A 57,671-nucleotide genomic window follows, 5' to 3' on the forward strand; every position below is an offset into this window, starting at 1 on the left:
CAGGCGACGATCCCCAAAAGCACTGCCCTCCAACGTTTCAGCGTGAATCATAATAGGATTCTTCACGGCGATTGCCCCATGATTACTGCCGCATCCTACTACAACATGACTTATGTGTACTTAGTAGCCCAGGAGGGAGAGGGGCTGGGGGTGAGGGGAAATAACTCAGTCGAGTACTCCATATTCATCAATGTCGTCCATGACTGATCTCCTCCCCTCCTGGAACAATGGCATCGCCAGGCAGGCCATCCTCGACTTTGTGGCCCGAGTGATCACGGAGAATGGCCCTGACTTTGTGCCCCCAGCCGATCGCATTGCCACCTTCGACAACGACGGCACCCTCTGGTGCGAGTACCCGATGTACGTGCAGGCGTTCTTTGTGTTTGATCGCATCAAAACCCTGGCCGCCCAAAATCCCCATTGGTATACCCAGGAGCCGTTCGCCTCGGTGCTGAAGGGCGATCTCAAAGCGGCCCTGGCGGGGGAAGAGCACGCGCTGATGGAGCTGGTGATGGCCACCCACGCGGGTATGACGACGGATGAATTTACGGCGATCGTGAAAGACTGGCTGGCGACGGCGAAGCACCCCATCACGCAAAAGCTGTTTACCGAGATGGTGTATCAGCCGATGCTGGAGCTGCTGGACTATCTGCGATCGCACGACTTCAAAACCTTCATCGTCTCCGGCGGCGGGGTGGAATTTATGCGGCCCTGGGTGGAGCGGGTCTACGGTATTCCCCCTGAGCAGGTGATTGGCAGCAGCATCAAAACTCGCTTTGAGCGGCGCGAGGGTAAACCCGTTATTGTGCGCCTACCAGAGCTGCTGTTCTTTGACGACAAGGAAGGCAAACCCGCCGCCATTCAGCACTACATTGGTCGCCGACCGATCGCGGCCTTTGGCAACTCCGATGGCGATTTGCAGATGTTGCAATGGACCACCGCTGACCCCGGCCCCAGTCTGGGGCTGATTGTGCGGCACACCGATGGCGATCGCGAGTTTGCCTACGACAAATCTGCCATGGGCAGCCTGGATGTTGCCCTGACTGAAGCCCCTCAGCAGGGCTGGGTGGTGGTGGATATGAAACAGGATTGGAGGCAGATATTTGCCTTTGAGTCGTAACGGGTACAGTGAAAAGAGCGGCAGGAAATCAGGTAGACCATGCAAACCACGACACTGTATGACCAGGACTTCTATGCCTGGACTCAACGCCAAATCGAGCTGCTGCAAGCCCAGCAGTGGAACCAGGTGGACATCGAAAACTTAATTGAGGAGCTGGATTCGTTGGGCAAGCAGCAGCGCCAGGAGCTACGCAACCGTCTGGGGGTGCTGCTGGGGCATCTGCTCAAGTGGCACTATCAGCCTGAGGCTCGTTCTAAAAGTTGGTTCTACACCATCAAGGAGCAGCGGGAGCGCATTCATGACCACTTGGCTGAAAATCCTAGTTTGAAACCTTACTTACCGAGCGCCATCACCAAGGCATACCAAGATGGATTGAACCTGGTAGGGCGAGAAACCCCCCTCGATCCTAGACAGCTGCCTCAATCCTGTCCTTTCTCTGAAGCTGAGATTTTTAATCAGCCAGTAGAACTGGAAGAATAGTCGGCGTGGCTGAATAGTAGTCAGAATTTGTGAAATTTACTGCTTCTAATTGAGTCCTTAACGAATCCTGAATCAGCCGCGCTACCCCATGCAAACCCGACCCCTAGCCAAGTCCCCCGGTCGCCCCCCCGCCAAAGACATGGTGTGGATACCGGGCGGCACTTTTATCATGGGCTCTGACCACCACTACGCCGAAGAAGCCCCGGCCCACCGGGTCACCGTAGACGGCTTTTGGATGGACAAATACCTGGTCACCAACGCCCAGTTTCAAAAGTTCGTTAAAGCCACGGGCTATGTCACCGTGGCCGAGCGCCCCACCAACCCCGACCACTACCCCGGTGCCCAGCCCGAGCTGTTGGCCCCCTCCTCCTGCGTGTTCGTGAAGCCCGATCGCCCCGTAGACAGAGGCAGCCACTACAACTGGTGGGCCTACGTTGCCGGGGCCAACTGGCGACGCCCCGAAGGTCCCGGCAGCAGCATTAAAGGGCGCGAAAACCATCCCGTAGTGCATGTCGCCTATGAAGATGTAGCCGCCTACGCCCAGTGGATGGGCAAAGACATCCCCACCGAGGCCGAGTGGGAGTTTGCCGCCTGGGGCGGGCGCAAAAATGCTGAGTTTGCCTGGGGCAATGAGCTGCACCCCAGCGGCAAAATGATGGCCAACACCTGGCAGGGCGAGTTTCCCTGGCAAAACCTCAAGACCGACGGCTACGAAGGCACATCACCAGTAGGGGCGTTTGCGCCCAATGGCTACGGCCTCTACGACATCATCGGCAATACCTGGGAGTGGACTACCGACTGGTACCAGGAGCACCGCCAGATCAAGCAAGACACCTGCTGTGGCGAACGGGTGAACCCGCGCGGCGGCGATCGCGACGCCAGCTACGACCCCCAAACGCCAGCGGTCAAAATTCCCCGTCGGGTGATCAAGGGGGGCTCGTTTTTGTGCGCCCCCAGCTACTGCCGCCGCTACCGCCCCCCGGCCCGGATGGCTGAGCCGATCGATACCTCCACCTGCCACCTGGGGTTTCGGCTGATCGTACGACGGAGCACGCCATGACCCCAGACCTTCCCTTGCCCCGCCGCGATCGGCTCACCGCACCAAAGGCCGCCGCCATTGCGGGCATTTTGTTCTCGGGGTTGTTTATCACCAGTTTGGTGCTTTTTTTGGCGGCCCTCCCCGCCAACACGACGACCTCAGAGATAGTGAACACCCATCGGCAAACGCTGACTGTGGGGTTAAACCTGCTTCCCTTTGCGGGCATTGCCTTTCTGTGGTTTATGGGGGTGGTGCGCGATCGCCTGGGCAGCAGCGAAGACCAGTTCTTCTCGACGGTGTTTTTGGGCAGCGGGCTGTTGTTTATTGCCATGCTGTTTACCGGCACGGCGGTGATGGGCAGCCTGCTGAAACTCTACGCCAGCGAGCCCAACCCCCAGATTGCGGCCAGCTACTATGCGATCGGTCGTACCTTTGCCCAAGAAATCGTGATCAACTACGCCATTCGGGCAGCCGGGGTGTTTATGATTTCCACCGCGACCCTGTTTTTGCGCACGGGGGTGCTGCCCCGCTGGCTGTCATTTTTGGGCTACGGCCTGGCCTTGGTCATGCTGTTTCGGGTGGGCCACATCGATCGCCTGGGCTGGGTGGTGCTGTTTTTGCCGCTGTGGATTCTGTTGATTAGCGTCTATGTGTTGATCGACAACTATCGCCGCCAGGTGAAGACTGTGCTCTGAAAGCGGCCCCAGCTCATCGGTTCAGTGCTGACCAAGGAATAGATAAATGCTGGAATCTTTAGAGGACCTGATTATCCATGGGGCGAGGATACTAGCGCTGATTCTGGAGGGCATTTCGGTAGTCTGCATTTTGGCGGGGCTGCTGACCACGCTGCAACTGGCGGCCCAGCAGCGGTGGGGGCGCTATTTTCGCAAACAGCCCACGGCCTACGACCCAGAGCTTTCTCTGGCCAAAGTCAGGCTCAACTTTGGTCTGTGGCTCTCCCTGGCCCTGGAGTTTCAGCTGGGGGCCGACATTGCCAACACTACCGTTGCCCCCTCCCTAGACGCCCTGGGCAAGCTGGCCCTGCTGGCCGTTGTGCGCACCTTCCTCAATGTGTTTTTGGCGCGGGAATTAGAGGCCGAAAAAACCGCTATTCACCTCGCTCGACAGCCTTCATCAACCCTAGAGTTATCCTCCTAGCGCCATGCCGCCTTTCCCCCCGCCGCCAGTGCCCGAACCCTACAACCTCAACAATGAACTGGCTAAGGAGCGCAGTCGGGCCGCCGCCGAGCGCACCCTGATGGCCTGGATTCGCACGGCGCTATCGCTGATTGGCTTTGGCTTTGGCATCGATCGCATTGTGGTGGCGGTGCAGAACAGTCGGCTGGCAGACAGCGATCGCGCCGATCTGAGCGTGCGCCTGCTGTCTATCGGGTTCATTGCGATCGGCAACATCGCTCTGCTGGTGGCGGTGCTTCAGCATCAGCAGGTTTTGAAGCGTCTGCGCCGCAGCGACTTTCGCTACGACCCGCCTATCCCCATCGCCACCATTACGGCCATTAGCCTGTTGATCGTTGGCACCCTGGCGCTGTTGACCCTGCTTTCGGGGTAGCGCTCGTTAGCAACCTCTAGCGGTCTGCCAAACTCTAAACCTCTCCGGTTTCAGACACGCCGATGATGGGTTCCTCCGTGGTGATAAAGGGGGTACGCCGCAGCCGGTTGTCGGTGCCGACAATGGTCAGGCGGTAGTCATAGGCGCGGCGAGTGGGGTCTTTGAGCGCCAGCCGCAGGGATAGGGGGGCGATCGCATCGCCAGCCAAGATCAGCCGTTCGTCGCGGTGGTAGCGGTTGGCATCGTCGGTATAGCGAATGTCGATATACACCTGCCGCACGGCACCGGGGGCAAACAGCGGCACAAACTCCAAATCAAGCGCCCCCTCAAACAGATCGTTAATGGGGATGGCCGTGGCCTGACTCTCGGCCAGGTCGGACTGCTGGGTCGAGCCATCTTTGAGGTGGTAGACGCAGCGATAGCGGTAGGTTCGCGCTTCTGGCACCTCCAGCCGCAGCCGCCAGAATTGCTCGCCCGAGGCGGCGGTAAAGGTCAGGGTTTGCTGCCGCTGCCAGCCGGTGGGGCTGTCGTAGATTAGCTGCAGGTCAACGGCCTGAATTATGCCCCAGTCGACTCGGTTGGCAAAGGCGCGCAGTTCTAAAAAGCCCAGGTGCTCGAAGGGGTTGATTTGCAGGGTGCGGTCTTCGGTCGGCTGGGGCGGCAGGCTGTAGGTATAGGCGTGGCCATCCCAGTCGGAGCCGGGGTCGAAGTGGTACTGCACGCCGTAGGTGTAGGCGGTGTCGAAGCGCTGGTTGAGAAAGGTTTCAAACAGCTGCCGGGGGGCGGCACCGGGCTCAAAGATAAAGTCGGCGTGCTTGTGGCTGCGGGGCTGGGCCGGGTCGCCGTAGTCGAGGGAAACCTGGGCCGAGGTCAGGCCGATGCGCTGGAAGTCGATGGGGGCATCGACCGTCACCTGCAATACCCGGAAGAAGGGATCGTCGAGATCGACCTCGACAAAGTGCTTTTCGGCGTCACTGAGATCGGCTACCAGCAGGCCGATTAAGCCCTGGGGTGCGTAGGTGCGCTGCACGGCCTCGGTGCGGTTGTAGTGGAAGGTGACGGTCTTTTGCTCCTCCTGGCGCAGGTACTTGAGCTTGAAGGTGATGGCGGGTTCGCCTGCGATCGGGGTTGGGGTGGTGGGTGTAGTGGGTGTTGTAGGTGTAGTGGGCGTTGTCGGTGTCGTAGGAGTGGTAGGTGTGGTGGGTGTTGTAGGTGTGGTGGGTGGGACGGGGGCGGCGGCGCGGGTGAGGGTGGCGCGGATTTCGGCGCGGGGGCGATCGATTACCTGGCCGGTGATTTCGGCGACGCGATCGCGCTCATCGCCGCTGCGCCCCGCTGCGGCTGCTCGACTGTGGCCCTGCCCGGCGGCGCTGCCGCTAACGCTGGTTACCAGGGGCGAAACAATACCTGCGGCTACCTGCCGCCGCCGTTGGGACAGCGATCGGTTGTGGGCCTCTTTACCGACATTGCCTTCGTAGCTGGCGTGTCCCTCGATAGCGACCGCCTTGGGCACGGTGAGCCGGTTCATTGCCCAATCGCGGAGCTGCTGGGCGTTGCCTGTGGTCTGTCGGCCTGGGGTACTGGCGAGGGTAGGCCGGGTGGCGTCGGCGCTGGTAAAACGGGCATCCGGCGGGTTGGGCGCGTTGTTGAGGTAGCTCACGTAGCGGGCCGAGGTGGTTGACCATCCCCCCGCCGCTGGCTTGTCGTAGTCAAAGAAGAGATGGAAAGTCTCGTTAACGGTGGTTTGGGGATATTCCACCACCACGTTGGTCGGGGTGCCAGGAACGACATCTACCGTGAACTGATGGCTGGCGTCGAGCGATTCGCGAAGCGATCCGTCCCGGAATCGCACCGCCCCGTTCACCTTCACCACGGTCTGGCTGGTGGCCCCCTGCACAGTTAGGGTTTCGGTAGTGCCCGAGGTGGCGGGGGTGTGCAGCAGCCCGTAGCCCTCCGGCAGCGGGTCGGGGATAGAGACTATCGCCATCTGGGCAGGCTGGTGGGCCGGGGCGCTCTGGTTAGCGGGCGTGTCCGTGTTGGAGCGCGTCCCTTCGGAACGAGTTGCCGCCGCGTTAGTGTTTCCTGCGCTGGACGAGCCACGTCCAGAACTCCCTGACGATCCGCCAGAACCGCTAGGGCCAGAGGATCCTGAGGATGCGCCCGGCCCGGAGGAGCTGCCGGAACTCGAAGACCCTGACCCCGTAGAACCGCCAGAACCGCCCGCTCCCGAACTAGAACCGCCGGAACCGCCTGAGCCGGAACCGGGAGCGGGGTCGGCGGGTAGGGTCATGCGGCCTCCGGCAAACTCGCCGGGGGTGAGTGAGGGGGTAAACCAGCTCTGCAACAGGTTGTCTTTAAAGAAGTCGAGCGCCCACTTTTCTTTTTCGGCGCGATCGCTGGCGTCGGTGTAGCTAATCACCTCAATCTTGATCGCGCCGTCCTGCACCAGCTTCTCAAAACCCGCCTCCAGACCGACTTTGACAAAGTAGTACTGGCCGCTGAGGCTGGCGCTGAAGTGGTCGTACACCCGCTTCAGGTCGGCGGTAATTTTTACATCTAGGGCCGGGCGCAGGGCGGTGTACTTGAGGTTGTAGAGCACTCCCACCGGGGTCGTACCCTGCTGAAACGCCTGCTTGAGAATAATCGCCCCCTCCTGGCTCAGGGTGAGGCCAAAGTGGGCCGAGTTATTGACATCCAGGGAGGGAACGGTGGCCCCCAGAATTTTCTCCACGGCGTTGAAGCTGCCGGGGCCAGCGGGGCTGGCGATCGTGCCGCCTGCGCCCTGCACATTTAGCGCCATACACTCCACGGTGCCCTCATCAAAGGGCACGGCGGCCAGGCGCGGGGTGCCGGGGGCCACCGCCGACAGCCGCGACAAAATGCGCCGCTCCTGCTCCGGCGACAGGCGCAGATCGACGCCAAACATCAAAAATCCGCCGCCCTTCACCCCGGCTTCGACCGCCGCCGGTTTGTAAGAAATTAGAGTAAAAGCGGCCTGCCGGTCGGGCTGGCGGGCGATTTTCACCGGGCCAGGCAGGTACCAGAACTGGTTGGGGTCGGCATGGTCGGCATAGACCGTAATGCCGTCTACGTTGAGTGTGCGACTTCCGAGGGTAAGCATGGGGCCTCCGGGGGTAGGGGAGTGGGTGGGTGGATGGGTGGATGGGTGACGATCCCTGAGCGGAGTCGAAGGGAGTCGATAGGTGGATGGGTGACGGTCCCTGAGCGGAGTCGAAGGGAGTCGATAGGTGGATGGGTGACGGTCCCTGAGCGGAGTCGAAGGGAGTCGATGGGTAGGGGCGTAGGCGTAGCCGAGCCAACGGCTCTATGGCGTTCGCCCTTTTAGGGGGATGGCAGGCAGGCTAGGTAGGTTGGGCACTGCCCACCATTCACTGGTGCGATCGCACCCCAACCCCTCTGCCTACGCAACCGGCACCTGCAACAGATCGGTGGCGGCGGTGGCCCAGTCGGTGGTGCGACTGAGGCCGTTGGTGTAGCGGTAGGTGATGCGGTACTGGTAGCTCGTCCGCTGCTCATCGACGTAGTCAAACTCAAAGCTGGCGACTTCGTCTGCGGCGCGGAAGACGAGCAAATCGGCGAAGCTAAGGCCCGCCTCGTCGTCGGTGTAGCGCATTTCGACCTGGAGTTCGGCCAGCCGTCGGGTGAGAAACGGCGTCATCTGGGGTCGCACGGTGACAATCCGGTGGCCGCGCATGTCGCTGCGAAGAATGATCCGGCGATCGCTCGTGATCGAGGGCGGAATCTCCACCATGTGACCGCCTTTAAACAGCACCGTGACCCGGTAGGTGATCTGCCGCAGTTCGGGGTTCTCCAGGTCGGCAGCAAAGGTCTTAGAACCAGGATCGTCGGGGCTAAACTCAAACGACTCTTCGACGTGGATGCGGTGGGCCGGGTCGCGGTAGGTGAGGTCCACAAAGGCGCGATCGACCACGCTCCAGTCAAAACTGGGCACCACGGCCAGGGTGCGCTTGTTGGGGCGGGGGTCGCGCAGCGTGATGCGCTCGTCGCTCGTTTCAACAAAGGGAGTTTCAATGTCGCGGTGGTTGGCGGCCCGGTAAATCAGCTTGTACTGAAAGGCGGTGCGATCGGGGTTGAGCACAAAGTACTTCCAGGTGCGATCGCTGTGCTCTTTATCCAGCACCAGCACATCGTTCATCTGGATATGGCTGGCGCGATCGGTGTACTTCAGGTGCACCTCAACCTGGGGGTAGCGCTCCCACGGAAAGCTCAGCGCCACAATCGGCACATGCACCAGCGAATAGAGTTCGCGGGGGTTGATCTCCAGGTTGTCGGTGTGGATCACCTGGGGGGGCGACTGCACCGCGATCGGTCGCTCGGTGCGGTTGCTGCCTTTAAAGTTCACCGTGTACTGGGCCGTCACCGCCCGCTCCATGGCCTGCTGGCGCACCAGACTGGCCCACTGCACGTCAGCCCGCGCTGCCGAGCCCTCCAGCAGCACATTCTTGGGGGTGCTGCCGTAGCTCAGCTGCACATTGATCGAGCCAATCCCGTCTTCCTCAAAGTTGGCCCGCGACAGCACCGCCAGCCTGCGCCGCTCAAACCACGGGTCATTCAGATCGACCGGAATGATAAACCGACTCAGGTCGAGCCCCTGCTCCATAATCGGGCGGCATAGCCCGCTCAGGTGCCCCTGGGGATAGATGCTGCGCTTCACGGTGGTGCGCTCGTTCATAGTCACATTTAGCTTTTTGCGATCGATGCGGGTGTAGTCGGTTTTCTTGTAGGTAAACGAGCCCACCGACGACCAGCCGCCCGTCACGGCCATACGAGAGACGCGATCGGCCAGGTAGGCCGCCCGATCCCATCCGTCCTGCGCTTCTTTAACCGGGTCAATGGTGGGCTCAAAAAAGGCGGCGGTGATCATCTCGCGCACCTCGTTCACCGCCTGGTCGCGGCGGCCCAGAACAGCACTTTCCTCCTCTCCTTCGGGGATAAAGGTGTCGGCCTCCAGCACAATGGTGCGGTTCTCGATCAGCTCGTCCACGGTCTTGTCGATTTCCGTTGAGACAAACACCGCATCAATGCCAAAGCGCTCGTTGAGGTGGGTTTGCACCCGCTCCCAGTCCACCGTCAGCCGCACCGAGTAGGCCGGGCGCAGGGCCAAATAGTCGAGGGAATACACCACCCCAATCGGCGACATTTCCCCCTGGAGAGCCTGCTCCATCACCGTCACCCCGTACTGGTCGAGGGCAACCGAAAACGCCGCCTGGTTCGCGCCGTAGAGAGAGGGCTTGGCGGCCTGGTCGATCTTCAGCACAAACTGGGGGGTACCGCCTGGGGTCGCGGCGGTGTCGCCCGTCTGTTTGCCCAGCAGCAGCAGCCGCACCGAGCCATCGACCAGGGGCACCGGGGCCAGCCAGGGCTCCGCCGCCAGGCCCATTTTCTGGCGCAGCTCGCGGCGAATCTTTTGCAGGGTGGGTTCTTCGACCCCCACGTTGACATCAAAGTTGAGAAAGCCGCCGTTGCCCGCGTCGCCCCGATACTTAATCAGCTGAATCTGGGGAATGGGTTTGCCGTCGGTGCCCTGCAATGTGGTCAGCTTGGGCATCAGCGGCAGGTAGTAGTACTGCAGCGGGTTGGCATGGTCGGGAAAAATAGACACCCCTTCAATGATGTGGAAGGGCGGGTTGAGGTATAGCATGACTAGCTCCTTGGGCTAAGCGGAAGGGGGCCGTGGAGCAGACCGTGAAGGGGGTCGCCGACCAAACAGCCCGATTAAAGTGGCGATGAGGGGAACGTAGTTTTCGTGGGTTGGATGGCGCGATAGCAGAACCCAACTAGGCTGACCGCTGTTGGGTTCCGCTCCGCTGCACCCAACCTACAAATTCTTGATTTGAGCAACCCTGATACAAAATTAGGAACCCCGTAGGGGCATTGCAGTGCAATGCCCCTACAGAGGATGTGGCTAGGCACCCGGCAGATTAGCTGGCAGGTATCCGCAGCGGGATGGTGAGATTTGGCGTAGATTGCGTCGGAATCGTGCGCTCGCTGCCGTCTTTCAGGTAGAAGACGGCCCCCCACTGGTACTGGTTGGCGTTGCGATTTTTCAGCGGCAGCACCCAGGTTTGCGGCGTTCGAGAGGCCCCATCAAAGACCAGTTCAGTGCGGGCATTGATGTTGTTGGCGGCGTCGACGTAGGCCAGCGAGACAATGGCCAAATCTAGCTGGTTGAAGTCCAGCAGGTTGGGCAGCACCCGCACGGTCACCATCTCCTCAATCTTGCGGCCCACCATGATGGTGGTGTCGGTGGTGGTGGTTTCGGGGATGGTTTCGACCTGGTTGTTTTTGAGCTGAATGGTGCCCTTGTAGGTGATCGTGCCCCGCAGATCGTCGATCGCCGGAAAGGTCCAGTCAAAGAACGGGTTCGATCGGCTCAGGGCTACGGTAGTGGACTGGCTGTAGTTGTTTTCTTCGTCCTCGTAGCGCACATCCACAAAGATGGTCTGAATGTCGTTGTCGAGGTCGCCCGCCGCCCGCAGACTGACCGTGCGGTTGGCATTGAAGGGGTCGTTGATGAACAGGTGGGGCGATCGCGACTCGTGCTCGCTGACCTCGTACTCTTTGCCATCGGCCATAAAGTACTTCACCTGGTAGCGGTAGGGCTCGGAGACCGGGGCAAACACCACCTCCCGCAGCGAGTGCTGGGTCTGGTTGGCATCGAGCACGTACTGCCGCTCAATCGGCACTCGGCTGGGGGTGGCTTCGTAGGTGAGCTTGACCTGGGCACGGTTGACCTGGTTCCAGTTCAGGTCGCCGGGCATAACGTCTACCGCCAAAATGCCGGTGTCATCGACGTTGATGGTGAGGAATTTGTCCTTCGTCTCAATTTCGGGCGACTTAAAGGTTTGGCTGCGGCCTTTGTAGTTGACCTGGTACCAGTACTTGTACTGCCAGTGATTGTTTTCAATAAACGATTTGAACTTCTCTAAATTGTCTGGGTTAGTAAAGCTAAAGGACTGAATGCGATTGGTATTGCCCTGCTTATATTCGCAGTGCACATCGACACTGTGAATCGGCAGTTCTTTGAAATCGGCATTGACCCGTATGGGTACTTCCAGAGTCTTGAAGAAAGGATCGTCCAAATCCACCGTAGTAGCGAAGTCTTCCCACTTGAGAAAGTTGCCGTCTTTGTCTTTGAGGTTAACAATGGGTTCGAGCATGCCCTGGGGGGCCAAATTCCACTCGACGGCCTGGCTTTCACGGTAGCGCTGATTGATGTTGGTGAATTTAAACTGACTAATCCGGCGGTGAAAATCGGTTACATTGTCGGGGATTTTCTTCTGTTCTTCGGTGAAGGGGTCGAGCTTGTCTTCGTTAGCGGCTTTGACCGCTTCGGCCAAACTATTCATCGCCCAGTCGCGCACCTGCTGCTTGACCTCATCGCTGGCTGTCCAGTCTTTGAAGTCAATCTCAACGCCGCCCCACTGATACTCGCTGGCATACTCTTGGGTGGTTTCGTTAATTTCGGTACGGTTTTTGTTGGAGCCGCCAAACAGCCAGCGCCAAACGGTGCGAAAGGCACCCGAAGACGTTTCGCGCTTGGTAAAGTCTTGAACAAAGCTCTGAAACTTGCTGGCGTTAAACCAGATGCGAGCCTCAATGGGGGGCAGCTTGACCGGGCAGTAGAGGTCGTAGCTCACCTGCACAAAGCCGCCCTTGTTTTGCAGGGCCTGCTCAAAGAAGGTAGCGCCGACATCGGTGAGTTCGACGGTAAACGGAGTCAGGTTGCGCCCGTAGAGGGAAGGCTTGCCGGGGTTAAAAACGCTCTCAACAAATTTTTCGCTGATATTTTCAACATTGAGTTTGGCCGCACCGCGAGTGTAGGTAATGTTGCCAATTTTTACTTCGGGGGGCTCAACGTTGGAGTTGGCGTAGCGCTGGTTGATCTGAGCCTGCAGCTTTTGCTTAACGGCTTCCTGCTTTTCGGCAGGCAGCGAAAGCTCTACGTCACAGACGAGAAAACCACCGCCCTTAGAGCCATCGACGCGATCGATGGGCATGCGGTATTTGAAAAAGCTAAAAGACGGCAGCAGGTTGTCGTTGATGCGAAACCGAGGCACGTCGGGAACGATATAAAAGGTGGCAATGTCGCTGTCGTCACCGTAAACAGTAACGCCGTCAAGAACTTGTACCTTGTCAATTTGCAGCATTATTCGTCTCCCTTGGGGGCAAATTAGTAAGACTTGAAGGGTGGGGCAGTTGAAGCTTGTTTTGAATTCAGAAGAAGAATTTTTCTCGGCACAAAAGGTTGAGATAAAATCCTTAGTCTCAACTCTTTCTAGGTTCTATTGTCATCAATAAATAACAAGTCGCCATTACCCGTCTGGGTACTGTTTAGCGACATATCCTAAAGCCAAATTATGAATGAATACCACGATTTTATAGGGGCGCAGCATGCTGCGCCCCTACGGGGTTTCTGACTGCAAATCAGGTATCTAAATCAGATTTGAGCCTTAAAAATAGCCGTCTATAAACCCTTTGGGGCGGCTTCACCAACGACTTCGCTCAGGGATCGGCTATGGCTTTTCTACTGTTGGGATTGCCGCGCCAGGCAACACGGACAATTGATCTTAACTGCCAATCAATTGCAGATGCTCTAGGCCCTTGCCGCTGGGAAACCAGGTGCTAATGTCGGCGGTGCGCTCTAGGGCAACGGCGGCTGTTGCTTCTAGATAGGCTTTGGCATAGAGATGCGATTCGCCGTCTTGAATTGGCTGTTCTACCAGCTGCAACAACAGCTCGCTGGCGCGATCTTTGGCCAGATCTAGCGTGCGCTGTTTAATGTCGGCGGGGGTGGAGTCGGGGAAAGTTTCGGTGAGGGTCAGCCGTCCCTGGGCGATCGCATCCTCCACCCGCTGCCGAGCCGCCGCTGGGGACGGATTTTGACCCAGTGCCCGCAGATCGGTCGCCACCTCGCCCTCGATCTCGACCTGGCCCGGCTGGGGCAGGTCTACCCAGACTCGATAGCTAACCAGCAGCAGATCCGGGCGTCCGCCCAGGGCGGCGATCGCCTGGGCTTTTTGCTCGGCACTCAGGGTGACGCTAAACACCGCACTAAAGGGGGCATAGCCCGAAGACGGGCTGGTGGCCAGCACCTCGGGCTCCCCGGTGCTGGTTTTTAGCCGCAGCTCCACGGTGTCGATGCGTACCGGAGCGGGTTCTAGCACCAAGTTATCGGCAGGGATGCTGATTTGGGCCTGCAACTCGGCCCTGAGGGCTTCGATCTGGCGATCGCTGGCCTGCCACTGGCTGCTGACCTGCAGCATGGCAAAGTCACTGGTGGCCATCAGCGACACCGCTGGGTTGCCCCCGCTGTCGCGCTGGGGCACGGGGTCGCCGGGCAGGTAGTAGAACTGGTGGGCCGCGTGGGGACTGCGAAAGCAGTACAGGTCAGACGACAGACTGGGGGGCAGGGTCATGGTAAGTCTCCGGGGTGTAGGGTGAGGGGCTGAAAGGGTGACTGCACGGGCGACCAGGGGGTACTGCCGCGACGGCGGTAGCGATAGCCGGGCTGAAAGGGCGATCGCGCCCAGTAGCGCCAGGTTTTGCGGGGGTTGTCGGGGGTAAAGACCACCAGGCCGAGCTGGGTTTCTGAAGCTTCGGGGCACAGCTCGATGGCGACTAGCGGGTCGGAAAGCGCACAGGTGATGTCGATCTGGTGGGGGCCGTACTCGGCGAAGGAGTGCAGCCCCAGGCGGCAGTGCAGAGACTCGATCGGCGGTAGTTGAAGGGTGTGCAAGCCATCCAGGGACGTAGCGGTCAGATCCAGGGCGATCGCCTCGGCATTCTGGGGTAGGGCCAGGGCCAGGCTGGGCTGGGCGGCGGTGATGGAAAACGACTGCTGGTGTTCCTGTTCTCCCAGTCGCCAGCGACAGAGGCCCGCGAGCGTAGCGATCGCCAGCAAACCCGCCTCCGCCTCTACCGGCACAAACGTCACCGGAAACTGGTCGAGGGTCAGGTGCAGCAGGCTGGCGGTGGCGGGCGTCTCTGGCCCGCGCAGCTGCTGCACCCGGCTGCCCTGGCGCAGCACTACATAGGTCGAGTAGGTGTAAGCCAGCGCCTCGGCGGGGGAAAGCCGCAGCACCACCGCAGCGCGATCGCCGGGGGGCTTAAACTCCGCCGTGGCGGTCTGGGTTTGCAGCCGATAGGGCAGAGCTGGGGGCGCTTTGAGGGTCACCCCCACGGCCAGCACCCCCGATCGCACCGTGGGCAGGTTGGCCCGCACCTCCACCGCAAACGCCCCCGTGGGCAGTGCGGGCACCGTCACTTCCTTAAAGATGGCCTCAATGCCCTGGGCCTGCACGATCTCTTGGGCGGCCTCCAGGGGGTTGAGGGCGATCGCCCAGGGGCGCAGCGCCCGCTGGGGCTGCGAGAGATCCCATACAAAGCGGCCCTCGCCCACGGGCTGGAGGGTCACGTAGCCCGTCTCGGTTTCGGTGGGGGCGGGCACCCAGGTTCCCAGCCGGGCGCAGACCCAGTCGGTCATGGCGGCGGCAAAGGCGGCGGCATCTGAGATTTCGCCGTCTAGCTCCAGGGGCAGGGTTTGGTGGGGTTGCGCAAAATACTGGTAGATGGTCTGGTGGGCGATCGCGCCCTGCCCACTGCCCCGCTGGCCCAGATCCGCCACCAGCTTGGCCGGGTCAAAGCGCACCCCCAGGGACAGCCGGGGGGCAACCCCCGCGATCAGCAGCTCGGCCTGGGCCAGCAGCAGCAGCGCTTTCCCCTGCAACGCTCCCTTGAGCTTTAGCACAGTGGTATCTGAGAGTTTGAGGGTGTAACGGGGCGCGTTAAACGCCGTCCACACCAGGGGCACGGCCTGGCGCACATCGTCGGGGATGTCTTGGATCGTGGGGTACAGGCGCAGCCAGCCGCTCTCTACGGTAGCGGGCTGCAGCACCGCGCTGGGCTGGCGCGATCGCAGTGCCTCCAGCCCCTCGGCCAGGGGGTAGTCAAGGGTCAGCCGAAAGTCAAGGATGCCGTGGGGCTGGGGGGGCAGGTCAGGGTTTGCGCCCCGCAGCAGCGAGAGGGCAAAGTCTACCCGGCCATCGGCACCTGGGGCGACGGTGAGCCGCTGGGGCAGCAGGGTGTAGGGGCCAAGGTTGCCGTAGGGGGCATAGATCAGCCCCTCCCTCAGGGGCAGCGGCTGCTGAAAATCGGGCAGTCCAAAATAGGCCATGGGAACATTGGGTGAGATTTAAGAGAGGACATTGCTAAATTGAGGACTGAATTTATAAACATAAGACCATTCCATCGGCCCTGAGGCCTGACCCCACATAGGTCTTGTAGGTTGGGGTGCAGCGGAGCGGAACCCAACAGCAGTCAGCCTGGTTGGGTTTTGCTATCGCGCCACCCAACCTACCAATTCAGGCATGGCAGCTTACTAAGGCAGGGGGGGAATCAGGTAGGGCGAGGTGTCGGTTTGCCAGTCGGAGCGGGTCTGGCTGCCGTTGCGGTGAATTAGCGTCACCCGGTAGCGGTAGTCGGTCGGCAGCGGCTGCCGCAGCATGCAGTCGGTAATGGCGCTCATGGGCAGGCTCACCTGCACCACCGTTTTGAGTTCACTGGGGGTTAGCCGAGCCGAGGTGCCGTGCTCAAAATCGACCACGATCGCCAGAATCGGGTTGGCCTGGTCAAACAGCTCCGCAAAGGTTTCGACCGTAATGTGGCGGCTGGGCTGCACCGAAACGGCGGGGTCAAAAATCGCCTGCACAATCGCCTCGCGATCGGGCACCACAGCGACGCGGCTGAGGTCAAAAGCCACTTCCACGGGCTGGCCGTCGCTCAGCGCCTCGGTGGGGGTGATGGTCAGGGCCAGCGATTCGCCAGGGTTAAGCAGTACGGGCAGGGCCACCCCTGAGGTAAGGCTGGCGACGGGGATCGGGCGATCGCCCTGTTTCAAATCCGCCCCTAAAGCCGTCACCCGCACCGGGCTCTCGATGCAGTTTTGCAGGCTGAGGCTGACCTGGCCGCCGCTCACCTCGGGGCGGCGATCGTAGTTAAACACCTCGCCGATCAGGTCATCCATGCGCGCCACAAAGGGAATCGACGACTCCCGCCAGCCCTGGTCGCCCAAATCTACCGTCACCTGACCAAACATGATCGTGGCGTCGCTAAACATGCCGTCAAAAATGGGCTGAAACTCCTCCAGGCTGAGGTTGAGAATGTCGGCAATGCCGTCTTTAACATCCACCACGGCACCGGGGCGGGGCTGATAGGGGCCATCGACCCGGCTACCTGGCTTGGCCACCCGCAGCTGGGTTTTGCTGGGGTCTACCTCCAGGCGATCAAACTCCAGCCCCTGGGCGCGCAGGTCTGCCGGTACGTAGGTGAGCAATTCGGCGGTGGCGGCCTGTAATCTGGCCGGGTTCAGGTAGGGCAGGGCCGCATAGCGCAGGGTCACCTGAGCCCCCTCTAGCGCCTGCCCTTCGGTGGGAATGACCTGCACCGACGCCAGCGGCCGATGGGGAACCTCGGGGCGGCGGGCCAGCTTAAAGCTGTCGGGCAGGGTAAAGAAGCGGTTGGGCTTGGTGCGATCTTGATAGTAATTGTGGGAGTTGACCGTGATGCGATTGAGGTCAGAACTGCGCCCCGAAATCGCCTTCAGCTGGCTGTACAGGTAGCCGTGCAGAGTCGGCGAAAACAGGAAGGGGCTGGGGGCGATCGCGCAGTCCAGCGTGCGAATGGCCTCTCGAAAGCGGCTCTGGGTCGACTGGGCATCGGTGCTATAGGTCACCCACTGCACCGTCAGGTTGTAGTCGTAGGTCAGCACCTTGACCTTGGCGTAGTGGCCCTGGTTGGTGCGCACCGCAAATACCTGCCCCGGCAGCAGCAGGTTTTGGCCATTCACATTGCCGGGTATAGAGACAGTGCCGTAGTTGAGGCCCTGCAGCTGCGACAGCGACACCTGATCAAAATCGACCAGGCCCATAGAGACAATCGCGGCCCTGCCGCGGGGCGTCATCTCGCGATCGGTGGCGGTTTTTTGTTGCCACCAGACATCGCCGTCGCCACCCTCGACCCCGGTGTCAAAGTTAAAGGTCCAGGTGCCGCGAATGGTGCTGTTACCCGACGCCACCACCTGGGCCTGGGGCACCGGAATGCCCACGCTGACGATGCGCCGCACCGTCAGCGCCGCCGCGTAGATCGAGTCGGTAAGGGCGTAGTAGAGCTGGTCGCGCTCGGCCAGCCCCGCCACCCGCAGCACCGCCCGCAGGCGATCGCCCGCCGCCGTCACCTCCTGAAAGACCAGCTCTTTGCGGCCCACTACTGCTGTGCCCGCCAGCAGGTTGTGGGTTAGCACCACCGCCACCTCGTGGGTGAGCGCCTGCCCACCCGTCACCAATGGCTGAATGGTCGGGGCGGCAAAGCGATCGAGGTAGACCACCAGGCTCCAGTCAGAACCGGAGGGCTCCAGGGAAATCTGGTACTGCCCATTGGCCATCGCCAGGCTGTAGCGGGGCACAAAGTACCGCTCGGGGCCAGTGGCGTGCTCAAACACCACCTCGTCGGTAATGTCTGGGGTGGGGCTAATCGGCACCGTCATCTCCTGGCGCGGCTGCCCCTCCACAGGCACCTGCACCTTCCCGACCAGATGGGCCAGATTTACATTGATCAGCCGCAGGTGGTCGATGTTGATGTTGGTGTTGGTTTTAATCGGCACCACCGAGCGATGGTCGCGCACCACCGCCGCCGCCACCCGGCTGTCAGAAACGCTCACAGCGGGCCGCTCCATCGCCTGCCGATGGTCGCGCACCACGGCTGCCGGGGGTGCCGAAACCGACACCGCTGGCCGCACGACAGAGCTGGGTCGAACCTCGGTACTGATGCGGGCAAACGCCGGGGCCTGGCGCGATCGCACAATAGCCTGATTATTCAGCGCCACTAACGGCGTTTGGGCTGACACCGCCGCTGAGTTTTGGAAGGTCGTCATGGTATTTGCGGTAGGTAGATTTCAACCACCTAACCTGGGGCTGCATCGATCGCCCCTCGGTTTAATGGATTTACCCCCATAGTGGGTGAGGCCATTCCCCAATGAAATCACCCGCGCGGGTACTTTGTATCCTCTGATGCAAAAGTGCAGCTACAGCCCAGCGGCAGAGACGATAGAGATAAGCGTTGTTTACATCCCGTATCGCTGGTTGACAGTGCAGTGGCGGTCTTTGTAGTGTGCGGTAACGGTTCGTAGCGTACTGAATTAAAGGGCTAGTGATTACCCTCAAGGCATCTTCCTCGGGGCGGGCACAAATTAAGCAGGCCAGGCTAAGGCAGGGCTGGGCGGCCAGCGATTTTCGCTGGATGCAGGCGGCCAGTCGTGTTCTGGGCACCGATTGGGAGACGGCAGGGGTGCTGGCGGCAGGTATTTCTGAGGGCACCTGGAAGCGTTTTTTGGCGGGAAAAGCAGCGATCAATGCCGACGCCTTCAAGGCCTACTGCGACGTGCTGGGACTGGACTGGCAGGCGGTGGCAGAGACTGAATCAGCAGACACCAGCCCTACCCAAAACAGAGCGGCGGCGGGTGAAGGAATAAACTCGATCGCACCGCCTGAGTCGCTGCCAGCCTTAGTTGACTGGGGCAGCGCCCCGGACGACGCAATCTTCTACGGTCGCCAGAGCGAGCTAGACACCCTGCGGCGCTGGGTAATAGAAGACCGCTGTCGGCTGATCACGCTGCTGGGCATGGGCGGCATTGGCAAGACGGCGCTGTCGGTGCGGCTGGCGCGGGAACTGAGCCGTGGGAGCGTGGATGAGTGGGAGCGTGGGAGCGTGGATAACGACTGCCCCAACCCATCCACCCATCTACCCATCCACCCATCTACTCCCTTCGACTCCGCTCAGGGATCGTCACCCATCCACCCATCCGCCCTCCCCTTCACCCACATCCTCTGGCGATCGCTCCGCAACGCCCCCTCCCCCGCAGACATTCTGACAGATCTAATCCAGTCGCTCTCGCGGCAGCAGGAGCGAGATTTGCCGACGACGCTGGAGGGGCGGCTGGGGCGGTTGCTGCACTACCTGCGGCAGGGGCGCTGCCTGGTGCTGCTCGACAATGCCGAGTCGATTTTGCAGAGCGGCGATCGCACTGGCCGCTACCGGGCTGGGTTTGAGGGCTATGGCGAGGTGCTGCGCTGTGTAGCTGAAACGGCCCACCAGAGCTGTGTGATTGTCACCTCGCGGGAAAAGCCGAAGGGGCTGGCGGCCTTTGAGGGGGAGGCGCTGCCGGTGCGATCGCTCCAGCTAGTTGGCCTGGAGCGGCCCGACAGTCGGGCTCTGTTTAACACCAAGGGCGGCTTTCAGGCCACCGAGGCCCAGTGGCAGGCTCTGGCCGATCGCTACGGTGGCAACCCGCTAGCGCTGAAGATTGTGGCCTCGTCAATTCGCGATTTTTTTGATGGCGATATTGCTCAGTTTTTGGCGGTGTCGCAGCAGGGCGGCTTTTTGTTCGACGACATTCGCGATCTGCTGGAGCAGCATTTTGAGCGGCTCACCGAGCTAGAAAAGGCCGCCATGTACTGGCTGGCGATCAACCGCGAACCCTCGACCATAGCCGAGCTGCAGGCCGACCTGCTGACCCATGTGCCCCCTCGCGACCTGTGGGAGTCGCTGAACTCATTGCAGCGGCGATCGCTGGTGGAGCGCCAGGGCGACGGCCTCACCCAGCAGCCAGTGGTGATGGAGTACGTAATCTGCCAGCTGATCGATCGCATTGGCGATGAGATTGTGGGGCAGGCCCCCAAACTCTTCATCAGCCACGCCCTGACCAAGGCCCAGGCCAAAGACTACGTGCGCGAGACCCAGATCAATTTGATTCTTAAGCCCGTTGCCGACCAGTTGCTCAACCACCTCGGCAGCGCCCCCCAGATTGCCGCCGCCCTGCAAGCGATGCTGAATGCCCTGCGCGGCGGTACGCCCCAGTCGATGGGCTACGCCGGGGGCAACAGCCTGAATTTATTGCAGCAGCTGCCAATCGATATCACCGGCTACGACTTCTCAGGGCTGACGGTGTGGCAGGCCTACCTGCAAGACGTGAAGCTGCACGGGGTCAACTTGGCCGGGGCCGACCTGAGCGGCTGTGTGTTTACCGAGTCGCTGGGCAATGTGCTGACCGCCACCTTTTGCCCCTCGGGGCAGCGCCTGGTCACGGGCGACACCGACTGCCAGGTGCGCGTGTGGGATGCCCAAACCGGGCAGCTCTTGCTCATTTGTCGAGGGCACCACAACTGGGTGCGGGCGGTGGCCTACAGCCCCACGGGCCAGCTGATCGCCAGCTGCGGGGCCGACCAGAGCATTCGCCTGTGGAACTCCACCGATGGGGTGGCGGTGAAAACGCTGACCGGCCACGGCCACGAGGTGTTTGCGATCGCCTTCAGCCCAGACGGCCAAACCCTGGCCAGCGCCGGGGGCGACAACACCGTCAAGCTGTGGGATGTGGGCACGGGAGCCTGCCTGCGAACTCTAGTGGGGCACGAAAACTGGGTGCGATCGCTGGCCTTTGCCCCCCAGGCGATCGCCCACCCCGACACCCTGCTGGTGGCCAGCGGCGGAGCTGACCAGCAGATCTACCTGTGGGATGCGACCACTGGAGTCTGTCTGCGCACGCTAACAGGCCACAGCGGCTGGGTACATACCCTCGCCTTTAGCCCCGATGGGCAGCTGCTGGCCAGCGGCAGCGGCGACGGCACCCTCAAACTCTGGGACTGCCGCAGCTGGGACTGTCTGGCCACCTACAGCGGCCACAGCGGCAGCGTCTACAGTGTCGCTTTTAGCCCCACGGGCGACTGGCTGATCAGCAGCAGCGGCGATCGCACCATTAAGCTCTGGGACTGGCACACCGACACCTGCCTGCAAACCCTCTACGGCCATCAAAACGAGGTGTGCGCAGTGGCGGTACACCCCAGCGGTCGCCGCCTGGTGGGGGTCAGCCTCGACCAGACGGTGAAGCTGTGGGATATCGCCACTGGCCACTGCCTGCACACCTGGGAGGGCCACACCGACTGGGCGCTGCCGGTGGCCTTTAGCCCAGACGATCGCTATTTAGCCAGCGGCAGCAACGACAAAACGGTGGTGCTGTGGGATTGGCGCACCGGAGAGCCGCTGAGAACCCTGCGCGGCCACGGCGATTTTGTCTACGGCGTGGCGTTTAGCGCCAATAGCCAAACTCTGGCCAGCGGCAGCACCGACTGCACGGCGCGGCTGTGGGAGGTGGAAACCGGGCGCTGCACTCAGGTGTTGCAGGGGCATAGGGATTGGATCAATGCGATCGCGTTTCACCCCAGCGCCCCCATTTTGGCCACGGGCAGCGCCGACTGCACGGTCAAACTGTGGGATTGCGCCACGGGCCGCTGCCTGCACACCCTGAGCCAGCACAGCGCCAAGGTGCTGGGGGTGGCGTTTAGCCCGGATGGGCCATACCTGGCCAGCTGCGGAGCAGACCAGACCATTCGCCTGTGGGAAACGGCTACGGGCAAGCTGCTCAAAACTCTAACGGGCCACGACAGTCGGGTGTGGTCGGTGGCGTTTAGCCCCTGCGGGCGCACTCTGGCCAGCGGCAGCACCGATCGATCGATTCGCCTATGGGATGTGGCGACGGGGGATTGCACTCAGGTGCTCAGGGGCCACACCAACTGGGTGTTTGCGGTGGCGTTTAGCCCAGACGGTACGCGCTTGGCCAGCGCCGCCCACGACCGCACCATGCGGATTTGGGATGTGGCGACGGGGAGCTGTTGGCAGGTCTGCGAGGGGCACCAGCACCTGGTGTCGTCGCTGGCGTTTAGTGCGGATGGGGGTGCCATTGCCACCGGCTCTCAAGACCAGACGGTGCGAATTTGGGATGCGGCGACGGGGGACTGTTTGCGGGTGCTGATTGCCAAGCGACTCTACGAGGGCATGAACTTGAGCGGGGCCACGGGGCTGACCCCGGCAACGCGGGCGACGTTGCAAATGCTGGGCGCGATCGGGGTTTAACGGTGTAGTTGAGCGGCGGCGGTAGTCTCTGCACCATAACCGATCGCCTCTTTTCCCCAACGGCACATCCCTTGCCACCAGTTTCATTACTCGGCTAATGCCTTCAGCACCGCGTCGTGGATGGTGCCGTTGCTGGCGACAACGCCGGGGTTGTTGGGAAAGCGGGCGGCGCTGGCGAAATCGAGCGGTTTGCCGTGCATGTCGGTAACCTTGCCACCGGCTTCTTCGACCACCAGCACCCCAGCGGCGTGGTCCCAAATTTTTTCGCGGTAGTCGGGGGTTTTGGGGGAGGGCAGGCGCAGGTAGAGGGCGGCCTGTCCGGCGGCGACGGCGGCGTACTTGGCCTGGCTATCCATGCGCAGGGAGGGGGTGGTAATGCCGATGGCCTGGGCGACCTGCCCCTGCTGATTGAGGTCGCCGTGGCCCGACTCGACGCTCTCAACCAGGCGAAAACGGTCGCGATCGCCTTCCTCAGTCACCCGCAGCGGCTGGGGATCGCCCCCGGCCAGGGGCACCATCGTGGCTCCCTCGCCGCGCACGGCTACAAACAGCAGCCCGGTTTCGTCGCCAAAGCTGAGGAAGGGGCAGCCCAGCACCCCCACTTTGATGTCGCCATCGACGACCAGGGCCAGGGCGATCGCGTACTGGTCGCCGCGCAAAAAGCCCTTGGTACCGTCAATCGGGTCGAGGGTCCAGTAGCGGGGGGCGACGGTGCCGTTGCCGTGGTCAATCCAGCTCAGAATGTTGGCGTCGGTGGCGCTGGGCACCAGCTGCTGCACCTGCTCGGTGACGGCGGCGAGCACGGGGGCGGCATTGGGCTGGCGCAGGTCGGTGGTGTCTTCTTCACCCACTACCGGGTCGTCTGGAAAGGCGGCGGAGAGGGCCTTGCAGATGATCGCCTGGGCACCGTAGTCGGCAATGGTGACGGGGCTTTTGTCGTTTTTCTCGATCGCCTGGGGCACGAGGCCCTGGCGCACCCGTTCGCAGAGCTGGGCGGCCTGGATGACGGCGGCGATCGCGGTTTGTTTTTCCTGTTCGTAGGGCATGGTTTGGGGGGTGGATGGGTGGGAGGGTAGGAGGGTGGTGTTCCCTGAGCGGAGTCGAAGGGGGGTAGGAGGGTGGATGTGTGGGAGGGGCGGTGAGGGGGTGAGGATGGTGAGGGAGGTGGGGTGATCTCAGAGAGAACTATAGCGGGTGGGGGGGTAGTGCGATCGTCAGGTGGCCAGAAACCGGGTTTTTTCCCGTATGAACCTTAGCTCAGCAAAATACTGCGTTAGAAACCCGGTTTCTGGATCGGGTCGATCCAGGTGCGGGGGCCGAAGTGGCGGCAGCTTTGGGCGGCGATCTGGGCGGCCAGGGCCAGGGCTTTGGCAAAGGGGAATTGCAGGCGGTAGTGGCAAAAGGCTCCGTGGAAGATGTCTCCGGCCCCAAGGGTGTCTTGGACGGCGACCGGGGGTACGGGCAGGGTGCCTGCTGTGTCGTGGTGGCGGTAGTGGATGGGGCGGGGGCCGTGGGTGACGGCGATTTCGGCAATGCCCAGGTCGCTGAGGGCGGCTGGGGTGTCGCTCTGGTGGGGCAGGTGAAATTTGGCGGCGGTGATGACGCTGGTGGCCAGGGGCAGCACGGTTTCAAAACCGGGCTTCCAGCTGCCGGCATCGATGACGATGGGTAGGGCCTGGGCTTGGGCCTGGGCCTGGCGGGCGATCGCCTCACCCACCGCCATCTGGTGACCGTCGATCAGCACGATATCTATTGCCTTGAGCAGGGGGGCGAGGTCTGGCGGTGGGGCGGCCTGGCGACCTACGGCATTGCGCGAAACAACGGCGCGATCGCCCGTGGCGGCGGTGACGAGAATGGTGGACAGGGGCGGCGGGGCTTGCAGATCGGGGGTGAGATCGACCACATCAATGCTGTAGGTGGCTAGCTCCGCGCGGATCAGCGCGGCCAGGGGGTGCTGACCGAGCGAGCCAACCACGGTGGCCCGGTTACCCAGGGCAGCGAAGGCGATCGCGGCGTTAGTGGCTGGCCCCCCGGCTACCAGCAGACTATCGGCGGCGACGATCTTTTCGTCGCTGCTGGGGACATGATCCACGCGATAAATGCAGTCGAGGGTGATGAGCCCCACAAAAAGTCCAGCGGCCACGGCGATATTTCTCTCGGCGGATTCTAATTGTCAGGATAGAGCGATAGGCTCACCAGCATAGATCTGGCTCTGGGTGTAAGGTGAGTAATGCACCAGCGCTGGCATTTTGGTCAGGTTGGCTTCATTCTCAGGGGCGATCGCCCGTTCTGTCGCGTTTTCATGAATTTTTCTATCTATCGCTTTGCCAATATGGCCGATACGCTGCCCCTTGCCTACTTCCCTCTGTTTTTGCACTGTCTGATTGGCCTGGTAGCCGCCCAGGTGGCCCAGCGCAAGGGCTACGACCTGGGACTGTGGTTCGTGTGGGGCATGATCGGCGGTACCGTGGCCCTGATCGATGCCTGGCGGCGACCCCGACGGCTGCCGATGCCATGAGCTCAGCCTTAACACAATGGCTCCGCAAGCTGCTGCCCAACCTGGACCACCGGGTCTGGATTTTGGCGGCGGGACGGCTGCTGTCGCAGGTGGGGATTGGCTTTACGCTGTTCTACGCGCCGATTTTTTTTACGACCCAGGTGGGGCTATCGGCCACTCAGGTGGGCCTGGGGATCGGCCTGGGCTCGGTGGCGGGCATCGGGGGGCGGTTTTTGGGCGGGTCGCTGGTCGATTCGCCCACGGCGGGGCGGCGACCGACGCTGCTGGCCTCGGCCCTGGTGTCGGCGGTCGCCGACGGCGTTTTGATTTTGGCCAACAATTTTCCCATTTTTCTGCTGGGCAATCTGCTGATGGGGTTTGGGGTGGGCCTGTACTGGCCCGCTGCCGAATCGGTGGCGGCGGATATTACCCGCCCCAAGCAGCGCAACGAGGCCTACGCCCTGGTGCGCCTGGCCGACAACATTGGCCTGGGGGTGGGGGTGATCGCTGGCGGAGCGCTGATCTCCCTGACCGGGGCCTACCGGGCGCTGTTTGCCATCGACGGCGTCACGTTTTTGCTGTTCTTTGGCATTATCTACGTCGCCATTGCCGAGACGCGCCCAGCGGATAACCCGGCGCGATCGCTGCTGCAGGGCTGGGGCCACGCTCTGCGAGACACCAGCCTGATGGTGTACGCCCTGGTGAATGTGCTGTTTACGGGCTATCTGGCCCAAATTCAAAGCACGCTGCCCCTGTACTTAAACCGTTTTGCGGGCGGAGAGCAGACCATTAGCGAGGGCACGCTGAGCCTGCTGTTTACCGGGCACGTGGTGCTGGCGGCGATCGCGCAGCTGCCGGTGGCCCGCTGGCTCAACCGCTACCGCCCAGCCCAGGGGCTAATGGTGTCGGCGCTGCTGTGGGGGCTGGGCTTTGGGCTGGTGTGGCGATCGGGCACGGGCAGCTTGCCGCTGGTCTGGGGCGGGCTGGCCCTGGGGGTGATGGCGCTGGCGATGGTGGCCTACACGCCGATTGGCTCGGCGCTGGTGGCGGCGATCGCGCCCGAAACCCTGCGCGGGGTCTACCTCTCAGTCAACTCGATGTGCTGGGCGGTGGGCTACCTGATTGGCCCACCGCTGGGGGGCTGGGCGATCGACCAGGGGGCTGCCGTCGCCCACGGCTTTTGGCTGGGGCTGGCGGCAACGGTGGCCCCAGCCCTGGTCATCCTGGTCTGGCTCGATCGACGGCTGCGCCGCCAGGGTGTCTAAGCTGTCAGGCCCGTCTAAAGGGCTAAATCTGGTCCCACATCACGTTGAGCCCGTCGGGCAGCGTGCTCGAAATCTCTTTGATCTGCGCTTCAGACAGCTCTTCGCGGGCAGCGGAGAACACTGCAATCACCACCCCTTCTGCAGAGGTGTCTTTAGGCAAGCCGCCCTCCTGCTGAATGCGACGCAGAAAGGTTTCAGTATCAATTTTGAGGGGAGGCCGCAGGCGGCTGAGCACTCGCACAATCGGGTTGTCGTCCTTCCAGAGGGCGGCGATTTCGTCGTCTTTGAAGGCGGCTTCGGTGCGATCGGCAGCCTCAGTCGTCATCAGGTCTCGCATGGAGCGAAACACCACCAGGGTCAGGTCACGGGCGTCGTAAATATCGGGCAGGTTGGCCCGCTGCATGACTTTTTCTAAAAAAGCCCGTTCGTTAGCGCTAAATTTTTCAGATGCCATAGTGCTTTGCCCAAGTTTGCCGCGATAGTCGACACGGCCAGTTCGGCCCGATGGTATCACGGCGAGAGGGCACGACGATCTCCCCATCGGTGGCAACCAGAAACAACCCTGCCTTTGCTTACGGATTGACTGCTTTGACTTGCCAGGTGCCGTTGGCTTGGTGGTCGTAGAGGGTGCGGGTTTGGGGGTCGCCGCGCAGCTCTAGATGGTCAACGCGATCGGGAGCCAGCAGCACCAGACAAAAGGCAGCCGGGGGTGTGGCCTCGATATCGCGGGGCGAAAAGTCGACCTCAGGTTTGCGGGGCTGAGCGGGGTGGGGCCAGTAGAACTGCTGACGGGCGCTGTCGGAGAGGGATTCCCAAATGTTCTGCCGAGCGCGTTTAAGTTCAGAATTCGAATCGGCGGCATCCACCACCTGAATGGGGCCAGCCAGCCGAAACTGCTCGCGGGTGTGGGTAAAGTACCAGCAGGCCTCGGCCCAGGGATGAACGGCGATGTCGGCCACTTTGGCGCTGCGCTGGTCGGTAACTACCGTCAGCGTATTGGTATGGGGCAAAAAGTCGCGAAAGACAACCGTTCGGTTGGCAGGATGGCCCGTGGCGGTGACGGTCGCCAGCTGAAAATAGCGGCTGTAAGGGCGGCTGCGATTGCGGTGCAGGGCGCGGGCTAGGGCACTGCGCCAGGGGGCCAGGGCGGTCTCCTTCAATAGAGCCCCCGACAGAGATGGATCAGAATCAGACATACTGGAGATTAGCCTTATTTCGGAATGGGAGCTTTCCCGGCCTGGGTGATAGGCATTCCAGGCGAGCGTGTACTGAGTGAGTTTGCAAGTATGACTGTTGCCATCCTATTGCTAATTGCAGGTGGAGGCCTGTTGCTGGTGGGGGCCGAGGCCCTGGTGCGGGGAGCTTCTAAGCTAGCCGCGCTGCTGGGCATTTCGCCTTTGATCATTGGCCTTACCATTGTGGCCTATGGCACCAGCGCTCCAGAGATGGCGGTAAGTGTGCAGTCGAGCCTGGCCGGTCAGGGCGATATTGCCCTGGGCAACGTGATTGGCAGCAATATCTTTAATGTACTGGTGATTTTGGGGCTGTCGTCGCTGGTGGCCCCGCTGCCGGTGGCGCAGCAGCTAATTAAGCTAGACGTGCCAATTATGGTCGGCATTTCGGTGCTGCTGCTGTTCTTTTCCCTTGATCGCCTGCTGCAGCCCAGCGACGGGGTAATTTTGTTTATTGGCGGCGTTGTCTACACGCTGTTTTTGATCTACCAAAGCCGCAAAGAAACCAATGCCGAGGTGCAGTCGGAGTACGACCGGGAGTATGGCCCGACCCCGGTAGGGCGCACCACCTGGGTTACCAACCTGGTGATGATGGCCGTTGGACTGGTGGCGCTGGTGGTGGGGTCGAGAATGTTTGTCACCGGGGCGGTGAGCATTGCCCAGGCGCTGGGCGTGAGCCAGCTGGTGATTGGCCTGACCATCGTAGCGGCGGGAACGTCGCTGCCGGAGCTGGCCACCTCGGCGGTGGCGACGTTTCGGGGCGAGCGCGACATTGCCGTGGGCAACGTGGTCGGCAGCAACATTTTCAACATTCTGTCGGTGCTGGGGGTGACGGCGGTGGCGTCTGGGGTAGGCATCAGCATTCCTAACTCGGTACTGCACTTTGACCTGCCGGTAATGGTGGCGGTGGCGCTGGCCTGCCTGCCGATTTTCTTGACCGGCAACGTGATTTCGCGCTGGGAGGGGGTGCTGTTTAGCAGCTACTACGTGGCCTATGTGGCCTACCTGATTTTGCGGGCCGCCGACCACGACCAGCTGGGGCTATTTAGCCAGGTGATGATGCTGTTTGTGATGCCGCTGACGGTGGTAACGCTGGCGCTGGTGGTGCTGAAGTCGCGCCCCCAAAAACCATCGACGGCGGCTGAACCGGAGGTCAGCGTACCGAGCGATCCCCACTCCCGGTAGGATGGGTAGCACCATCGTTGATCTGCACCTATGGCTATAGCGGTTGATTTTGGCACCAGCAATACCGTCATTGCCCGCTGGAACCCGGCGACAGAAGGCCCTGAGACACTGGCCCTGCCGGGTTTGAGTTTGCAGCTGGCGACGGTACCGCCTCTGGTGCCCAGCCTGATCTATGTGGAGAAGCCCCAGGCCAATGGGGTGGTGGTGGGGCAGGCGGTGCGCGATCGCGGCCTTGACATTGCCGCCGACCCCCGCTTTTTTGCCAACATTAAGCGCGGCATTGGCACGCCACTGCAGGGGTTTTTGCCCGATATTGATGGAGAATCGCTGACCTTTGAACAGCTGGGGGAGTGGTTTTTGCGATCGCTCTTGACCCAGGTGCGCCCGCTAGTGGGGGAAGACGACAGCCTGGTGCTGACGGTGCCGGTAGACAGCTTTGAGACCTACCGCCTGTGGCTGGGGGATGTAGCCACCGCGCTCGATTTCAAAGAGGTGCGGCTGATCGACGAGCCGACGGCGGCGGCCCTGGGCTATGGGCTGACCGGGGAACAAACCCTGCTGGTGCTCGACTTTGGCGGCGGCACGCTCGACTGGTCGCTGGTGCGGCTGGTGTCTCCGGTGCAAAAGCAGCCGGTGGGCTTTTTGCTCAAGTGGCGGGGTCAGGGGGCCGAGCAGACCAGCGCCCAAAAGCCTGAGGTGGCGCGGGTGCTGGCCAAGGCGGGTGAAAACCTGGGCGGGGCCGACATCGACCAGTGGCTGGTGGCGCACTTTCAAACCCAGGGGGTGCCCGATGGCCCTGTGGTGCAGCGACTGGCGGAACGGCTGAAGATCGCCCTGTCGACACAGACCGAAGCGGCGGAAGCCTACTTCGATGACGAAACCTTTGACACCTACGATCTGGCCCTCACCCGCGACCAGTTCGAGGGCATTCTCACCCAGAACCAGTTCTTTGAGCGGCTGGAGAAGGGGCTGGCGCAGGTGCTGCAGCAGGGGCAGCGCCAGGGCATTGATGCGGAGGCAATCGACGCGGTGCTGCTGGTGGGGGGTACGGCACAGATTCCGGCCCTGCAGCGGTGGGTGGCAGAGCGATTTGGAACGGAGAAGGTGCGGTGCGATCGCCCCTTTGAAGCGGTGGCCCAGGGAGCGCTACAGGTGGCTCAGGGCCTGGCGATCGAAGACTTTCTGTATCACAGCTACGGCGTTCGCTACTGGGATCGGCGCAACAACCGCCACGGCTGGCACTCGATTTTGCCCCAGGGGCAGCCCTACCCCATGAGTGCGCCGGTTGAACTCACCCTGGGCGCTTCGGTGGAAAAGCAGCCCAGTATTGAGCTAATCATTGGCGAGCTGGGGGCGGCCAGCACCCAAACGGAGGTGTACTTTGAGAACGGTCGGCTGGTGACGCGGCAGCTGGGCGGCGATGCCCCCTCGGTGCAGCCGCTCAACGATCGCGAAGGAGCCCGCACGATCGCGCAGCTCGACCCGCCGGGGTTTCCGGGCAGCGATCGGGTGCGGGTGCTGTTTCGGGTAGACCGCGATCGGCTGCTGCGCATTACGGTAGAAGACATTCTCACCGGCAACACGCTGCTAGATAACGAAGCTGTCGTGCGGCTGAGTTGATTCAAAGGCTGAAGCATCTCAGCGGGTTGTTATGATTTTCTCAAAGCAAAATTAAGGAAAACTATGGCGATCGATCCTTACGAACCTGAATTGGCAAAGCGGCAAAAGGCGTTTCAAATTGCTTCTAAACAGCTTAATGAGTTACTAAATCTCAACGTGAGTCTTGCCCATCAAGGGAAGGTAGAGTTCATTGAAAAATTTAGTGATGCGTTGGAAGCCCTGCGAGATTACGAGCACACGGGGCGAGAATTATCTGATTGGATAGCGCAGAAAAAATAAAACGCCTTACCGCAGCTATGGAACAGGTAAACCCAAAGGATTTTGTCCGTTTTCGCGACAGCGTTCTGTAAAGCCAATCTAATCTGTAGGAAAACAGTTTATGGAGCCAAGAGTTACAGTTATTACCCTTGGCGTTGACGATCTTGAAGCGTCGCTGCGGTTTTACCGAGATGGGTTAGGGTTTGCGACCGACGGCATTGTTGGTCAAGAGTTTGAGTACGGCGCAGTAGTTTTTATCGATCTACAGCCGGGTTTGCGACTTGCCCTTTGGCCCCGAAAAAGCATTGCCAATGATACTGGGCTGCCCTTATCTGTGCCCAGTGCCACGGAGATGACGCTGGGCCACAATGTCGCTTCAAAAACGGCGGTAGATGCGGTGATGGGCCAAGCCGCGGCGGCGGGGGCGGCGATCGTCAAGGCGGCTCACGATACGTTTTGGGGTGGCTACTCGGGTTACTTTCAAGACCCCGATGGTCACCTGTGGGAAGTGGTTTGGAACCCGGCCTTTTTGCCCCAGTAATGACTATTTTAGGATGAGAGCATGGAAACGCTGACCCTGACTCGACCCGACGACTGGCACCTGCACCTGCGCGACGGCGAGGCGCTGAAGGCGGTTTTGCCCCACACGGTGCGGCAGTTTGCGCGGGCGATTGTAATGCCTAACCTGAAGCCCCCTGTGCGTACGGTGGCCGAGGCGGCGGCGTACCGCGATCGCATTCTGGCAGCAGTTCCACCGGGTCAGCCGTTTGAGCCGCTGATGACCCTCTACCTGACCGACAACACTCGCCCCGAAGAGATTTTGGCGGCTAAGGAGGCCCAGTTTGTCAAAGCGGTGAAGTATTACCCAGCCGGGGCGACGACGAACTCCGATGCTGGCGTGACGGAGATTAGCAAATGCGATCGCGTTTTTGAGACGATGCAGCAGGTCAACATGCCGCTACTGCTGCACGGGGAGGTGACCGACCCAGGGGTTGATATGTTCGATCGCGAGAAGGTGTTTATTGAAAAGTACCTGATGCCTCTCAAGCAGCGCTTTCCCCAGCTGCGGGTGGTGCTAGAGCACGTTACGACCTCAGAGGCGGTGGAGTTTGTGCTGGCGACGGACAATGTGGCGGCCACGATCACCCCCCAACACCTGTTGTTTAACCGCAACAGTCTGTTTCAGGGGGGCCTGCGACCCCACTACTACTGCCTGCCCATTTTGAAGCGCGAAACCCATCGCCAGGCGCTTTTGCGGGCGGCGACCTCAGGCAACCCCAAGTTTTTTTTGGGCACCGATAGCGCCCCCCATCCCCGCAATAGCAAAGAGAGTGCCTGCGGTTGTGCGGGGTGTTTTTCGGCGCTGCACGCAATGGAGCTGTACGCAGAGGCGTTTGAGAGCGTGAATGCCCTCGACAAGCTGGAGGCGTTCGCTAGCTTCTATGGGCCAGACTTTTACCAGCTGCCCAGGAATAGCGATCGCATTACCCTGAGCAAAACGACCTGGCGCATTCCCGACGAGCTGCCGTTTGGCGACACCGAACTGGTGCCGCTGCGGGCCGGGGAAGCGATCGGCTGGAAAATGGTCTAACGCAAGAGATTCCCCCACCCCCCTTGAGAAGGGGGGCAAGAGTTCAATGGTCTTGAGAGCCCCCTTTTTAAGGAGGCAGCACAGCGGGGAATCTGCAGTCTGCAACCTTGGCTATGCCGCTGGGGGCGGAATGCGGCGGGTCATGACGCTGATGTATTCGCCGCTGCGCCCGGTGGGGATGGGGTCGATCCAGCCGATTCTGTCGCAGTAGCGCAAGACTTCCATGCGGTTGATGGCGTCGATGAGGGCGTTGTAGTCGCCGAGCAGTATGTGGCAGAGGCGGTCGGGCTGGTAGGTGGGCAGCCGAAAGCTGGTGGGGAGGTTGGGCTCCCCGGTGGATGAATTAAACATGACGGGTATCTCCGTTTTCGGTAAAGAAAACGGGGAATGGTCTAGCTTTGTCCCAAAGTGAAGGTAAAAAAGACGCTAGATCCTAGAATGAATCCAGGTTATCGCCAGCTTACCGCGCTAAGTTGGGATGACTTAGGGGATTTGAGGAGTGCCACCTCCTCTCTTCCCCGCCCAGAGTCATTCCCCGTGGCAAAGCATAGTACAGTAAGCCCGATAGGAGTGCAACCGTATTGGATGAGGGTTTTGTGGACAGGCTGAAAATTTTGTTAGCGCTTGGGTAGGTGGGGGGTGGTAGGGCGATCGCGAATAAAGTAGAACTTATCTACAGGTAGCAGAAGGATCATGACTGAACTTCTTCAAAAAGCTATTTCCATTTGCAATAGCCTATGACAAAGCGAGAGAAGCTGCTTGAGCGATTGAAGAATAACCCCAATAATGTAAGGTTTTCAGATATTCGTAAACTACTGGAATATGAAGATTTTGAGCTAGATCGGACTACAGGCAGTCATCATATCTTCATCAAAGGTGAACTCACGCTGGTAATTCCAGTACACAACAACAAAGTTAAATCGGTATATGTGAAGCGAGTGCTTGAGTTGATCGATCAGACCAATAGCTGATCTATAGCAAGGAGAAAAGTCGATGGCTGCTTTGAACTACCCAATTGTGATTTACCCTTGTGATGAGGGGGGCTATGTAGCCGAGGTGCCAGCCCTTAAGGGCTGCTTAGCCCAAGGGGAGACACTGGCTGAAACGTTGGATGAACTAGAAATTGTAAAACAGCTATGGTTAGAAACCGCTGAAAAGCATGGCCACACTTTACCTGATATAAACTGGGCTATGGAGAAGGTAAAGGCCTTAAGTTATAGCACCTAAATATAAGACTGAACTACTTCAACAGGCCATTGCAAAGGTTCTAAAACTGTTGGGCGAGGAGCAAGATGCGATCGCAACATGAATCGTTGGGCTCTCATGCCCGTAGCGAGGCCAGACCAGACTCTGATGTTGATAGGTTAGCTATCCTTACAAGTGCCGTTAACCTCGGTCAAGAAATTGCCAACATCAGCGAGTTCCTGGCTGAACTCTCCTTAGAGTACGACAAGGTTGTTGGCTGTCTGTTTATGGATGAGACCCGCTTCACCACCTGTCAAGGGCCGTTACTACGCAACATTCGGCGTGAAGGCATTGCTCTATGACAGAAGACTTAAAGATCAGTGGCCCGTTCACCGACCCTGCATATAATTGAGTTATCACTCTTGAAGTTGAATCTTCGCCATGAGTAACCTGATATCCACCAGCTTCACCATCGAAACCGAGCAAGAAGAAGACGGTCGCTGGATTGCTGAGATTTTAGAGATTCCTGGTGCCCTAGTTTATGGCGATAACCAGCAGCATGCCGTTGCTCAGGTCAAAGCCTTAGCCCTACGTGTGATTGCCGATAAGCTAGATCATGGTGAAATTGATTTGGGCCTAGCTAGTCTGACCTTTGTCGCGGCGTAGAGCATCCTTGTTATGAGCCAGTGGTCATCGACAAAAGCCAAGAAAGTGCTGGCGGCTCTAGAGAAAATTGGCTGGCGAGTAAAGCGCCAAACCGGATCGCACAAAATTCTTGAGCGCGAAGGCTGGAACGACTATGTCTTTGCCTTCCGAGATAGTGACGAAATTGGCTCTAAAATGCTGACTCGTATCGCTAAAAAAACAGGGCTAACCCCTCAAGACCTGTAATTTAGGGCACTCAAACTGCTGAAGGAAGCTTCATCAGCCCTACGTGCCGATGAAATTTTGACCGTTAGGCCACTCTCCCAAGCAGGTTAGACAATCAGCGAGTATATGGTCTCAGTAAGTCCGTGGCTTCAAGTGCGTCACGCAGCGCGATGCAACAGCCATGCAATTGGTTAGAAGCCGTTATCCTAGAAAAGCTGAGTTTTGAGGGCTACGCAGTGCACCCAGACCCCATTCATGTGATCGGCGGCGGGCTGGCCGGTACCGAGGCCGCCTGGCAAATTGCCCAGGCCGGGGTGCCCGTGGTGCTGCACGAAATGCGTCCGCAGAAAACGTCGCCCGCCCACCACAGCGAGCATGTGGCCGAGCTGGTGTGCAGCAACTCGTTTGGGGCGATGTCGAGCGATCGCGCTTCGGGCCTGCTCCACGAAGAGCTGCGGCGGCTGGGCTCGGTGGTGATTGGCAAGGCCGACCAGCACCAGGTGCCCGCTGGCGGCGCGTTGGCGGTCGATCGCGGCATCTTTAGCCAAGACCTGACCACAACCCTAGAGCAGCACCCGCTGATTGAGCTGCGTCGCGACGAGGTGACGAGCATTCCTGACGAGGGCATTGTGGTGTTGACCACTGGCCCCCTGACCAGCGAGGCCCTGTCGGTGGAGCTGGAGCGATTCACGGGGCAGGGCTACATGAGCTTTTTTGACGCCGCCAGCCCAATTGTGGTGGGCGAAAGCATTGACCAGTCGGTGGCATTTATGGCGTCGCGCTATGATCGGGGCGAGGCGGCCTACCTCAACTGCCCTATGAATAAGGAGCAGTACCTGCACTTTTGGACTGAGCTGTGCCATGCAGAGCAGGCCGAACTCAAGGATTTTGAGCGCGAAACGGCAAAATTTTTTGAAGCCTGTCTGCCAATTGAGGAGATGGCGCGGCGGGGCGAAGACACCATGCGCTACGGCCCCCTCAAGCCGGTGGGTCTGTTCGACGCGCGGCTGGGCGATTTCAAAGCGCCTGAGAATAAGAGCAAAAAGCCCTACGCTGTGGTGCAGCTGCGCCAGGAAGACAAGGGCGGCCAGCTGTGGAATATGGTGGGCTTTCAGACCAACCTGCGCTGGGGTGAACAGGCGCGGGTGTTTCGGCTGATTCCTGGTCTGGAAAATGCCGAATTTGTGCGCATGGGCGTGATGCACCGCAACACGTTTTTGAACTCGCCTGAGCTGCTGCACAACACGATGCAGTTTAAGGCCCGCCCGACCCTGCTGGCGGCGGGGCAGCTGGTGGGCACCGAGGGCTATACGGCAGCGGTGGCGGGCGGCTGGCTGGCGGGGACGAATGCGGCCCGGCTGGCACTGGGCCAGGAGCCGCTAAGCCTGCCGGTGACGATGATGCTGGGGGCGCTGGTCGATTTCATTACCTCGGCGGAACCGAAGCACTTTCAGCCGATGCCGCCGAACTTTGGCATTTTGCCGCCGCTGCCGACTAAGGTGCGCGGTAAGAAAGAGCGCTACGGCCAGTACCGCGATCGCGCCCTTAGCGATTTAGACCAGTGGGCCAGCGATCGCCATCTGGCGCTGCACCACCTGCCGTTGAGCGCCATAGCTTAAGCAGGTTGCTTCGCGTCTACCGGGTGGTGCACCCCAGCAGATTTTTGCCTCTACCTCACGGACTATTGCATTACCTTAACAGTTTGCTAAAATTTTCAACGATTAAGGGAAGGTTATAATCAGGTTAATAATATCAAGGGGGTGACTCATGACCCAATTCAATGCTTCTAATCGCCGCGATCTCGATAACTTTCTTTGCCCCCGCAGCCGCTACTACGGTGAGTTTTCGCCCCAGCAACTCACATTTAACGCCAATCTACAAGAGTTTGCGCACCGAATAAGCTATATCTCGGGCCTGCAGACCGGCGGCAAAATTTCGCCCGATGAAGCCTATAGCCAAATTAAGTCGCTTTACAAACAGCTTAAGCGGAGCAAGAAAGGGCTAGAAATTTAAGCCTGGAGTTGCTAGATAGGCGGCGTTAGCATAGGTGAAAACCCGGCGATCGCGTTTTCTCTAACCTACAATTTAGCGGTAAATACGGTCATTCTTTGCAGCTTAGCAGGGGGTGGCCGTATATTTTTTGTGCCTACAGATACCGATTACAAAGTAAAGTTTCATCGACTAGTTGCGACATCAGAAAAAGCTCCAGATCGCAAATCCCACATTGAGACCAATTCAACTATTTCCTGGTCTTAATAAAAGACAAGGTAGACTTACCAGAATGATATGTGTCTTATATTGAGACTCATTAAGAGCAAAATAGGTCTAACCTCAATCCAGCCAAGTCTTAAATCAAGACAAACTTTTTGTTTTTGAGACGATTGGAGCGCCTGGAGGGAAGGATCGGAGGACGTCAGGATGCCTGTTTTGGCTGGCGATCGGCAGCACAGGACGATCTGCGATATGCTTTTGAGTCTCAATGCGAGTCCATTTCTGCGCGTTCTGAGTCTTTTGTCAGGACATTTGAGTCTCAACATCAGACTTTTCTGATAGCGCTATGCTCTAGTCTGATTGCGGTGGGTTGGTTCTGTTGATGGTGCACAAACTTCCGCGCTACTCGGCCAGGCGGGTGCGGCGCGACCGCAAAATGCTTTATGAAATTGAGGGGCGCTGCTACCCCGGTGTGACCACGGTACTGTCGGCGACTAAACCCCAGGCGGCGCGGGAGGCGCTACAGCGCTGGCGACAGCGGGTGGGGGTAGAAGCTGCTCAAAAAATTTCGGGTACGGCTTCCTCGGCGGGCACTCGGCTACACAAGCAGATTGCGGCCTATCTGAATGACGAAACCGTCGAAATTTCGGCTGATTTGACGGGGTACTGGGAGTCTTTGCAGCCTGTGCTGGCCCAGGTTGACGAGGTGCTGCTGGTGGAGGGGGCCGTGTGGCACGAGGCTGGGTTTGTGGGGTTCCCTGATGCGCTGGTGGTGATGAAGGGAGAGCTGCACCTGTGCGATTGGAAGACGGCGCTGCGGCCCAAGCAGCCCCAGTGGCTAGAGGATTATTTTTTGCAGATTGCGGCCTATCGGCAGGCGGCGATTCAGGTCTATGCCGACTTTGGTTTGGAGGTGCAGAAGGGGCTGATTGCGATCGCCCTGGCCGATCAACCCGCCCAGCTCTTTGAGGTGGCGCTGACCGACATGGACGATCACTGGCGGCAGTTTGAGCAGCGACTGCAAGAATTTGAGCGGCGACGGCTGAGGCCGTAGGTGATTGGGCTGGATAACAAACGGGCGATCGCGAGCCCATAACCCCATGCCCGCGATCGCCCGTTCGTAGCTCAAGACGCCCTAGTGAGAATGCCCCTGAAGCTGCCCGCGAATGGCCCCATCGGGAAACTGGGGGTTGTGAACGTTGATGTAAAAGTCAGAGGGGTTGCTCAAAATGCGCTGCACAATGCCTGCTTCGCCTGAGGGGAACTTGCCCTCTTCGCCCTCCGTTAGACAGTCGCCCGCATTGCCGTCTTCGGGGCCAGCCAGTGCGGCAACGACCGGGCCATTCTCTCCCATGGCTCCTTCGTGAATGTGGGCAGCCATGCCTTCGCCCACCGGAACCTGCTGCACGCCAGATACTTCTAGGACGTAGCACAACGTGGTTGGATCGCCGTCAACGCCAAACACGTAGGCACTGCCGGTGCCGGTGGCGTCTCCCACCACCTGGCTAGGGTCGCTGCCGACTTCGGCGCTGCCGTCGAGGTGGGTTTCTAGAATGGTATTGGTGTGGCCTGCATAGGCGCTTTGGGGCAGGGTAACGCCAAAAGTCAGGGCTGCTGCACCCAATGCGAGGCTAAACCCCTGAATCTTGTTTTTCATGTTTGTTCTCGCTCAATCCTGTTTGCGGTCAACGTAAAAATGGCTTGGAGCAGTTATGCCGTCGGGCTGGCCGCTCCTGTATTTTTAGTACGGGTGACACGCCGAATTGGATTCATGGCCAGCCAGGACGGTAATTGCCAAATCACAACTTGACTGGGCTACCGCAACGCTTTGGTTTGAACGATCGCCAGCGCCATTGCTCCGGCAATCAGGCCCCAGAAGGCGGAGCCAATGCCGAGGAGGGTAACGCCGGAAGCGGTGACGAGGAAGGTGATCAGGGCGGGTTCGCGATCGCGCTCCTCCTTCAGGGCGGTAAACAAGCCATTGCCGATGGTGCCGAGCAGGGCTAACCCGGCGATCGCCAGCACCAGCTCGGGTGGAAAGGCGGCAAAGACAGCGGTGACGGTGGCCCCAAACAGGCCAAGCAGCAGGTAGAAAAAACCAGAGGCGATCGCGGCCACGTAGCGTTTATCCGGGTCTTCGTGGGCTTCGCGACCCATGCAAATGGCGGCGGTAATGGCGGCCAGATTGATCGCAAAGCCGCCAAAGGGAGCCAGCAGCACCGTGGCGGCCCCCGTCCAGCCAATCACGGGCGAAATGGGCACGGAGCCATAGCCCGAGGCTCGCAAAACCGCTACCCCCGGCACGTTCTGTGAGGCCATCGTCACCACAAACAGCGGCAGGGCAACGCCAATGAGCGCCCCCAGCGAGAACTGAGGCCCGGTGAACACGGGCCGGGCCAGCTGCAGGCTGACGGTATCGAACTGAATTTGGCGCTGGAGGGCGGCGATCGCGATACCCACCGCCAGCGCCCCCACCACGGCATAGCGAGGGCTGGTGCGGCGCATCCATAAGTAGACGCAGAACATGGCAAAGGTCATCGCAAACTGGGTCTGCATGGCCGTAAACACATCCAGCCCGAAGCGCAGCAGCACCCCGGCCAGCATTCCCGCCGCGATCGACAGGGGAATGCGGTTCATCAGCCGCTCAAACCAGCCGCTAAACCCGGCCAGGGTAATCAGCAAACCCGACACCAAAAAGGCCCCGATCGCCTCAGCCATCGGCACTCCTGCGGCGGCGGTAATCAGCATGGCGGCCCCCGGCGTAGACCAGGCGGTCACAACCGGGGCCCGGTAGCGCAGCGACAGGCCAATGCTGGTGAGCGCCATGCCCAACCCCAGCGCCCACATCCACGACGCAATTTCGGCTGAGGTGGCATTGAGGGCCTGGGCGGCCTGAAACACCAGCACCGCCGAGCTGGTAAAGCCCACCAGCACGGTGACAAAGCCCGCAATAATGGCCGATAGCGAAACGTCTTTGAAAAATGCCCTGGTCATGGTGGCTGAGATGAATGTCTGACCCGAGGCTACCGAACCTCACCCCGGCCAGTCTTGGACGAAATTGCCCTGGCGGTACTGACCAGGGGTAACGCCAAAGGCTTTCTTAAAGGCGCGGTTGAGGTGGCTCTGGTCGCAAAAGCCGTGGGCGATCGCAATGTCGGCAATGGGCTGGTCGGTGTGGAGCGATCGCTTGGCCTGCATGAGCTGCCAGTGGCGCTGATAGCTGTGGGGCGGCAACCCCACCTGCTGCCGAAAGCTGCGAATTAAATAAAAAGGGCTCAGCCCCACCTGCTGGGCCAAAGTATCGATAGAAATATTGTCGGCGTAGTGGGTTTTGAGGTAAGTCTGCACCTGGGCCAGAGCTTTGCTGGTTGGCTCTGGCTGCCGCCAGCGGCGCTGCCTGTCGCCGTAGCGATCGATTAAATGGGCCATCAATTCCAGCAGCAGGGAGTCTCGCTCTAGCTGCGGCGTGGGCTGGCTCAGGGCGACAAACAACCGGCTAAACATCGCCTGCCCAAGGGCATCGGGGCTGGTCTGGAGGGCGATCGCAAAGTAGGGCAGCTCTGGCCCTGGCCACTCTAGCTGAGCCAGCATCTGCTGCATCTTGGGCACGCTGATGTAGAGGTTGCGAAAGCCCCAGCCTGCCTCAGCCTGCACCTGCCCAGTATGCACCTCGCCCGGATGGATCAGCTTAAAGCTGCCGGAGTTGGCGTAGTGGTGGTCGCCCCGGTAGAAAAAGCTGCCCAGACCCGCATGGGTGAAGCCAATGGTGTAGGCCTCGTGCATGTGTTTGGCAAAGGTGTGGCGGTAGAGCTGGGCGTTGTATAACTCTATGCCCGCCACCCCAGACTGCCACAGGCGAGAAACCTCGGTTCTTGGCGTTCCTGCTGGCGGTTTTGAACCGGTCATTGGGCAACCCCGGCAGCGATGAGCGGGCGCAGGTAATCAACCCAGCGGGCATACCCTTCGCCATTTAAATGAACGCCGTCGGCAGTACAGGCCCCATCAATCTCGCCATCGACCACAAACAACGGGTGGAGATTGACGTAGCGGTAGCCCAGAGCCTCTGCCAGAGCAGCAATTCCCTGATTAAGCTGAAGGATTTTGGGGTTGATCCCCGGAAAAGCTGCATCGCTAACGGGCAGCACACTCTGCACATAGACCTGGGTTTGGGGTGCGCTCTGCTGAATCAGGGTCAAAATTTGCTGGTAATGGCTGAGCACCTGATCGGGCGATCGCCCCAAAACAATCAGGTCATTGATGCCAATCATCAAAAAAATTGCCTGAGGTGGTGTCTTGAGCAGGCCAGGCAAACGCCGCAGCACGCCGCTGGTGGTGTCGCCGCTAATGCCGCGATTGCGAATTGTCACGGCAGAAAACCAGTCTGACCATTCCCCCTCGTCGGTGATGCTGTCGCCCAGGAAAAGGATATCGTCTGTGCTGACAGTCAGTTTTTCGAGCTGGCTCTGCCGCTGGCGATAGTAAGGACTTTGGTAAATGGTCATTTCTGGATTAGTTTTGCGGTGCCACCGCGCCTGCAAATAAGCCCATCCGCCTCGACGAGCAACGACTAGAACCCCAGCGGCCACAAATGCAATGTTTAGGCCGATAGAAACTAGACTTATCCAGCGAACGGCAGCCATTGGTCTTGCTCACTAAATTCTCCCCACTACCGTAAAGCATTGCGGGGAGAGAACCCAGTGGTTAGCTAAGGCAGCAAAAGCAAAAGGGCGCAGATTCCCAGCACAAGCAAATTCTAGGAACCCTAAATCCATTCAATCGTCTCGCCTTGGGACCAACTTGAATCATTACAAGTCTTTTGGTTTGCGCTATGAGTCTCAATGCTGGACCAACCATGTAATCCTATCAACGGTCTGTCGGGGTCGATTAAGTAAGCCAGCCCGAGCTGCTTCAGCTACCCTTGCAGAGGAAGGATAGTTGGCATTCGACTACAAATATCCTCTAGAAGGCTGCGAGAAGGCCTTTGAAAAGGTCGAAAATTTAGTCCAATTTTAGTCCATCAAAAATTCAGTCTTCGCCAAACCCGCTTTTCATGGGACTTTCAGGGCTTTGATAATTTGCGTGATACGCAACTATTCAAGGCCTGAGAGCTGCCTCAAGATCTCTTGGGTCATAAGGTGGTCGGAGAGTTGATCGGCTTGCCCGGCCTCTAGAGCAGACTGGATTAGATGTCTGAAGTTGCTGTAGCCAGTTTTGTTGTAAGGGTGATTTTTCGGCAATGTTTTCACCAGAATGGCTAGCGCCTGCATATAGAGAGGTTCCGCTTCGCCATAGCGCCCCATCGACTTGTATAGCTCAGCCAGATTATTCAGGCTGGTGGCCGTGTCAGGATGATCGGCCCCCAACTGCTGTTTTCGAATCGCCAGCGATCGCTCGTAAAGGGGTTCCGCCTCGCCATAGCGCCCCATCGACTTGTATAGCCCAGCCATATTATTTAAGTCAGTAGCAACGTCGGGATGGTCTTTTCCATAAACCTGTTCATCAATGGTGATCGCTCGCTCGTAAAGGGGTTCCGCCTCGCCATAGCGCCCCATCGAGTTGTATAGCAAAGCCAAATTATTCAGGCTGATAGCCATAAAGGGATGATCGGCCCCCAATTGCTGTTCGCAGATAGCCAGCGATCGTTCATAGAGAGGTTCCGCCTCGCCATAACGCCTCATTGCACGGTACAGCTCAGCCAGATTATTCAGGCTGTTGGCCACATCAGGATGGTCGGCCCCCAACTGCTGCTCTCGGCAATTGAGGGCATTGTGATAGGCCACCTCAGCCTCGTCATAGCGAATCTCGTTTTCAAGAGCTTTGCCTAGGTCGTTGTATAAGCTACCTAAAAGCGGAGAGTCTGGGTCTTGGGCCAGCAATTCATCAATCTGCTGCTGCAAATCGGCAGGGTCGGCTGTGGGGGAAGTGGGGGGCTGCTCCTGGCTCTGGCTCTGGCCACGCTCTGGCTCAAACGCCCAGGCTACAGGCTGCGAAAACTCAAACACGCCCCCTCGCCAGCTCCAAAAATCTGGCGCTTTGTCGGCCAACTGCGAGGCAATGCGCGGCGTCAGCCACAGCACCAGCGGCAGCTTAAACTCCCGCAGCGATTCCCGCGTCCACTGTAGCGAAAACAAAAACTGTTCCAGAGCCGATCGCTCTTGATTCAGCCGCAGCCCCAGCAGCTCATCGGCCCCCAAAACAGTCACTACCGCAGCGGGGCTAGTCTCTAGCTCCGGCTCTTGCTCGACATGCTCTTGCAGACTTTGCTTCAGACTGGGCTGGCGCAGGTCAATGCGAATGCGATCGCACCTTGTCCCCTTTTCCCGCAGCTCCGCTTCATAGGTGTCGATAATCTCATCGCGATACTTCCAGTTGTCGCAGATTGCCACCAGCAAATTTAGCCGCCCATAGCTCGACTGTATCGACCACACCAATCGGCGCAGCTGATGTTTATTTTCGGCAGCGACATCGTCCACGGTTGACCTCACTCAATCAGTTGTTTTTGCTTCAGCAAATCCACCACAATCGGGTGCACGTCATACCACAGCGCATCGTTTTCATACTCCAGCACCATCAAACCGTGGAGCAGTTTGACAAAGCCGTCGCTGCTGGCATCGGGAGTTTCAGCGGTTTTGTACACCCCCACCAACAGATCGTACAGATCGCTACCAATCTGCCGGGCAAAGTCGTGGCGCAAATTCCGCAGCGCTACCGTCAAAATCTCATCATTTATTTTCACGCTGTCGCTGTCGGGCTCAATTTCGAGCTGCACCATGCACTCCGTGCAGCATTCACGGGCAATACGCACCAGCTCTCGCATCACGCCCCCGCTTTTCAGCACCATCTGTCGGGCCGTCTGAGCATCCACCAAATCCTCGGGCAGCCGCTTAGCCAGCACCTTCAAAAACACATCAAAGGTTTTTGCAACTGGCTCGGCCTCAGGGTTATGGCAGTCGGCCTTGGCAAAAAACTTCGCCACCGGAAACAAATGCGGTCGCACCACCCCTTCAGAATTGAGTGCCCCCATCACCTGCGGCTCTTGCACCGCCGAAACTGGAATGGTGAACACCACCCGAAACTGGGGCGAAAACAGCGACTTAATGTTGTTGCGGTAGATCTCTTCCACCAGGGGCAGATCGAGCTTGTCCAGGTCGTCAATGATCACCAAGACGGGCTTTTTAGTCGTAGTTTGAATCGCTGCCGCCAGGCGATCGCACTTGCCCACCAGATCAGAAATCCGCTTCTCAAAGGTTTTTTGTAGCTCATCGCGAAAGCTTTTTTCCTGCTGAAGCTTGGCTGTAACTACCTTGATATCTCCGCCCAGCCCCATTTCTCCCTTGGTGGCCTGACTAGAGGTTTGGGTATGCACAGTGGTATTCCAACCCAGCAGCGATTGTTTGATATCCTCCGCTACTGAAATGCGCTGCTTAGTAGCCTGACTCAGCAGCTTGATGGCGATCGCATAGAGAATATTGACGTGGGTAATGCCGCTCATCTCAATCAGATCTGCGATTGAGAAAAACACCACAGAATGATTGGGCTGCATCTCAATCGCCAGACGCTTCAGCAGCGTAGACTTGCCGCAGCCCCGGTGGCCCGCAAAAATAAACTTGCCGTTTTTAACCGACGCCTCAATCTCGCGCTTTAGCCGCACCATCACCGGCAGGCCGTAGTCCACGCGAAACCGCTCAATATCCTCCGGTTCCACCAGCGGAAACAGGTCTAAATCTTTGTAGGCCTGCTGATATCGCTCTAAAAGCGCCTGATCCATGCCACCTGGTGCCAACGAAACCCCTTTATAGTACCGCCTCAGCCCAATGCCAGTTGAGAGACCTGACAACAGAACTGTTCCCTTAAATAGAGGCGGGGTTAGCGCGAACCACGTACTATCGGGCCAGGTGAGCTAAGTCTAGGGAGGTAGCGCCCTCGACCGTTGAGATAGCTCACCAGCCTTATCTATAGACCACTGGAGATAGACAGCCCAATGCAGCTAGGAAAATGGGTCGGCCTGCTGGCCTTAGGGGTCTCTATCTACTTGCTTTGGAGCATTCGCCAGGTGCTACTGCTGCTGTTTGCGGCGGTGGTGATAGCGACCGTGCTCAACCGGGTGGTGCGGGTCTTGCGGCGGCTGCACATTAAGCGGGGATTTGCGATCCCAATCACCATTGCCCTGCTGCTGCTGACCGTCTTTGGCATTTTTGCCATCATCCTGCCGCAGTTCATCAATCAGCTGCAAAACTTGAGCGGGCTGCTGCCAGCGGCGATCGAGCGCCTGAGCAACCTGTATGACTGGTTTCAGAGCCGCATTCCCGGTGCGGCCCTGGGCGAAAACCAGGGGATAAACCGCCTGCTAGATCAAGCCCAATCGCTGATATCTAGCACCGTCGGCAATTTTTTTACTATCCTCAACTCGTCGATCAACGTGGTCGTGAGTCTGTTGCTTGTGCTGGCGGCTACCGTTATGCTGCTGGTCAATCCGGGCTCTTACCGACGCACCTTCATTGCCGCCTTTCCTGCCTTTTACCGCGATCGCGTCGACGACATTTTGAGCCAGTGCGAGCATTCCCTGGTGGGCTGGTTTCAGGGCACCCTGGCGGGCATGGTGACGATCGGCACCCTGAGCTACATTGGGCTGCTCATTTTGGGTGTGCCGCTGCCCCTGGTCAATGCCATTCTGGCCGGGCTGCTAGAGATTATTCCTAACCTCGGCCCCATTATCAGCGCGGTGCCACCGATTCTACTGGGCCTGTTAGACGCGCCCTGGAAAGGGTTTGCCGTGCTGATTCTGTACTTTTTAATTCAGCAGGTTGAGAGCCTCGCCCTGGTGCCCTTCCTCATGAAGCGCACGGTATCGCTCATGCCGCTGTTTACGCTGCTGTCGGTGGTCGTATTTGCGTCTTTGTTTGGTCTGCTGGGGCTATTTTTGGCGGTGCCCCTGCTGATTGTGGTGCAAATTTGGCTGCAAGAAGTGCTGGTCAAAGATGTGATGGATCGCTGGCAGGTGCCCTCGTCTAGCCCCAGCCGAGAGCAGCTACCCTAGCGATAGGCCTTGCGATCGCCCTGGTGCAGGCGGGTGACTAGAGGGCATGCATCCCCTTTTGAAGAAAACCTGCCCCCTTTTTTAAGGGGGGCTTTATTGAGGAACTTAGACAGGACACATCTTGGGGGGATCAGGGCGGGATTTTAGACAAAGCAGAGATACGCTACTCAATCTGCCGATCGCGCCTCAGCAGGCTAAACACCTCTCCCTGCTCGGGCGTAATCAAAATCCCCGATTGGGGGATAGTCACCAGTTGGCTCCAGGTGGCCTGGTCGGCGTAGCGCAGCACATGCAGCAGGTTGATGGTGTCGCGCACCCCCTCAGGCGAACCAATCACCAGATGGCGCAATCGCTCTGGCCGGGGGTTGGGGTTAGCAAGGTGCAGGGGATTGAGACCTCCGAGTTCTGGCAGAACTCGGAGGTCTTGACGGATAAAGCACAACATAATCGGGTTCCTTTCCGATGAGACGACGGGGAAGAAACCCAAAAATTTAGCCGCCCTAGACTTGTGCAGTTCGGGGCGGCCTGGGCAATAATAGCCCTAGCCTCCGAGACAGCTCGACCTGTCGAAGGGGTCAGCCGCTGGTTGGTGGTACCAACACCTTCCAGTGGCGTCTGACTAAATTTTTGGGAAGCACAGCTGCACGCACACAGCCATCCAGCAAAAATAACCTATCCTTTAGGCGATCGCAAGTTAAAAATGCTACAGGTTTGAGCGCATTTCATCTGGCGATGACATCACCTAACGAATGGGTAGCATCCGTGGATTGCGCATCGTCACCTTCGTTGAAAAATACAGGATATACGCCACCTGTAGGGGCGAATGGCATTCGCCCAATGCAAAGTCTACGCCTCACCCCTTCACCCAACCCCATTTGGTTACCCACAATGGGGTTGGGCAAACACCGTTTGCCCCTACAAGGCTCATGCCCCCTGCCTTTGCCGCAAGATTTCAAGATTTTGCTGAACTGTTTTAGTGTCAGGATGCTCGTCGCCCAACAGCCGTTTGCACATCGCCAGGGCATCTTGATAGAGGAGTTCGGCCTCGCTGTAGCGACCTTGTTTGTCGTAGAGCATTGCCAGATTATTGAGGCTAGTGGCGACAGCGGGATGCTCGTCGCCCAAGAGCCGTTTTCTCATCGCCAGGGCGTCTTGGAAGAGGGGTTCGGCCTCCCCATAGCGCCCTTGATTGTAGCAGAGCGCCGCCAGATTATTAAGGCTAAGGGCGATGGCAGGATGCTCGTCGCCCAAGAGCCGTTTTCTCATCGCCAGGGCGTTTTGGAAGAGGGGTTCGGCCTCCCCATAACGGCCTTGATTTTCATAGAACATCGCTAGATTATTGAGACTAAGGGCGATAGCGGGATGCTCGTCACCCAAGAGCCGTTTTTTCATCGCCAGGGCGTCCCGGAAGAGGGGTTCAGCCTTCCCATAGCACCTTTGATTGTAGTAAACCATCGCTAGATTATTGAGACTAAGGGCGATATCAGGATGCTCGTCGCCCAACAGCCGTTTTCTCATCGCCAGGGCGTCTTGGTAGAGGGGTTCGGCCTCCCTATAACGGCCTTGATTGTCGTAGAGCAATGCCAGGTTATTGAGGCTAGTGGCGACAGCGGGATGCTCGTCACCCAACAGCCGTTTCCTCATCGCCAGGGCGTCTTGGTAGAGGGGTTCGGCCTCCCCATAACGGCCTTGATTGTCGTACAGCATGGCCAGATTATTGAGGCTGGTGGCGACAGCGGGATGCTCGTCACCCAACAGCCGTTTTCTCATCGCCAGGGCATCTTGGTAGAGGGGTTCGGCCCCGCTGTAGCGGCCCCGTTCACTTAGATAAATCGCAATCTTATTAAACAGTCTTCCTGTTGATTCAGTTTCAATCGCAAAGCGCTGTTGCCAACTCACTAAAGCCAGGGCATGGGGTAGCAGGCGATCGCACACCAACCAATTCGCAAACTCAACCTCTGGAAACACCCTACTCATCGCCTCCAGCAGTTGCCGAACTATAGCTTCCTGCGCCGCCTCATCCAACCCATCGCGGATCACCTCCTGCACCAGCCGATGCACGCTAAAGGTTTGCTCCTCCCCATCGCGCACCACCAGCGAAAATCGCCCCGCTTCGCGCAGTAGCGCCATATACTCCAGCGGCTCGGCCAGGGCACTCTGCAACGGTTCCTCAAACGCCGCCGCATTGTCTTTAAACACCTCTTCGGGAATGCCATCCGGGGCCAAAAACGCACACAGGTTCAACAATACCGCCACCGCCGGTAGCCGCTGGCTCGCCACCTGCACCGCCAGCCCAAACGTAATCGTCACCGAAGGGTGGTCAAGGGCGTTGTCTCCCCGCTGGGCCAACAGCTGCGGCCCAGCCGTTTTGTAAAGCCGCAAATATTCCTTCAGGCTAGAGGGCGTTTCTAAAATGTAGGCCCCCGCCTGGTCTAGGGCCAGCGGCAGCCCATCCATCTGCGCACACAGCGCCAGCGCCAAAGTTTGATCGGCCTCTGTTGCCTCTTGCCAGGTGCCCTCTTTACCCACTCTGCCACTGCGCCGCAGCAAAAACAGCGCCCCCTCCTGCGGTGGCATCTTCAAGACCGCCACGCACACCGCCAGCGGGCGCGTCTCCGAGGCGCGAGTGGTCAGCAAAATGTGGCCCTGGTCGCACAGCGCCAGCCAATCTCGCACCAGCTCCAGGTGGTCGGCATTGTCTAGCACCAGCAGCCAGCCAGCATTTTTGCTCAACCAGCCCTTTACCAACTGCACCACCACCGCCTGGTCGGCCTCTTGGCTCAGCGCCAGCCCCAGGTCTTGGGCCAAGGCCGTCAGCCCTGAAACTAGCTCATCCTGCGTTTCGGCCCGCACCCACAGCACAGCGCTGTACTGCCCTCGATAGCGATGGGCATATTCCGCCGCCGTCTGCGTTTTGCCCACACCGCCCAGGCCGCTCAGCGCCGCAGGTTCCCCCGCTGCCATCGCCTGGTGAATCTGCCCTAGCACCTCCTCTCGCCCCGTGAAGAACGGATTCCGGCGCGGAGCTAAAAACAATGGGCCAGCATTCGACAAATTCGATGCGACTGGGTTCGGCTCTCCCAAAATCTCGCTCAGCAGTTCTTGCACCACCGCCAGCCCTGGGCCACCCGTACCCTCTGCCCACTGCAACAAAATAGACGTACGATTTCCCTGGGCGGCAATGTCAGGCGGAATAATCCCCGGTGGCGGACTTAGGCTAAAGGCTAACTCCCCAAACTGCGACCCCGGCAACCCATTCAGCGTGCGAATGAGGTTGAGCCGCTGAATAGCCGATAGCTTGGGCGGTTGAGATGCTTCACCAGAGGTCATAGGGTCGTCGTAGAGCCTGCCCCAAAGATAACCCAGTTGTTCGGTTCCGCTATCTTTCAAGGGTAGGCGGCAAGGAGAACGATGCGATCGCACCCCACACCTCAAATATTGCCAACCCCAGTCAACTCCAGCAAGCGCCAAGCAATCACACCCCGGTGATAAGCAATCACACCTGAGTGTCAACTAATCACATCCGATCGCCAAGCAATCACCTCCCGGTGCCAACTAATCACACCCCCGTAACAAGCAATCACATCCATGTGATTGCCAATCGCATGGGCTGCCCTACCTCACCCCCATCGCCGCTTCATGCAGCAGCGCCTATCCATATTGCTTCCATAAAGCTTTCTCAATTCCTCCGGGTTCTTCGCCGCACCGGGCACATTGCCTAAAGCGCAAGGCAAGCCTCCACACCCTTCCCGCATCCCCCTTCCACCACCCTACAAATGCCATTAAGGAGCATTACACCATGCCCAATACCGACACCAGCCGCCGCCTGCGGCCCGACTACATCGACCAGGATATCGAATCACTGCGCGGAGCCCGCACCATCGCTGGCTACACCTCGCCTCGCCCCGAAACCACCCTCGAAGGGCTCCAGAGCAGCTACGCCGAAATGATCGCCGCCCAAGACGAAGCCTCCGAAGCCCTCATTCGCGCCAAAGCCGCTGCCGATCGCGCCCGCCTCACCGAGTGGAAATTCCACAACAACATCCTGGCCATGAAAGAGCTGGTGCGCGGCGTCTACGGCTCCGATAGCAACGAAGCCCAGGCGATCGGCTACAAGAAAAAATCTGAGCGCAAACGCCCCCGGCGATCGGCAGCCTAAGCCCTAAATGAATCGTTAACAACATACCCCCGTAACCGTCCCCTTCGACTCCGCTCAGGGGACGGTTACGGGTTTACAAAGCTTCAACCTCGTCGATCAGTTCGATTCCGACGATAATGAAGCCGTGTTATCACCCCAGGCCAACCCGTGACCTCTGAACAAAACGACGCCCCAGCCCCAATCGAGCATCAAAACGTCCCCGTCGAGCACCGCAGCCTCCACGACTTTCTGTATAGCGCTGCCGACGAACATGCCGCCGAAACCGCCGCCGCCCCGCCCACGGCCTCCACCGGCAGTACCCCCATGCCCATTGCCGACTGGTGCGACCAAACCCAGGATGCCAAAGTAACCGGGGTCTATGCGGTGCTCGATCGCGATCGTCAGACTCAGTTTATTGGCATTTCCCGCAACGTTGCCCTATCGCTGCGCAGCCACCTCGCCGCCAAAGGCGACGCTGTTTGCGCCCTGGTCACGGTAGAGCCCTTCAACTTTCCCAACCGAGAGGCCATGAGCGCCCTGCGCGACGAGTGGATTGCAGCACTGCCCAGCCCCCCGCCCGGCAATACCGACGGCACCTGGGCCGGCACCATCGCCCAGGCCGCCACCCAGGCCATGTCTGCCGAAGAGCGCGAAGCCTACGAAGCCAAAAAGCTCAAGCTCCGCCGCGCCATGGCCGATGGCGCACTGGCTAAAGAGCAAGATGCGGCCCAAACAGCCCAGGCAGCCAATCCCCAAGATCTCCAAGCCGCCATGACCGACGACAACTGGAGCGCCCTGATCCGCGAGCAAACCCAGCAAACCCAGTGAGAGACTTCAAACCTCCGGGGTTTCTAAAAACCCCGGAGGTTTAGCGGCGTAGAACCAGTAGAGATCCCCCTAAATCTCCCTTTTTAAGGAAGACTTCTAACCCCCCTTTTTAAGGGGGGCAGGGGGGATCGACCAGTGATTAAAGCTACAGCGCCCCACTACCCGCTTAGTTGCGATCGCCAACCGGGTCGGCAATGTACTTAAAGTCAGGCTCAGAGTTCCAGGGACCGCGCTCGTCTTTGCCGTCGCCGTTGGTTGAGAGATTGTAGTAAAGTTCTACCGTCTCATCGGGCTGAATGTTGCCGAACATCGGGTCGGTGAGTTTGCCCATAGCGTCAAGGGCATTCATAAACATTTTGGTGTGGGAAATTTCCCGAGTCAGCAGGTGGGTCAGCGTTTTTTTGGTGCCCTCGTCGGTGGCCAGTTTAATTAGCGACTCGTAGGTTTGGCGAGCACCGGCCTCAGCCGCAATGTTAGCGCGCAGATCACGGACCACATCGCCACCTTCGTTCAGGTAGCTAGCCGTCCAGTTGTTGCCCTGGCTATCGAGAAAGTGAGGCCCCATGCCGCGCACGGCAAACAGCGTGCTGTTGTAGGCGTCGGTTTGATCGGTATTTTTGGTATGAATTTCGATCAGCTTGCCAACCATTTCTAGATGGCCAAACTCTTCCACAGCAATGTCTTGCAGCATATCTTTAATGCCCGCATCTTCAACGTGGAAGGACTGCACCCAGTATTGCAGGGCAGCAGAAAGCTCGCCGGTGGCCCCACCAAACTGCTCAAGCAGCAGCTGAGCAAATACAGGATTCGCCTCATTAACTTGAACGGTATGGACGGGATCTTTTTTGTGAAAGAACATAGTTACCCTTGTGTTTTCATTAGCTTGTCTCAGCTAACTGTTATCTGTCATGGTCACTGTTTGTCAGCCAGCCATTCTCTGTATATGGGTAGACAATATAGGTAGAGATGGTTGTCTTCTATAGCTATGCTTAGACCTTGCAAGTAGGTTTGATCATCTATAAACCGCATTTCGATTCCGCTCAATGCTCGATGCGCTGCTGGGCAGAGGGTTGAGCCTGGTTGACTGACAAAACGTTTGAAACTCTTATCCTGCTGTAGGTTGGGTTAGCGTCAGCGAAACCCAACAAAACCGTTTAAGCAGCGTTTTTGTAGAATAGCGCTGCATTTGCCCTGCCCACCGCCGCCTGCTTCTGCCCTGCGGTAGATTTAGCCAGCGAATTAGACGTTATAAACTTCGGAAGGTTTTTGTCGCGCTAATGTCCTTCGGGCTTTCCTCTGCCTCCGCGTTACAAGTCTTCTTTTTCAACAGCCAGAGGTAGGTCACTTGATCTATGATCTTCGGCAGCGGGCTAAATACCCACGACAGCGGTTGGCTATGGCTTTGGGTGTAGGCCCAGGCTCTTTAGGGCGCTTAGAACCGTCTGCCAACCAGGGGAACTAAGGGTTTTGTATGGCCACCTGCGATCGCACCGTTTTAGTTCTTCACGATGATGCTTTGGGCAGCGCTGGCCTCTATCAGCGTCTGCTTGAGCAAGAGACTGCGTCAGCGTATCGCGTGCTTACCGAGGGCTATGGCGGCCCCGTTCTAGACCTGTGCCGCACCTACTCCGTAGCTGGCATTATTTTGGTGTGCCATGCTGCTGACCCGCGCGGCCTTGAGCTGCTGACTCAGCTCAGGGCTGAGCTGGGCAACGCCTGCCCGCCAATTGTTGCCATCGGCGATAACGATGCCAGCTTGGCCAGACGGGCGTTTAAGGCGGGTGCAGCCGACTATCTCATTCGAGACCAGCTAGCGGCTGACACCCTTTACCAAGCGCTTAGTGATGCTCTGCCAGCATCAAGAATAGATGCCTCAGACCCGATCGCCGCTCTTTCTTTTGGCGATCGCTACCGCGACCTGGTTGAGTCGCTAGACGAAGGCTTTTGCCTCTGCCAAATGCTGCTCAACCCGGAGGGTGCCCCCGTTGACTATCGGTTTTTGGAGGTTAACGCCGTCTTTGAGTCGCTGACCGGCCTGCAGCAGCCCGTTGGCAAAACCGCCCGCGAGCTGGTGCCCGATTTAGAAGAAACCTGGTTTGAAACCTATGGCCGGGTCGCGATCGATCGACAGCCCATTCGCTTCGAGCAGCAGTCGGTGCCCATGCATCGCTGGTTCGACCTGTACGCCTTTCCGATGGGCAAGCCCGAGCATCACCTGTTTGGCATCCTGTTTAGAAACATCACCATCCGCAAAATTGTAGAGCAGGAGCGAGAAAAGTTTTTTACCGTCGGCTCCGACCTGCAGGCCATCTCCGATAGCGACGGGTACTTTCGCTGGGTTAGCCCCTCCTTTGAGCGCGTGCTGGGCTGGACCGCCGCCGAAATCACCGCTCGACCCTGGACTGAGTTTCTCCATCCAGACGATATCAACCGCTCAGTGTTGGAAGAAGAAAACTTGTTCACGGGCCAGGAGACCCTCGCCTTTGAGAACCGCTACCGCCACAGAGACGGCTCTTACCGCTGGCTGCTCTGGCGAGTGCAGCCCGACTGTACTCAGCGGCTGCTCTACGGGGCCGCCGTAGACATTACCGAAAGCAAACGCCGCGCCGCCAACACGGCCTTTCTGGCTGAAATTTTAACCGAGTTCTCCGGGCTTTCGTCCGCTGAGGCGATCATGCAGACCGTCGGCGCAAAAATTGGGGCCTATCTCAACCTGTCAGCCTGTGCCTTTGCCGAGATCGATGCGGCTGAGGCCGAAGCGGTGATTAACCAGGCCTGGCATGCGGAAGGGACGCTCGACCCGGTGGGTACCTATCACATTGCCGAGTTTCTTACCGAGGGCTTTCGCCTGGCGGCCCACAGTCAGCAGACCGTTGTGGTTCGAGATACCCAGGCCGATCCGCGCATCTATGGCGAACCCTATGCGGCGGTCAACGTTGGCGCACTGGTCAGCGTACCGTTCCACAAAGAGGGCCAGTGGCGGTTTATGCTCAACGTCTACGACTCGGTGCCCCACGACTGGCGCGAGGACGAAGTTGAACTCATTCGCGAGCTGGCCCACCAGATTTTCCCGCGTCTAGAGCGCGCTCGGGCCGAGGCGGCGCTGAGAGAAAGCGAGGCTCGCTTTAAAGGCTTTGCCGAAAACAGCAGCGACGTGATTTGGATTACGGACGCCCACAAGTATCAGCTGGTCTACGTCAGCCCTTCGTTTGAGCAGGTGTGGGGCCGCTCTGCGACCGAGCTGTACGCAAACCTGAGCGGCTTTGTCGAGTATATTCACCCCGACGATCGCGATCGCATTGAGTGGGGCTGGCAACATTGTACCCAGGCGGCCTACACCCAGGAGTACCGTGTCCTGCGGCCCGACGGCACCACCGTCTGGATTCGCGATCGCGGCTTTCCCATCTATGACGATCAGGGCGAGCTGCTATGGGTGGGCGGCATTGCCGAAGACATTAGCGAAAGGGCACGGCTTGAGGCCGAACGCAGACGCGGCGAAGCCATCCGCAGGCAGGCCGAAGCCGACCTGCAAACCAGCGCAGAGCGACTGAGTTTAGCGCTAGAAGCGGCCAAACTGGGCGACTGGATCTGGGATGCCGCCACCGATATGGTGACGCTGTCAGAGCAGGCCGCCGTCGTATTTGGCATTCCGCCCGGCCCCCACATGACCTGGACCCAGCTGCAGGGCCTCATTCACGCCGACGATCGCGATCGGGCCCGCTTGCAGGTCGAGCAGGCGATCACAGGCCACAGCGACTACGACATCGAATACCAGGTGATCCACGCCGATGGCCAGACTCGCTGGATTGCCGCCAAAGGGCGCGCCCAGTACGACGCGTTGGGGCAGGTGTTAGGCATGATCGGGGTGGTGCAAGACATTACCTGCCGCAAACATACCGAGCAAGAGCGCGAACAGCTGCTAACCAGCGAGCGCACCGCCCGCACCCAGGCCGAAGCCGCCAACCGCATCAAAGACGAGTTTTTGGCCGTCGTTTCCCACGAGCTCAGGTCGCCCCTCAACCCCATTCTGGGCTGGTCACAGCTGCTGCGCCAGGGACATCTCAACGAGCAAAAGACGCAGTATGCCTTAGAAATCATCGAGCGCAATGCCCAGATACAGGCGCAGCTAATCAACGATCTGCTCGATGTGTCTCGAATTCTGCGCGGCAAGCTGAGCCTGAATAAGAAGGCCGTCAACCTGGCGGCGGTGGTTCGAGCCGCCCTAGAAACAGTGCAGCTAGCGGCAGAGGCCAAATCTATCGATTTGCGACTGACGATTTTAGATGTTGAATCGCAAGAAAGCGACAATCCAAAATCTAAACTTCAAAATCCAAACCTGCAGGTGTGGGGCGATATCGATCGGCTGCAGCAAGTGGCCTGGAATTTGCTCTCCAACGCGGTCAAGTTTACCCCGGAAGGCAAGCGAATTGAGGTGCGGCTGGAGAGAGTAGGTGGGGTAGGTGAGGTAGGTGGAATCGTACCCACATCACCTACCCCACTCACATCACCCACGCCACCCACATCACCCACGCACCCACGTACCTACGCCCAACTCACCGTCAGCGACACGGGCAAGGGCATTCACCCCGACTTTCTGCCCCACGTTTTCGATCGCTTTCGGCAAGAAAACGCCACCACCACGCGCCAGTTTGGCGGCCTGGGGCTGGGGCTCGCCCTGGTGCGCTACCTGGTCGAGCTGCACGGCGGCCGAGTGCAGGCCGACAGCCCCGGCGAAGGCCTGGGCGCAACCTTTACCGTTCAGATTCCGCTCATGGCTCAAACCTCTGCAACCGATCGAGAGGCCGACTCCTCTAAGCCCTCCACCGACCTGACCGACGTGCAAATTTTGGTGGTCGATGACGACAACAGCACGCTCGAATTCATTGCCTTTTTGCTGGAGCTAAACGGGGCCAGGGTTATCGCCGCCGCCAGCGTCGATCAGGCGCTCTCGGAGCTAGGTCAGTTTGTTCCCGACATTTTGCTCAGCGACATTGGCATGCCCGATCGCGACGGCTACATGCTCATGCGACAGGTGCGACAGCTGCCCCCGGAGCAGGGCGGCCAGGTGCCCGCGATCGCCCTCACCGCTTACGCCGGAGAAATCGACTACCAGCAGGCGATGGCGGCGGGCTTTCAAAAGCACATTGCCAAACCCGTCGAGCCCGACCACCTGATCAAAGCGATCGCAGACCTGCTCAATCTCAGTGCTTCGTAGGGTGCCTTCGCGGCCCGCACCCCTAAAGGCTTCACAGCTTTGACGTTGGTCCGCAACACACCGCTTAGGGACGCGCTGATTCTGGGGTAGCAGGCAGCGAAAACTCCTGTATGGGCACCACCCGCAGGGTGAGATCAATGGGCTGATCGAGGCGATCTTCCAAAAACGCCTGGGACTGCCGCACATCCCCAGCGGTAATGGTGTTGGGCGGAGCCGCAAAATCGAGGACGATCTGAAGCGAACCCTGGTTTTGCCGCAGAGCCACATCCTGTAGCTCGGCCCGCTGAGACAGGGGCAGCTCGTTGCGAATAATTTGGCCGACCCGCTGACGCGAGTTAGACTGCACCAGCAGCTTGTTGAGCGAAAGCCCCAGCGGAACGCCCAGCACCAGCAGCAGCAGCGTCGATAGCACAATTCCCTCCTGGGCGCGCTTGAGGGTGCCGTAGCGCTGCCACAAAAAGACCAAAATGCCGCTGAAGATAATGCCGGTCAGGTTGGTGATAAACAGCAGGGTGGCCCCCAAAAAAACATTTGGCTCCAGCCGGGCCACCCCAATACCAATCACGCTCAAGGGCGGCACCAGGGCCACCGCGATCGCTACCCCCGGAAAGGCATCGGCCACGTGCTTGCGCGACTTGGCAAAGGCCCCCGCCGCCCCCGCCGCGATCGCCACCATCAGGTCAATTAGGTTGGGCTCCGTGCGCAGCAAAATTTCCTCATTCAAAACCTGAAGCCCAATCAGGCTGGCAATCAGCGTCGAGCTAAACACCGTCGCCAGCGTGCCCCAGAGCAGCGTTAGACCCGCCCGCTTCATCAGGCGGCGGTTTGAAATAGCGATCGCGTAGGCAATGCCAATAATCGGCCCCATCAGCGGCGCAATAATCATCGCCCCGATCACCGTGGCGGTGCTGCCCGCCAGCAGCCCCAGCGATGAGATCACCCCCGACAGCATCAGCATGACAAAAAAGCTGAGCGACGGCACCGACTCTCGCCACAGCAGGCGATTCACCCCCGCCACCGGCATGGGCTTGCTAGCTAGCCACTGCCAGTCGCCGCTGTTGCTCAGCCACAGCTTGCGCCGCTGGCGGCGCAGGCGAGCCAAAAATTTTAGGTATCGGTATCGCTGAGTCATGGCTTAACCAAACGGTGCAGGCGCAGCCCCATTCTCCAGCAACAGCGACTCCTTTCACCCAAATTGACACCCTATTCAACCTGCACAAAATCAGTCTACAAAGAATCACGGCTAGACTCATTTAGACTTGACATAGACTCAAACCTAGATTGCCAAGCCCTACCCACCTACCTCCTTTCTCCCCACGGGAGACGCTAGCGCGTTGGCGAAGCCCGTCCCCAGGACCAACAACTCCGCTCAGGGACCATCGCCCCCTCCCTTTCTCCCTACGGGAGACGCTAACGCGAACGACTCCGCTCAGGGACCATCCACGCACCCACGCACCCACTCCAAACCTACAGCCCCGATAGCCGCACCTTGTAAGGAATCTCCTCGACTGGTACGTCTTCACTATCCCAGTCGTCGTAGCGCAGCTGCAGGCGCTTTTCCCCGGCATAGCCTACTAGCTTGCCGCTGTAGCGTTTGGCCTCGGTGCCCAGGCTTTGAATGCGCACCATGCCGTTAAACACCGTGGCGCGGGCCAGGTAAATCACCAGGTCGTCCCGCGAGGGGCGGTTCACCGTGGTGCTAGCGGTCAGGTGGCCCAGGCCGCGCTCGTCCATTTCCTGAGCCAGGGCCATGGCCGTATTGCGAATGCCGCGAATCGCCACGATCGCAGCGGCCACCGCCATGGTGATATCGACCCCCTCATCGGTCAAAATGCGCTGGCTCGACAAAAATTGAAAGTTGCGCTCGCCCAGGTCGCTGCGAATGCGGCGGTGAATCAGATTCTCGGGCTGAAAGTGGCTCAGCGCCCCCACAATCGCGCCACAGGCGGCCCGAGGTTCGCGCCAGGGTGACTCGCGGGTTTTGCCGTAGATCTGCTTGCCGTCTTCCTGAATGCGGCCCACGTGGGTTTTGAGGTCGATCGCCACCAGCGAAATCGACTGCGGGTTGCCTTCGTAGACGCGGCGCTTGAGCTTTTCGTCTAGCTCGTGGGCCACGGTGACATGGGCCAGAGTCGCGCCGTTGTCGGTGCCGCCCCCGGCGGGGAAAAACGCCTCCAGCTTCAGTTCGCCAATTTCGGATAGAGTGGCAAACCGGGAGGCCACCACATCGCGGTAGCGCTTGGTCGCCTCGCCCTGGTGAATGCGATCGCCGCAGTTGGTGTAGGCCAGGGTAGTCACCGCGCTGGGCAGGCTCATGTCGGCCCCGC

Annotated in this window: 49 protein-coding genes (1 of these 49 running past the window's edge); 27 read left to right on the top strand and 22 right to left on the bottom strand. The window is 59.3% G+C overall.

The features are described from left to right. Positions 1-78 precede the first annotated feature (78 nt). The 7 genes from ACQ4N7_RS20280 to ACQ4N7_RS20310 all read left to right on the top strand — a co-directional run bounded on the left by ACQ4N7_RS20280 (position 79) and on the right by ACQ4N7_RS20310 (position 4,209). Positions 79-207, top strand: coding sequence for a hypothetical protein (locus ACQ4N7_RS20280; protein ID WP_430713306.1), 129 nt, complete (start codon positions 79-81; stop codon positions 205-207). Beyond that, positions 200-1,120, top strand: a complete 921-nt coding sequence (locus tag ACQ4N7_RS20285) for an HAD family hydrolase (protein WP_430713307.1) — start codon at positions 200-202, stop codon at positions 1,118-1,120. The genes ACQ4N7_RS20280 and ACQ4N7_RS20285 overlap by 8 nt, the downstream gene beginning before the upstream one ends. Positions 1,121-1,159: 39 nt before the next feature. Continuing rightward, positions 1,160-1,600 (top strand): DUF29 domain-containing protein, encoded by a 441-nt coding sequence (locus tag ACQ4N7_RS20290; protein WP_430713308.1) that lies wholly within the window; start codon positions 1,160-1,162, stop codon positions 1,598-1,600. A gap of 88 nt (positions 1,601-1,688) precedes the next feature. Next, positions 1,689-2,660 carry a formylglycine-generating enzyme family protein gene (locus tag ACQ4N7_RS20295; RefSeq protein WP_430713309.1) on the top strand — a complete coding sequence of 324 codons (972 nt, stop codon included), beginning with the start codon at positions 1,689-1,691 and terminating at the stop codon, positions 2,658-2,660. Further along, positions 2,657-3,334 (top strand): hypothetical protein, encoded by a 678-nt coding sequence (locus ACQ4N7_RS20300; protein WP_430713310.1) that lies wholly within the window; start codon positions 2,657-2,659, stop codon positions 3,332-3,334. Before ACQ4N7_RS20295 ends, ACQ4N7_RS20300 begins: the two co-directional genes overlap by 4 nt. Positions 3,335-3,380: 46 nt before the next feature. Continuing rightward, positions 3,381-3,797 carry a DUF1622 domain-containing protein gene (locus ACQ4N7_RS20305; protein WP_430713311.1) on the top strand — a complete coding sequence of 139 codons (417 nt, stop codon included), beginning with the start codon at positions 3,381-3,383 and terminating at the stop codon, positions 3,795-3,797. A gap of 4 nt (positions 3,798-3,801) precedes the next feature. Continuing rightward, on the top strand, positions 3,802-4,209 hold the full coding sequence (locus ACQ4N7_RS20310; protein ID WP_430713312.1) for a YidH family protein: 408 nt from the start codon (positions 3,802-3,804) through the stop codon (positions 4,207-4,209). Between the two features lie 34 nt (positions 4,210-4,243). Here ACQ4N7_RS20310 and ACQ4N7_RS20315 read toward each other — a convergent pair whose 3' ends face one another. From ACQ4N7_RS20315 to ACQ4N7_RS20340, 6 genes are all read right to left on the bottom strand, one after another. Further along, positions 4,244-7,330, bottom strand: a complete 3,087-nt coding sequence (locus ACQ4N7_RS20315) for a hypothetical protein (RefSeq protein ID WP_430713313.1) — start codon at positions 7,328-7,330, stop codon at positions 4,244-4,246. Positions 7,331-7,630: 300 nt separating this feature from the next. Continuing rightward, positions 7,631-9,892, bottom strand: a complete 2,262-nt coding sequence (locus tag ACQ4N7_RS20320; RefSeq protein WP_430713314.1) for a hypothetical protein — start codon at positions 9,890-9,892, stop codon at positions 7,631-7,633. A gap of 280 nt (positions 9,893-10,172) precedes the next feature. Further along, positions 10,173-12,401, bottom strand: coding sequence for a hypothetical protein (locus ACQ4N7_RS20325; RefSeq protein WP_430713315.1), 2,229 nt, complete (start codon positions 12,399-12,401; stop codon positions 10,173-10,175). A 420-nt stretch (positions 12,402-12,821) separates the two neighbouring features. Further along, positions 12,822-13,670, bottom strand: coding sequence for a hypothetical protein (locus tag ACQ4N7_RS20330; RefSeq protein ID WP_430713316.1), 849 nt, complete (start codon positions 13,668-13,670; stop codon positions 12,822-12,824). Beyond that, on the bottom strand, positions 13,667-15,427 hold the full coding sequence (locus tag ACQ4N7_RS20335) for a hypothetical protein (RefSeq protein WP_430713317.1): 1,761 nt from the start codon (positions 15,425-15,427) through the stop codon (positions 13,667-13,669). Before ACQ4N7_RS20335 ends, ACQ4N7_RS20330 begins: the two co-directional genes overlap by 4 nt. Before the next feature lie 204 nt (positions 15,428-15,631). Continuing rightward, entirely contained in the window at positions 15,632-18,181 is a 2,550-nt protein-coding gene (locus ACQ4N7_RS20340; protein ID WP_430713318.1) for a hypothetical protein, read from the bottom strand. A 275-nt stretch (positions 18,182-18,456) separates the two neighbouring features. On the opposite strand from ACQ4N7_RS20340, the gene ACQ4N7_RS20345 reads away from it, so the two are divergent. Then, positions 18,457-22,212 carry a pentapeptide repeat-containing protein gene (locus tag ACQ4N7_RS20345; protein WP_430713319.1) on the top strand — a complete coding sequence of 1,252 codons (3,756 nt, stop codon included), beginning with the start codon at positions 18,457-18,459 and terminating at the stop codon, positions 22,210-22,212. Positions 22,213-22,298: 86 nt separating this feature from the next. On the opposite strand, the gene ACQ4N7_RS20350 is transcribed toward ACQ4N7_RS20345, so the two are convergent. Continuing rightward, entirely contained in the window at positions 22,299-23,258 is a 960-nt protein-coding gene (locus ACQ4N7_RS20350) for a 3'(2'),5'-bisphosphate nucleotidase (RefSeq protein ID WP_430713320.1), read from the bottom strand. A 227-nt stretch (positions 23,259-23,485) separates the two neighbouring features. Next, positions 23,486-24,355, bottom strand: a complete 870-nt coding sequence (locus ACQ4N7_RS20355) for a PfkB family carbohydrate kinase (protein WP_430713321.1) — start codon at positions 24,353-24,355, stop codon at positions 23,486-23,488. 87 nt (positions 24,356-24,442) lie between these two features. Between ACQ4N7_RS20355 and ACQ4N7_RS20360 the strand changes: the two genes are divergently transcribed. Then, complete coding sequence (locus ACQ4N7_RS20360; RefSeq protein ID WP_430713322.1) at positions 24,443-24,730, top strand: hypothetical protein; 288 nt, start codon at positions 24,443-24,445, stop codon at positions 24,728-24,730. Beyond that, positions 24,727-25,974 carry an MDR family MFS transporter gene (locus tag ACQ4N7_RS20365; protein ID WP_430713323.1) on the top strand — a complete coding sequence of 416 codons (1,248 nt, stop codon included), beginning with the start codon at positions 24,727-24,729 and terminating at the stop codon, positions 25,972-25,974. Before ACQ4N7_RS20360 ends, ACQ4N7_RS20365 begins: the two co-directional genes overlap by 4 nt. A 22-nt stretch (positions 25,975-25,996) precedes the next feature. Here ACQ4N7_RS20365 and ACQ4N7_RS20370 read toward each other — a convergent pair whose 3' ends face one another. Together ACQ4N7_RS20370 and ACQ4N7_RS20375 are read right to left on the bottom strand one after the other, a co-directional pair. Beyond that, complete coding sequence (locus tag ACQ4N7_RS20370; RefSeq protein ID WP_430713324.1) at positions 25,997-26,428, bottom strand: DUF2267 domain-containing protein; 432 nt, start codon at positions 26,426-26,428, stop codon at positions 25,997-25,999. 118 nt (positions 26,429-26,546) lie between these two features. After that, complete coding sequence (locus ACQ4N7_RS20375; RefSeq protein ID WP_430713325.1) at positions 26,547-27,170, bottom strand: Npun_F5749 family FMN-dependent PPOX-type flavoprotein; 624 nt, start codon at positions 27,168-27,170, stop codon at positions 26,547-26,549. Positions 27,171-27,260: 90 nt separating this feature from the next. Here ACQ4N7_RS20375 and ACQ4N7_RS20380 point away from each other — a divergent pair, with 90 nt between their 5' ends. The 5 genes from ACQ4N7_RS20380 to pyrC all read left to right on the top strand — a co-directional run bounded on the left by ACQ4N7_RS20380 (position 27,261) and on the right by pyrC (position 31,860). Further along, positions 27,261-28,391, top strand: a complete 1,131-nt coding sequence (locus ACQ4N7_RS20380) for a calcium/sodium antiporter (protein WP_430713326.1) — start codon at positions 27,261-27,263, stop codon at positions 28,389-28,391. A gap of 30 nt (positions 28,392-28,421) precedes the next feature. Then, positions 28,422-30,011: an Hsp70 family protein gene (locus tag ACQ4N7_RS20385; protein WP_430713327.1), complete on the top strand. Its 1,590-nt coding sequence runs from the start codon at positions 28,422-28,424 to the stop codon at positions 30,009-30,011. Between the two features lie 63 nt (positions 30,012-30,074). Next, positions 30,075-30,290, top strand: a complete 216-nt coding sequence (locus tag ACQ4N7_RS20390; RefSeq protein ID WP_430713328.1) for a hypothetical protein — start codon at positions 30,075-30,077, stop codon at positions 30,288-30,290. A 100-nt stretch (positions 30,291-30,390) separates the two neighbouring features. Then, positions 30,391-30,810: a VOC family protein gene (locus ACQ4N7_RS20395; protein WP_430713329.1), complete on the top strand. Its 420-nt coding sequence runs from the start codon at positions 30,391-30,393 to the stop codon at positions 30,808-30,810. Positions 30,811-30,831: 21 nt separating this feature from the next. Continuing rightward, positions 30,832-31,860: a dihydroorotase gene (gene pyrC / locus ACQ4N7_RS20400; protein ID WP_430713330.1), complete on the top strand. Its 1,029-nt coding sequence runs from the start codon at positions 30,832-30,834 to the stop codon at positions 31,858-31,860. Positions 31,861-31,971: 111 nt separating this feature from the next. Here pyrC and ACQ4N7_RS20405 read toward each other — a convergent pair whose 3' ends face one another. Continuing rightward, positions 31,972-32,211 carry a hypothetical protein gene (locus tag ACQ4N7_RS20405; protein ID WP_430713331.1) on the bottom strand — a complete coding sequence of 80 codons (240 nt, stop codon included), beginning with the start codon at positions 32,209-32,211 and terminating at the stop codon, positions 31,972-31,974. A 386-nt stretch (positions 32,212-32,597) separates the two neighbouring features. Between ACQ4N7_RS20405 and ACQ4N7_RS20410 the strand changes: the two genes are divergently transcribed. The 8 genes from ACQ4N7_RS20410 to ACQ4N7_RS20445 all read left to right on the top strand — a co-directional run bounded on the left by ACQ4N7_RS20410 (position 32,598) and on the right by ACQ4N7_RS20445 (position 37,180). Then, positions 32,598-32,831 (top strand): type II toxin-antitoxin system HicA family toxin, encoded by a 234-nt coding sequence (locus tag ACQ4N7_RS20410; RefSeq protein WP_430713332.1) that lies wholly within the window; start codon positions 32,598-32,600, stop codon positions 32,829-32,831. A 31-nt stretch (positions 32,832-32,862) separates the two neighbouring features. After that, positions 32,863-33,087, top strand: coding sequence for a type II toxin-antitoxin system HicB family antitoxin (locus tag ACQ4N7_RS20415; protein WP_430713370.1), 225 nt, complete (start codon positions 32,863-32,865; stop codon positions 33,085-33,087). 65 nt (positions 33,088-33,152) lie between these two features. After that, the gene (locus tag ACQ4N7_RS20420; protein WP_430713333.1) at positions 33,153-33,407 is read left to right on the top strand and encodes a nucleotidyltransferase domain-containing protein; all 255 of its coding nucleotides are present in this window, start codon (positions 33,153-33,155) and stop codon (positions 33,405-33,407) included. Positions 33,408-33,486: 79 nt separating this feature from the next. Next, positions 33,487-33,711 (top strand): type II toxin-antitoxin system HicB family antitoxin, encoded by a 225-nt coding sequence (locus ACQ4N7_RS20425; protein WP_430713334.1) that lies wholly within the window; start codon positions 33,487-33,489, stop codon positions 33,709-33,711. Positions 33,712-33,723: 12 nt separating this feature from the next. Further along, positions 33,724-33,936, top strand: a complete 213-nt coding sequence (locus ACQ4N7_RS20430; protein ID WP_430713335.1) for a type II toxin-antitoxin system HicA family toxin — start codon at positions 33,724-33,726, stop codon at positions 33,934-33,936. A gap of 149 nt (positions 33,937-34,085) precedes the next feature. After that, positions 34,086-35,534 (top strand): FADH(2)-oxidizing methylenetetrahydrofolate--tRNA-(uracil(54)-C(5))-methyltransferase TrmFO, encoded by a 1,449-nt coding sequence (trmFO, locus tag ACQ4N7_RS20435; protein WP_430713336.1) that lies wholly within the window; start codon positions 34,086-34,088, stop codon positions 35,532-35,534. Between the two features lie 148 nt (positions 35,535-35,682). Then, the gene (locus tag ACQ4N7_RS20440; RefSeq protein WP_430713337.1) at positions 35,683-35,928 is read left to right on the top strand and encodes a DUF7219 family protein; all 246 of its coding nucleotides are present in this window, start codon (positions 35,683-35,685) and stop codon (positions 35,926-35,928) included. A gap of 580 nt (positions 35,929-36,508) precedes the next feature. Beyond that, positions 36,509-37,180, top strand: a complete 672-nt coding sequence (locus ACQ4N7_RS20445) for a PD-(D/E)XK nuclease family protein (protein WP_430713338.1) — start codon at positions 36,509-36,511, stop codon at positions 37,178-37,180. Positions 37,181-37,261: 81 nt separating this feature from the next. Here ACQ4N7_RS20445 and ACQ4N7_RS20450 read toward each other — a convergent pair whose 3' ends face one another. The 6 genes from ACQ4N7_RS20450 to ACQ4N7_RS20475 all read right to left on the bottom strand — a co-directional run bounded on the left by ACQ4N7_RS20450 (position 37,262) and on the right by ACQ4N7_RS20475 (position 43,894). Further along, on the bottom strand, positions 37,262-37,783 hold the full coding sequence (locus ACQ4N7_RS20450; protein WP_430713339.1) for a CHRD domain-containing protein: 522 nt from the start codon (positions 37,781-37,783) through the stop codon (positions 37,262-37,264). A 158-nt stretch (positions 37,784-37,941) separates the two neighbouring features. Beyond that, complete coding sequence (locus ACQ4N7_RS20455) at positions 37,942-39,120, bottom strand: benzoate/H(+) symporter BenE family transporter (RefSeq protein WP_430713340.1); 1,179 nt, start codon at positions 39,118-39,120, stop codon at positions 37,942-37,944. A 39-nt stretch (positions 39,121-39,159) separates the two neighbouring features. Beyond that, entirely contained in the window at positions 39,160-40,032 is an 873-nt protein-coding gene (locus ACQ4N7_RS20460; protein WP_430713341.1) for an AraC family transcriptional regulator, read from the bottom strand. Continuing rightward, a complete protein-coding gene (locus tag ACQ4N7_RS20465) occupies positions 40,029-40,766 on the bottom strand; it encodes a GDSL-type esterase/lipase family protein (RefSeq protein WP_430713342.1) in 738 nt (245 codons plus the stop codon). The genes ACQ4N7_RS20460 and ACQ4N7_RS20465 overlap by 4 nt, the downstream gene beginning before the upstream one ends. Before the next feature lie 450 nt (positions 40,767-41,216). After that, on the bottom strand, positions 41,217-42,599 hold the full coding sequence (locus ACQ4N7_RS20470; protein WP_430713343.1) for a tetratricopeptide repeat protein: 1,383 nt from the start codon (positions 42,597-42,599) through the stop codon (positions 41,217-41,219). Between the two features lie 8 nt (positions 42,600-42,607). Further along, on the bottom strand, positions 42,608-43,894 hold the full coding sequence (locus ACQ4N7_RS20475) for a P-loop NTPase fold protein (protein ID WP_430713344.1): 1,287 nt from the start codon (positions 43,892-43,894) through the stop codon (positions 42,608-42,610). Positions 43,895-44,107: 213 nt separating this feature from the next. On the opposite strand from ACQ4N7_RS20475, the gene ACQ4N7_RS20480 reads away from it, so the two are divergent. Further along, a complete protein-coding gene (locus tag ACQ4N7_RS20480) occupies positions 44,108-45,163 on the top strand; it encodes an AI-2E family transporter (protein WP_430713345.1) in 1,056 nt (351 codons plus the stop codon). 163 nt (positions 45,164-45,326) lie between these two features. Here ACQ4N7_RS20480 and ACQ4N7_RS20485 read toward each other — a convergent pair whose 3' ends face one another. Further along, positions 45,327-45,608 (bottom strand): hypothetical protein, encoded by a 282-nt coding sequence (locus ACQ4N7_RS20485; protein WP_430713346.1) that lies wholly within the window; start codon positions 45,606-45,608, stop codon positions 45,327-45,329. A 479-nt stretch (positions 45,609-46,087) separates the two neighbouring features. Beyond that, positions 46,088-48,493: a tetratricopeptide repeat protein gene (locus tag ACQ4N7_RS20490; RefSeq protein ID WP_430713347.1), complete on the bottom strand. Its 2,406-nt coding sequence runs from the start codon at positions 48,491-48,493 to the stop codon at positions 46,088-46,090. 469 nt (positions 48,494-48,962) lie between these two features. On the opposite strand from ACQ4N7_RS20490, the gene ACQ4N7_RS20495 reads away from it, so the two are divergent. Continuing rightward, entirely contained in the window at positions 48,963-49,322 is a 360-nt protein-coding gene (locus ACQ4N7_RS20495) for a hypothetical protein (protein WP_430713348.1), read from the top strand. Positions 49,323-49,469: 147 nt separating this feature from the next. After that, positions 49,470-50,129 (top strand): GIY-YIG nuclease family protein, encoded by a 660-nt coding sequence (locus tag ACQ4N7_RS20500; protein ID WP_430713349.1) that lies wholly within the window; start codon positions 49,470-49,472, stop codon positions 50,127-50,129. A gap of 166 nt (positions 50,130-50,295) precedes the next feature. Here ACQ4N7_RS20500 and ACQ4N7_RS20505 read toward each other — a convergent pair whose 3' ends face one another. Further along, the gene (locus ACQ4N7_RS20505) at positions 50,296-50,988 is read right to left on the bottom strand and encodes a manganese catalase family protein (RefSeq protein WP_430713350.1); all 693 of its coding nucleotides are present in this window, start codon (positions 50,986-50,988) and stop codon (positions 50,296-50,298) included. 612 nt (positions 50,989-51,600) lie between these two features. On the opposite strand from ACQ4N7_RS20505, the gene ACQ4N7_RS20510 reads away from it, so the two are divergent. Then, a complete protein-coding gene (locus tag ACQ4N7_RS20510; RefSeq protein WP_430713351.1) occupies positions 51,601-55,344 on the top strand; it encodes a PAS domain-containing protein in 3,744 nt (1,247 codons plus the stop codon). Positions 55,345-55,408: 64 nt separating this feature from the next. Here ACQ4N7_RS20510 and ACQ4N7_RS20515 read toward each other — a convergent pair whose 3' ends face one another. Both ACQ4N7_RS20515 and ACQ4N7_RS20520 read right to left on the bottom strand, forming a co-directional pair. After that, on the bottom strand, positions 55,409-56,476 hold the full coding sequence (locus tag ACQ4N7_RS20515) for a DUF389 domain-containing protein (RefSeq protein WP_430713352.1): 1,068 nt from the start codon (positions 56,474-56,476) through the stop codon (positions 55,409-55,411). Positions 56,477-56,811: 335 nt separating this feature from the next. Continuing rightward, positions 56,812-57,671: the 3' portion of a hypothetical protein gene (locus ACQ4N7_RS20520; protein ID WP_430713353.1), read on the bottom strand. The gene runs 205 nt beyond the window's last position; 860 of the gene's 1,065 nt are visible here — the last part of the coding sequence; its start codon lies beyond the right edge, outside the window; its stop codon occupies positions 56,812-56,814.

The organism is Nodosilinea sp. AN01ver1 (assembly GCF_050565655.1).
Lineage (GTDB): Bacteria > Cyanobacteriota > Cyanobacteriia > Phormidesmidales > Phormidesmidaceae > Nodosilinea.

Coding starts and splice junctions, on each gene's coding strand:
- ACQ4N7_RS20280 (WP_430713306.1), top strand. CDS start 79: ATGATTACTGCCGCATCCTACTACAACATGACTTATGTGTACTTAGTA.
- ACQ4N7_RS20285 (WP_430713307.1), top strand. CDS start 200: ATGACTGATCTCCTCCCCTCCTGGAACAATGGCATCGCCAGGCAGGCC.
- ACQ4N7_RS20290 (WP_430713308.1), top strand. CDS start 1,160: ATGCAAACCACGACACTGTATGACCAGGACTTCTATGCCTGGACTCAA.
- ACQ4N7_RS20295 (WP_430713309.1), top strand. CDS start 1,689: ATGCAAACCCGACCCCTAGCCAAGTCCCCCGGTCGCCCCCCCGCCAAA.
- ACQ4N7_RS20300 (WP_430713310.1), top strand. CDS start 2,657: ATGACCCCAGACCTTCCCTTGCCCCGCCGCGATCGGCTCACCGCACCA.
- ACQ4N7_RS20305 (WP_430713311.1), top strand. CDS start 3,381: ATGCTGGAATCTTTAGAGGACCTGATTATCCATGGGGCGAGGATACTA.
- ACQ4N7_RS20310 (WP_430713312.1), top strand. CDS start 3,802: ATGCCGCCTTTCCCCCCGCCGCCAGTGCCCGAACCCTACAACCTCAAC.
- ACQ4N7_RS20315 (WP_430713313.1), bottom strand. CDS start 7,330: ATGCTTACCCTCGGAAGTCGCACACTCAACGTAGACGGCATTACGGTC.
- ACQ4N7_RS20320 (WP_430713314.1), bottom strand. CDS start 9,892: ATGCTATACCTCAACCCGCCCTTCCACATCATTGAAGGGGTGTCTATT.
- ACQ4N7_RS20325 (WP_430713315.1), bottom strand. CDS start 12,401: ATGCTGCAAATTGACAAGGTACAAGTTCTTGACGGCGTTACTGTTTAC.
- ACQ4N7_RS20330 (WP_430713316.1), bottom strand. CDS start 13,670: ATGACCCTGCCCCCCAGTCTGTCGTCTGACCTGTACTGCTTTCGCAGT.
- ACQ4N7_RS20335 (WP_430713317.1), bottom strand. CDS start 15,427: ATGGCCTATTTTGGACTGCCCGATTTTCAGCAGCCGCTGCCCCTGAGG.
- ACQ4N7_RS20340 (WP_430713318.1), bottom strand. CDS start 18,181: ATGACGACCTTCCAAAACTCAGCGGCGGTGTCAGCCCAAACGCCGTTA.
- ACQ4N7_RS20350 (WP_430713320.1), bottom strand. CDS start 23,258: ATGCCCTACGAACAGGAAAAACAAACCGCGATCGCCGCCGTCATCCAG.
- ACQ4N7_RS20360 (WP_430713322.1), top strand. CDS start 24,443: ATGCACCAGCGCTGGCATTTTGGTCAGGTTGGCTTCATTCTCAGGGGC.
- ACQ4N7_RS20365 (WP_430713323.1), top strand. CDS start 24,727: ATGAGCTCAGCCTTAACACAATGGCTCCGCAAGCTGCTGCCCAACCTG.
- ACQ4N7_RS20370 (WP_430713324.1), bottom strand. CDS start 26,428: ATGGCATCTGAAAAATTTAGCGCTAACGAACGGGCTTTTTTAGAAAAA.
- ACQ4N7_RS20375 (WP_430713325.1), bottom strand. CDS start 27,170: ATGTCTGATTCTGATCCATCTCTGTCGGGGGCTCTATTGAAGGAGACC.
- ACQ4N7_RS20380 (WP_430713326.1), top strand. CDS start 27,261: ATGACTGTTGCCATCCTATTGCTAATTGCAGGTGGAGGCCTGTTGCTG.
- ACQ4N7_RS20385 (WP_430713327.1), top strand. CDS start 28,422: ATGGCTATAGCGGTTGATTTTGGCACCAGCAATACCGTCATTGCCCGC.
- ACQ4N7_RS20390 (WP_430713328.1), top strand. CDS start 30,075: ATGGCGATCGATCCTTACGAACCTGAATTGGCAAAGCGGCAAAAGGCG.
- ACQ4N7_RS20395 (WP_430713329.1), top strand. CDS start 30,391: ATGGAGCCAAGAGTTACAGTTATTACCCTTGGCGTTGACGATCTTGAA.
- pyrC (WP_430713330.1), top strand. CDS start 30,832: ATGGAAACGCTGACCCTGACTCGACCCGACGACTGGCACCTGCACCTG.
- ACQ4N7_RS20405 (WP_430713331.1), bottom strand. CDS start 32,211: ATGTTTAATTCATCCACCGGGGAGCCCAACCTCCCCACCAGCTTTCGG.
- ACQ4N7_RS20410 (WP_430713332.1), top strand. CDS start 32,598: ATGACAAAGCGAGAGAAGCTGCTTGAGCGATTGAAGAATAACCCCAAT.
- ACQ4N7_RS20420 (WP_430713333.1), top strand. CDS start 33,153: ATGCGATCGCAACATGAATCGTTGGGCTCTCATGCCCGTAGCGAGGCC.
- ACQ4N7_RS20425 (WP_430713334.1), top strand. CDS start 33,487: ATGAGTAACCTGATATCCACCAGCTTCACCATCGAAACCGAGCAAGAA.
- ACQ4N7_RS20430 (WP_430713335.1), top strand. CDS start 33,724: ATGAGCCAGTGGTCATCGACAAAAGCCAAGAAAGTGCTGGCGGCTCTA.
- trmFO (WP_430713336.1), top strand. CDS start 34,086: ATGCAACAGCCATGCAATTGGTTAGAAGCCGTTATCCTAGAAAAGCTG.
- ACQ4N7_RS20440 (WP_430713337.1), top strand. CDS start 35,683: ATGACCCAATTCAATGCTTCTAATCGCCGCGATCTCGATAACTTTCTT.
- ACQ4N7_RS20445 (WP_430713338.1), top strand. CDS start 36,509: ATGGTGCACAAACTTCCGCGCTACTCGGCCAGGCGGGTGCGGCGCGAC.
- ACQ4N7_RS20450 (WP_430713339.1), bottom strand. CDS start 37,783: ATGAAAAACAAGATTCAGGGGTTTAGCCTCGCATTGGGTGCAGCAGCC.
- ACQ4N7_RS20455 (WP_430713340.1), bottom strand. CDS start 39,120: ATGACCAGGGCATTTTTCAAAGACGTTTCGCTATCGGCCATTATTGCG.
- ACQ4N7_RS20460 (WP_430713341.1), bottom strand. CDS start 40,032: ATGACCGGTTCAAAACCGCCAGCAGGAACGCCAAGAACCGAGGTTTCT.
- ACQ4N7_RS20465 (WP_430713342.1), bottom strand. CDS start 40,766: ATGGCTGCCGTTCGCTGGATAAGTCTAGTTTCTATCGGCCTAAACATT.
- ACQ4N7_RS20475 (WP_430713344.1), bottom strand. CDS start 43,894: ATGGATCAGGCGCTTTTAGAGCGATATCAGCAGGCCTACAAAGATTTA.
- ACQ4N7_RS20480 (WP_430713345.1), top strand. CDS start 44,108: ATGCAGCTAGGAAAATGGGTCGGCCTGCTGGCCTTAGGGGTCTCTATC.
- ACQ4N7_RS20485 (WP_430713346.1), bottom strand. CDS start 45,608: ATGTTGTGCTTTATCCGTCAAGACCTCCGAGTTCTGCCAGAACTCGGA.
- ACQ4N7_RS20490 (WP_430713347.1), bottom strand. CDS start 48,493: ATGACCTCTGGTGAAGCATCTCAACCGCCCAAGCTATCGGCTATTCAG.
- ACQ4N7_RS20495 (WP_430713348.1), top strand. CDS start 48,963: ATGCCCAATACCGACACCAGCCGCCGCCTGCGGCCCGACTACATCGAC.
- ACQ4N7_RS20505 (WP_430713350.1), bottom strand. CDS start 50,988: ATGTTCTTTCACAAAAAAGATCCCGTCCATACCGTTCAAGTTAATGAG.
- ACQ4N7_RS20510 (WP_430713351.1), top strand. CDS start 51,601: ATGGCCACCTGCGATCGCACCGTTTTAGTTCTTCACGATGATGCTTTG.
- ACQ4N7_RS20515 (WP_430713352.1), bottom strand. CDS start 56,476: ATGACTCAGCGATACCGATACCTAAAATTTTTGGCTCGCCTGCGCCGC.